The organism is Clostridia bacterium (genome assembly GCA_017410375.1).
GTDB lineage: Bacteria > Bacillota > Clostridia > RGIG6154 > RGIG6154 > RGIG6154.
On record JAFQQW010000050.1, the window covers coordinates 57,672 to 112,245 of the forward strand.

General features: G+C 40.3%; 37 protein-coding genes (1 of these 37 running past the window's edge). 24 read left to right on the plus strand and 13 right to left on the minus strand.

Annotated elements, in window-relative coordinates:
- Positions 1 to 719 carry the 5' portion of an EamA family transporter gene (locus IJE10_07050; GenBank protein MBQ2967854.1) on the minus strand. It extends 142 nt beyond the left edge of the window, so the window shows 719 of its 861 coding nt (coding positions 1-719); its start codon is at positions 717 to 719; the stop codon falls past the left edge of the window.
- On the minus strand, positions 716 to 1,807 hold the full coding sequence (locus IJE10_07055; protein ID MBQ2967855.1) for a cellulase family glycosylhydrolase: 1,092 nt from the start codon (positions 1,805 to 1,807) through the stop codon (positions 716 to 718). The genes IJE10_07050 and IJE10_07055 overlap by 4 nt, the downstream gene beginning before the upstream one ends.
- A gap of 102 nt (positions 1,808 to 1,909) precedes the next feature.
- Here IJE10_07055 and IJE10_07060 point away from each other — a divergent pair, with 102 nt between their 5' ends.
- Positions 1,910 to 2,671, plus strand: a complete 762-nt coding sequence (locus IJE10_07060; GenBank protein ID MBQ2967856.1) for a helix-turn-helix transcriptional regulator — start codon at positions 1,910 to 1,912, stop codon at positions 2,669 to 2,671.
- Positions 2,672 to 2,965: 294 nt separating this feature from the next.
- The gene (locus IJE10_07065; protein MBQ2967857.1) at positions 2,966 to 4,165 is read left to right on the plus strand and encodes a hypothetical protein; all 1,200 of its coding nucleotides are present in this window, start codon (positions 2,966 to 2,968) and stop codon (positions 4,163 to 4,165) included.
- A 128-nt stretch (positions 4,166 to 4,293) separates the two neighbouring features.
- Here IJE10_07065 and IJE10_07070 read toward each other — a convergent pair whose 3' ends face one another.
- Entirely contained in the window at positions 4,294 to 5,094 is an 801-nt protein-coding gene (locus IJE10_07070; GenBank protein MBQ2967858.1) for a helix-turn-helix transcriptional regulator, read from the minus strand.
- 147 nt (positions 5,095 to 5,241) lie between these two features.
- Here IJE10_07070 and IJE10_07075 point away from each other — a divergent pair, with 147 nt between their 5' ends.
- The 4 genes from IJE10_07075 (at position 5,242) to IJE10_07090 (ending at position 10,000) form a co-directional block, all read left to right on the plus strand.
- Positions 5,242 to 5,982, plus strand: a complete 741-nt coding sequence (locus IJE10_07075) for an SDR family oxidoreductase (GenBank protein MBQ2967859.1) — start codon at positions 5,242 to 5,244, stop codon at positions 5,980 to 5,982.
- Positions 5,983 to 6,153: 171 nt separating this feature from the next.
- Complete coding sequence (locus IJE10_07080; protein MBQ2967860.1) at positions 6,154 to 8,121, plus strand: hypothetical protein; 1,968 nt, start codon at positions 6,154 to 6,156, stop codon at positions 8,119 to 8,121.
- A 14-nt stretch (positions 8,122 to 8,135) separates the two neighbouring features.
- Positions 8,136 to 9,167 carry a hypothetical protein gene (locus IJE10_07085; GenBank protein ID MBQ2967861.1) on the plus strand — a complete coding sequence of 344 codons (1,032 nt, stop codon included), beginning with the start codon at positions 8,136 to 8,138 and terminating at the stop codon, positions 9,165 to 9,167.
- A gap of 23 nt (positions 9,168 to 9,190) precedes the next feature.
- A complete protein-coding gene (locus tag IJE10_07090; GenBank protein ID MBQ2967862.1) occupies positions 9,191 to 10,000 on the plus strand; it encodes a glycyl-radical enzyme activating protein in 810 nt (269 codons plus the stop codon).
- A gap of 79 nt (positions 10,001 to 10,079) precedes the next feature.
- Here IJE10_07090 and IJE10_07095 read toward each other — a convergent pair whose 3' ends face one another.
- Positions 10,080 to 12,983 carry an S-layer homology domain-containing protein gene (locus IJE10_07095; GenBank protein MBQ2967863.1) on the minus strand — a complete coding sequence of 968 codons (2,904 nt, stop codon included), beginning with the start codon at positions 12,981 to 12,983 and terminating at the stop codon, positions 10,080 to 10,082.
- 296 nt (positions 12,984 to 13,279) lie between these two features.
- Positions 13,280 to 14,788 carry a hypothetical protein gene (locus IJE10_07100; GenBank protein ID MBQ2967864.1) on the minus strand — a complete coding sequence of 503 codons (1,509 nt, stop codon included), beginning with the start codon at positions 14,786 to 14,788 and terminating at the stop codon, positions 13,280 to 13,282.
- Between the two features lie 162 nt (positions 14,789 to 14,950).
- On the opposite strand from IJE10_07100, the gene IJE10_07105 reads away from it, so the two are divergent.
- Together IJE10_07105 and IJE10_07110 are read left to right on the plus strand one after the other, a co-directional pair.
- Positions 14,951 to 15,628 (plus strand): AraC family ligand binding domain-containing protein, encoded by a 678-nt coding sequence (locus IJE10_07105; GenBank protein ID MBQ2967865.1) that lies wholly within the window; start codon positions 14,951 to 14,953, stop codon positions 15,626 to 15,628.
- A complete protein-coding gene (locus tag IJE10_07110) occupies positions 15,625 to 16,296 on the plus strand; it encodes a nicotinamide mononucleotide transporter (protein ID MBQ2967866.1) in 672 nt (223 codons plus the stop codon). Before IJE10_07105 ends, IJE10_07110 begins: the two co-directional genes overlap by 4 nt.
- 257 nt (positions 16,297 to 16,553) lie before the next feature.
- Here IJE10_07110 and IJE10_07115 read toward each other — a convergent pair whose 3' ends face one another.
- From IJE10_07115 to IJE10_07125, 3 genes are read right to left on the minus strand one after another with little or no spacing between them, the layout of a single operon-like run.
- Entirely contained in the window at positions 16,554 to 17,435 is an 882-nt protein-coding gene (locus IJE10_07115; protein ID MBQ2967867.1) for a helix-turn-helix transcriptional regulator, read from the minus strand.
- A gap of 4 nt (positions 17,436 to 17,439) precedes the next feature.
- Entirely contained in the window at positions 17,440 to 19,299 is a 1,860-nt protein-coding gene (locus IJE10_07120; GenBank protein ID MBQ2967868.1) for a hypothetical protein, read from the minus strand.
- Between the two features lie 12 nt (positions 19,300 to 19,311).
- On the minus strand, positions 19,312 to 20,475 hold the full coding sequence (locus IJE10_07125; GenBank protein ID MBQ2967869.1) for a GNAT family N-acetyltransferase: 1,164 nt from the start codon (positions 20,473 to 20,475) through the stop codon (positions 19,312 to 19,314).
- 180 nt (positions 20,476 to 20,655) lie between these two features.
- Here IJE10_07125 and IJE10_07130 point away from each other — a divergent pair, with 180 nt between their 5' ends.
- Entirely contained in the window at positions 20,656 to 22,224 is a 1,569-nt protein-coding gene (locus IJE10_07130; protein MBQ2967870.1) for a hypothetical protein, read from the plus strand.
- A 131-nt stretch (positions 22,225 to 22,355) separates the two neighbouring features.
- Here IJE10_07130 and IJE10_07135 read toward each other — a convergent pair whose 3' ends face one another.
- A complete protein-coding gene (locus tag IJE10_07135; protein MBQ2967871.1) occupies positions 22,356 to 23,192 on the minus strand; it encodes a helix-turn-helix transcriptional regulator in 837 nt (278 codons plus the stop codon).
- A gap of 98 nt (positions 23,193 to 23,290) precedes the next feature.
- On the opposite strand from IJE10_07135, the gene IJE10_07140 reads away from it, so the two are divergent.
- From IJE10_07140 to IJE10_07160, 5 genes are all read left to right on the plus strand, one after another.
- Positions 23,291 to 25,579, plus strand: coding sequence for a hypothetical protein (locus tag IJE10_07140; protein MBQ2967872.1), 2,289 nt, complete (start codon positions 23,291 to 23,293; stop codon positions 25,577 to 25,579).
- A gap of 122 nt (positions 25,580 to 25,701) precedes the next feature.
- Complete coding sequence (locus IJE10_07145; protein ID MBQ2967873.1) at positions 25,702 to 26,847, plus strand: hypothetical protein; 1,146 nt, start codon at positions 25,702 to 25,704, stop codon at positions 26,845 to 26,847.
- An 11-nt stretch (positions 26,848 to 26,858) separates the two neighbouring features.
- Entirely contained in the window at positions 26,859 to 29,099 is a 2,241-nt protein-coding gene (locus IJE10_07150; protein MBQ2967874.1) for a hypothetical protein, read from the plus strand.
- A gap of 143 nt (positions 29,100 to 29,242) precedes the next feature.
- Complete coding sequence (locus IJE10_07155; protein MBQ2967875.1) at positions 29,243 to 30,055, plus strand: N-acetylmuramic acid 6-phosphate etherase; 813 nt, start codon at positions 29,243 to 29,245, stop codon at positions 30,053 to 30,055.
- Between the two features lie 3 nt (positions 30,056 to 30,058).
- Positions 30,059 to 31,210 (plus strand): XRE family transcriptional regulator, encoded by a 1,152-nt coding sequence (locus IJE10_07160; protein ID MBQ2967876.1) that lies wholly within the window; start codon positions 30,059 to 30,061, stop codon positions 31,208 to 31,210.
- Between the two features lie 417 nt (positions 31,211 to 31,627).
- Here the strand turns inward: IJE10_07160 and IJE10_07165 are convergent, their stop codons facing one another.
- Complete coding sequence (locus IJE10_07165) at positions 31,628 to 32,419, minus strand: helix-turn-helix transcriptional regulator (protein ID MBQ2967877.1); 792 nt, start codon at positions 32,417 to 32,419, stop codon at positions 31,628 to 31,630.
- Between the two features lie 111 nt (positions 32,420 to 32,530).
- On the opposite strand from IJE10_07165, the gene IJE10_07170 reads away from it, so the two are divergent.
- The 3 genes from IJE10_07170 (at position 32,531) to IJE10_07180 (ending at position 37,148) form a co-directional block, all read left to right on the plus strand.
- Entirely contained in the window at positions 32,531 to 34,399 is a 1,869-nt protein-coding gene (locus tag IJE10_07170) for a cellulase family glycosylhydrolase (protein MBQ2967878.1), read from the plus strand.
- Position 34,400: 1 nt separating this feature from the next.
- A complete protein-coding gene (locus IJE10_07175; GenBank protein ID MBQ2967879.1) occupies positions 34,401 to 35,378 on the plus strand; it encodes a class I mannose-6-phosphate isomerase in 978 nt (325 codons plus the stop codon).
- A 183-nt stretch (positions 35,379 to 35,561) separates the two neighbouring features.
- Entirely contained in the window at positions 35,562 to 37,148 is a 1,587-nt protein-coding gene (locus IJE10_07180) for a hypothetical protein (GenBank protein MBQ2967880.1), read from the plus strand.
- 205 nt (positions 37,149 to 37,353) lie between these two features.
- Here the strand turns inward: IJE10_07180 and IJE10_07185 are convergent, their stop codons facing one another.
- On the minus strand, positions 37,354 to 41,886 hold the full coding sequence (locus tag IJE10_07185) for a hypothetical protein (protein MBQ2967881.1): 4,533 nt from the start codon (positions 41,884 to 41,886) through the stop codon (positions 37,354 to 37,356).
- 142 nt (positions 41,887 to 42,028) lie between these two features.
- On the opposite strand from IJE10_07185, the gene IJE10_07190 reads away from it, so the two are divergent.
- The 6 genes from IJE10_07190 to IJE10_07215 all read left to right on the plus strand — a co-directional run bounded on the left by IJE10_07190 (position 42,029) and on the right by IJE10_07215 (position 51,756).
- Entirely contained in the window at positions 42,029 to 42,868 is an 840-nt protein-coding gene (locus IJE10_07190; protein MBQ2967882.1) for a helix-turn-helix transcriptional regulator, read from the plus strand.
- A gap of 202 nt (positions 42,869 to 43,070) precedes the next feature.
- Positions 43,071 to 44,687: a DUF2334 domain-containing protein gene (locus IJE10_07195; protein MBQ2967883.1), complete on the plus strand. Its 1,617-nt coding sequence runs from the start codon at positions 43,071 to 43,073 to the stop codon at positions 44,685 to 44,687.
- Positions 44,688 to 44,937: 250 nt separating this feature from the next.
- Complete coding sequence (locus tag IJE10_07200) at positions 44,938 to 47,442, plus strand: S-layer homology domain-containing protein (GenBank protein MBQ2967884.1); 2,505 nt, start codon at positions 44,938 to 44,940, stop codon at positions 47,440 to 47,442.
- Positions 47,443 to 47,456: 14 nt separating this feature from the next.
- Positions 47,457 to 48,848: a hypothetical protein gene (locus IJE10_07205; protein MBQ2967885.1), complete on the plus strand. Its 1,392-nt coding sequence runs from the start codon at positions 47,457 to 47,459 to the stop codon at positions 48,846 to 48,848.
- Positions 48,849 to 48,861: 13 nt separating this feature from the next.
- The gene (locus IJE10_07210; GenBank protein ID MBQ2967886.1) at positions 48,862 to 50,808 is read left to right on the plus strand and encodes a hypothetical protein; all 1,947 of its coding nucleotides are present in this window, start codon (positions 48,862 to 48,864) and stop codon (positions 50,806 to 50,808) included.
- 48 nt (positions 50,809 to 50,856) lie between these two features.
- Positions 50,857 to 51,756: an acetylxylan esterase gene (locus IJE10_07215; protein ID MBQ2967887.1), complete on the plus strand. Its 900-nt coding sequence runs from the start codon at positions 50,857 to 50,859 to the stop codon at positions 51,754 to 51,756.
- Between the two features lie 103 nt (positions 51,757 to 51,859).
- On the opposite strand, the gene IJE10_07220 is transcribed toward IJE10_07215, so the two are convergent.
- Positions 51,860 to 52,666 (minus strand): AraC family transcriptional regulator, encoded by an 807-nt coding sequence (locus IJE10_07220; GenBank protein ID MBQ2967888.1) that lies wholly within the window; start codon positions 52,664 to 52,666, stop codon positions 51,860 to 51,862.
- Positions 52,667 to 52,781: 115 nt separating this feature from the next.
- On the opposite strand from IJE10_07220, the gene IJE10_07225 reads away from it, so the two are divergent.
- On the plus strand, positions 52,782 to 54,410 hold the full coding sequence (locus IJE10_07225; GenBank protein MBQ2967889.1) for a hypothetical protein: 1,629 nt from the start codon (positions 52,782 to 52,784) through the stop codon (positions 54,408 to 54,410).
- Between the two features lie 62 nt (positions 54,411 to 54,472).
- Here IJE10_07225 and IJE10_07230 read toward each other — a convergent pair.
- Positions 54,473 to 54,574 (minus strand): IS3 family transposase (locus IJE10_07230; GenBank protein ID MBQ2967890.1); only part of this gene is annotated, 102 nt, incomplete at its 5' end.

Sequence of the window (54,574 nt, forward strand, 5' to 3'; positions counted from 1 at the left end):
ACAGCACTGTCAAGCTTACCGGCAAGAACGGTGTTCAGTAGATTTGAAAGTCCGAAAGCGACGCCAACGCCTGCACCGGAAAACAGTTTTTTCTTAAGTTTTATTTGCATATCTCCTTTTGCAAATAAAGAAATTAAAAACGAAATAATGCTCGCAAAAGCAAACGCTGATATCAAAAAGCAAGTCTTTTCATCCGGATAGGGTGAGTTTTGCTGAATTTTTTGTACAACTCCAAGACCGCCAGATGAAAGCATCGCAATAAGCAAAGGTGTGATGTAGTTATCGCCACTTTTTTGTTGTGTGTTCCGAGATGATCCGGACACAATAATTGCCGGAATTACCATAAGGATACCTAAAATCTTAAGCAACGTTAGTTTTTCATTCCAGAACAAGCTTCCTGACAATGTTGGAAAAATAAATCCCAAAGAATATACGACCGAACAGATGCCGACATTTCCTTTTTTAAGAGCCACAGTATAGCAATATTGTGCAGACAAGAGCAAAAGGCTATAAATGATTGCATAAATGCTTGTTAACAAAGACGTGCTGTCAAAGTTGTAGCTTGTAGCAAATACCAGAATAAGGCTTCCACAGGCAAAAATACACGATTGTATAATAAAAAATTGCTTTGTACCAAAGTTCAAATCGGATATGCTTTTGGAAAGAATGTTGCGTACACTTGATAAGATGATGCTTGAAATCAGAAAAAACATTGTCATTGGGTTTCGCCTCGGATGATTCTCGACAATCTGTCACTTAATATTATGCGTGTATCGTCATCAACAAGACTGAACCGGTTGCCGTCATTCGGCGTACTCAAATAATTCCATACACAGTAGGGGATGTCCCATTCCTTTAATATTGTTATCATATCGTGCATCCAGTTTTCGCGCCACTTTATATTACAATGACGAATTGTACCGAATTCACCGCACCATAGAATTTTATCGGGATGTTTCTCGATAAATCTTTTTGCCGGCTGCAAATACTGTCTTAAAAATTCAATATCTATCTTTTCAATATTGCTGTAAACATCGTTTTCCCCGAAGAGTCTGTGATAATCTCTGTAACGTTCAATATCATCGGACGGATATGGCATTTTTCGGTTATAATACATAGGCCCTTCATGTAACACGCCCTGTTGATGCGTAAATTCCTGCGGTGCATAGCAATGAAATGTATAAATGATATTTTTGTCATCATGTACCTTGATGTAATCAAGTCCGGGAGGGTTATTCCACATTATACCTCCTACTATTATCAATCGTTCTTTGTTAAGGTTTCTGATGGCATTAATTGTTTTTTCAGCAACATAATTCCATTCGTCGGCTGTTGCATTGACAACCTCGTTTAAAAGTTCAAAAGCGACAGTGCTATCGTCCGCAAACAGTTCCTCAATCTTTACCCATACAGCTATAAACCTATCTTGCAACACTTTGTTCTGCATAAGTCCTTTTTCGTCTAAAATATCGCAATAGTTGCCGAGAGCCTTATGCATATTCAAAACCAGACGTAAATTATATTTTCTGCACCAGCAGGAAAACGCCTTTAGAATATCCAGTATTTTTTCTCTGTATTTGTATGCGCTTTCCTCAACTACGATTTGGTCAAAACCTAAACGGATATGGTCCATTCCGAGTGATGCTATGTATGCAACATCCTTTTCGGTAATATAGCTTTCAAAATGTTCCATGTCACCTATTGTAATTTTCATTCTTTTATCCCGAGACAAAACATTAAAGCGTTTGTAATTTGTAAGCCAACCACCAATACCTATGCCTTTTTGAAAGTTTTTTATCTGTTTCACAACACCCCTCCTTATGTGCTTATTCTAACATGTGTAATTATATAAACACTATGGTATTTCATAATAAAACTTGTATAAAACATATATTTGTGATATAATCACATGGGTGATATTATGAATTTGCAAATCAATTGCACGCCGGACGGAATAATAACATATCCTATGCACAGACACAACAATTATGAGATTATGTTTTATCTTGAAGGAACTGGATATCTTCGTACACAAAGCACAAATTATCCTTTTTTGCCGGGAAGTATTATTATAGTACCTCCGGGAACTGAGCACGGTTCAATTTCAAAAAACGGATTTAAGAATATTTCAGTCAGCGGTAATTTTGAAAACACTCTACATTTTAAAGACACGGTGACTTTATTCGATAATGCACAAAATGAAGGAAAATTGCTTGCTGAAATGCTTTACAATAACCGTCATAAAAACAATGACTTTCTTTCTAAATTATGCCTTGCGTACATACATTTTATTCTGCAATTTACGACTGTTACAGACAGTATTATCGTATCCACCAACAAAATTATAAATGAAATAGCAGACAATTTTTGCGATTATAATATTAATTTAAGTCACATACTTCAAAAAAGTGGCTATGCAGAAGATTATATAAGAGCCAAATTTAAAAAAATTACAGGTAAAACGCCAAACGCATTTTTAACCGAGTTGAGAATAAAGCATGCCACTTTTTTGATTGAAATATATGCAAATACATTTTCCCTTCAACAGATTGCAGAACGATGCGGATATACAGATTACATATATTTTTCAAAAAAGTTCAAGGTCGTAATGGGCATGTCGCCGAGTGAATATAAAAAGATGCATTTAAATGCCGCCATTGAAAAAATATAGTTTAATACAGACACCCGGGGGATATTATCTTGCCAAAGCAAAAAGACACTACCACTGGAGGAAATTCTATTAAACGCATACATTCAACACACGATGGAATACGCACTTTGATAGAAAGTGGGTATTCTGTTTTTTGCTCAAAATCTTTTCTAAATATGCAATTTTGTGTTTAATTCCGGCGATATTGCTAAATACAATGTGCTAATAAGAAAACAGGAAGGGGGAATGCATTTTTTTGTTGACAAGAAAAGAAAAAAGAGTATAATGAAATAGGTAAGTTGAGGAGGGGATAAAATGGTATCTGTTTTAAAAGCATGGAACACGGTTTTTGAGCGATTTTATTGCAGGGATACAAACTTGCTTTATGATTATGTGACAGATGTTTCTGTAAACAACTGGAACCATTTACCAACGCCTGAAGAGATTAATTCATGTATTCCCAATCCGCGTGGCTGGGGGACCGGAATGGAGGATTCGGCATTAAACGGCGGATGTCTTCTGGAGGCTCTTGTTTCGGCATATTCCTTGTGTGGCGATGAAACACTTAGAAAAACAGCAAGAAACGTGGCAGAAGGACTTTTGAGCTTAGAAATGAACGGATTTGTGGCAAGAAGTATTTCGCCAGAAGATAAAAAAAGCTTTTACCCCGAAAGCTCACGAGACCAGTACACGCATTATATATACGCACTTTTGGTTTATGCCCAATCAAAGCTTTGCGACGATATGTATCGTGAAAGAATAAAAGCATCATTTGTGCGAATTGCGGATAAATGTGAGAGGGACATTGTACCTGAAAATGAATACCATCTGCTCCGTGCTGACGGGAAAATAGGCATAGTCGGAAAAATGTGGGGAGAACTGGGCGCGCATGAGTGGCTTCGCCTGTCTATGTTTTATTTGGCAGCATACCGTGTGTCGGGAATGATTCACTATAAAGAAATGTACGAAAAGTACAGAGATGAGGCAATTGAAAAATCTTTTCTGCCCATGTCCTCAAAAAGATGTTACTGCTATCTTCAGATGCAATACGCAATGCGAATGATTTATGACTATGAATCAGATGAAACGGTAAAAAGCAAACTTATGACTCTAATGCGTAAAAATGCTGAATACGGCTTTAAAAAGTCAGTAGAATGCAGTCTCGAGTTTACTAAACCTGAACATAAGCAGCATCTTGCATATCGATTTGTGAAGTTTGATGCGTTAGAGCCTCTTGCAACAAGCATTGAACATGGTGTTCATTGCTATAACACAGCGCAAAGTGAGCGGTGGAATGATAACCCTGCTTTTTATCCTGTAAGAGAAGTAGCCGAAGGGGCAATGCTTGTTGCACTGTGTCCGGAGGAAAAAATTCCTGAGGAGTTGATACAGGCAATTCAGAATATGGCTGATGCCATAGATTTCGATAACTACTATTCGGTGTATGCACCGCTTTTACTGCCATGTGCTTATATTTCATGCATAGAAAAAATCCGTAACACTTATGCAGCGTAATCTTAAGGACAGTTTAAAACCCGAAACAAAATTTTGTTTCGGGTTTTGTTGTATAAGATCTTAGGATAATCCTAAAGCTGCGGAAGATGGTACACATCTTCCCTGCTCGTTACAGTAACGGACACCAATCATATATGGGATATCCTGTATTCAGTCGGAGAAATTCCGGTATGTTTTTTAAAGCAATGACTAAAACTGTAAATATCACTAAATCCACATTGCAGTGCAATATCTGATATTTTTTTTGATGTATATAATAATAAAATTTCAGCTTTATTTATACGAAGTTTCTGTAAATATTCATAGGGCGTCTGGTTATATACATCATAAAAGATTCGCCTGAAATGTTTTTCGCTCATATATACTTTATCTGCCAGATCACTTATTTTTAATTCCGGAGAATCATAGTGTTTATTCAAATATTGAATTCCGGCTTCTATCCGTTGCATTTTTGTGTATTTTGCAATATCAGTATTATACTCATTATATAAATAACCTATTATTTGCATAACATAGCCATTACATATTGTGATATACCCCGGAGTTTTCAAAGCATAATGATTCAATGCATCTTTAAATAACTTTTCATAATTATAGACGAGTCCCTGAGAGCAAAGTGTTTTAAACGGAAGTGTTTTTGTGGGTGATTTATTTCCTTTGTCAAACGAAAAGTTAACAGCTATATACGAAACATCCTCACATAAATACGCCGAGCTTTTATCTGATGCTCCTCTTGCAATGTAGCCAACCTGACCGGTCTCTATTACTTCTTTCGTATCCCCATTTTCATATAACAAAGTTCCGTTTGTAACCAAGAAAATACTTTCGTGGTTTCTTGGAGTTTTAGCAATACACGGGGAACCTTTTTTCAGTGTGTCAGTAAAAACAATGGTGTCATCAGAGAGTTGATAGTTAAAAATATTGTTCACAATTTTCCCCTCCTTAATTTTTAATTATACCACACATTAAAAAAAATGGCAACAGAAAAATGTCCTTTTTTAACAAAAATAAGACAATATAAACATTTCATTTAATATTTGTATTTGCTATAATATGAAAAAATGGAGGTGTTTGATATGTTAAAAGGAAATAAAGCAATCGTTACAGGAGCAAGCAGGGGTATAGGTTTTGCAATAGCGAAAGAGCTTGCAAAAAACGGATGCAGTGTTGTAATTACAGGAAGAAACATTGAAACTCTGCAACAAGCAGCAGAAAAAATGGAGGGAAATGTTATTCCGATGGTCTGGGATGCTTCTAAAGTTGAAATAGCTGACAGTAAAATCAACGAAGCCGCAACGCTTATGGGCGGTCTTGATATAGTTGTAAATAACGCAGGTATATTTGCTCAGCGCAGTGAATGGAACAAAAAAACACTTTTAGAAACTACAGTTAACGAGTGGGAGTCTGTTATGAAGACAAACACAAGCTCTATATTTTTTACAATGCAGTCAGCAGTGAAATATATGCTTGAAAATAACATAAAGGGTAATATATTGAATGTAACCTCCGTGGCAGGCTACGAGCCTGTATACGGTGCATACGGAGCATCAAAAATCGCATCAACAGGGCTTACAAGAGGCTGGGGTAAAATGTTCGCAAATGACGGAATCACAATAAACGGAATTGCACCCGGACCTGTTGCAACTGAAATGAACAACTGGCATGAGGGAGACCCCATGAATCACGCCCGTATCCCCTTTGGAAGATTTGCAACAATTGAAGAGATTGCAAGTCTTTCGATGTACCTTTTGAGCAAAGAAGCAGAAATGGTTTGCGGAGAAACGGTAGTTTTAGACGGTGCATATGCAATTCGCTGACAGGGGGTGTATATTATGAATGAAAGAATAAAAATCCTGACAGAAAAGACTGTTAAGGGCGAGATGTGGGTTGAGCCTGTAAAAACAGAATATGACAGGACAGATTTGTTTCTATCGCATGTAAAAATGACAGGCAAAAGGGTTTGTGAGTATATTGCAAATCAGGATATAATGATTCTGGAGGAATCCTGTTTCACAGGACTTATGAGATTTGACGACAGTTTGGATGGAGATATATTTAATCGGAAAGGACACCAGAATTTCCAAACTGCCAAGCGGAATTTTTACAATAAACCGGTTGATAATTTATTGACTTTTGAATGGCAACATTCGGTTGGTAATTTTGAAAAAATTATAAAACACGGACTTGTTCGGGTAAAACAAGAAATAGAAAAATCGAAACTATCTCACAAAGATGATGAAACAGCTTTAGAGTTTTTACAAACACAAACCGATTTGTGTAATGCTATTGCAGCACGAGCAAAAAAAGGTTCACAAAAGGCATTGGAAAAAGCCAAAGAAACCGTTAATCCTGAGTACCGAGATAATCTTGAAAAATTGTCAAAAGGTTTAACTAAGGTCCCTGAGAATCCTGCCGAGAATTTTTATGAAGCTGTTCTTTGTCTGTATTTTTGCTACCCTTTTATTCCAGACAGCATTGGTCTTATTGACAGATACTTATACCCATACTACAAAAATGATGTTGAAAGCGGAGCGTTAAGCCCGGAGAAAGCTAAAGAATATCTGCAGGAGCTTTTTTTAATGCTTCAGGCAAGAATCCATATATCATCCGCTCTCTTTTACCGTGGAGGAGAATCGCACTTTTGTATCGGAGGATATACAGAAGATGGTGATGACGGCTTCAACGAACTTTCAAGACTGATTGTAGATGCTCTTATGGAACTTCCTACATGGATTCCGCAGATTTCCCTGCGTTGGACAAAGAAAACCCCAACCGAGGTTTTGCGGTATATGCTTGATTGCGAAAGAAAAGACGCAAACAAGAGAATTGCTTTTGTTAATGATGAACCAAGACTGAAAGGACTTATGGAGCACACCGGACTTTCATATAAGGAAGCAGTAAATTATACAATGATGGGATGCAACGAGCTTGCCTTACCCGGAGGTATGGTTTTTGGTTTTGACCCGATGAATATTGTCCGCTCTGTGGAAAATACATTTTACAAACGATGTGATGCTATTGCAGAAGCAAAGAATTTTGATGCTTTTTATGCTGTATACGAAGAAGAACTGTTTAAGGATTTGTGGGAAGCTGAAAAAATCAGCAAAGGCTTTCAGGATATAAGGAGCAGAGATTGCAACATAGTGAGTAATATTTTTCTTGAGGGTTGTATTGAAAATGCAAAGAGCTGTACTCAGGGCGGACTTACAAGATATATTGCTGTCGGATTGCCGATAGGACTGTCTAATGTAATAGATTCTCTTTCTATTACAAAGCAATTTGTTTATGATGAAAAAATAATTACTATGTTGGAGCTTATTGATGCGCTTAAAAATAACTGGAGTGGTTATGAGGATTTAAGAGCTTTGATCCTTAAAAAAGGTAATTTCTTTGGCAATGACGACGACTGCTCAAACGAAATTGCAAAGAGATTATTTAAAAGCATAGGAAAATGGAACAATACTGAAAATTATCTTAAGAAAAAATGGCTTTTTGGCAATCTTGTCGGATACAATGCGCATCATAAATTTTTCGGTGATTCCACAAAGGCAACTCCCGACGGAAGATTTTCAGGCGATGTGATTAGCTTCGGCATTGGTCAAAGTGAAGGGAAGGACAGAGAAGGCCTGACAGCACTTTTAAATTCAATTTCAAAGTGTGATCCTGATGCAGTATTGACAGGCCCGAGCGTTACCAATGTTTTAATTGACGAGCAATTGATAAAAAATGATGATAATTTCAATAAGCTTGTATATTTATTTGAAACCTATTTTAAAAATGGTGGCACTCATTTTCAACTTACATATGTTTCAAAAGAGGATTTGATTGCAGCACAGAAAACACCTGATCATTACAAAAACTTAAGAGTAAGGGTTTCCGGTTTTTCAGATTACTTTGTATTTTTGAATGAAAGCTTGCAGGACGAAATAATTAACAGAACGAAACATACACACTAAAAAAGGTGATCAGAATGACAAAAAAATTATTTGACAGATATATGAGCTTTGTTAATGAAAATAAGGATTTAACTCCTGAGTTTAAGTATATTCCTCTGACAGAAAAGCAAAACAGCTTTCAATATGTGGGAGGGCAAATTTCAAACGGAAACTTATACTCGATAGTTAACAGTTCGGAAAAAATGCTTATATATAATATTTTAAATAACAAAATGGATTTCGTGGGGAATTTTGATAAAAGCGATTTTAAATGGACGGGCGGTTGTATATATGATAATGATTTATATGCATTTTCCCGTACTGAAAACAGTTTATTAAAATATTGCCCTGAAACAAACTCGTCTGAAAAAATCCCTTGTGATTTTAAGTATGAAAAGGAGCATCATTACGGCGGTGTGTGCACAAATGAGGGAATTATCTATCAGCCGCCAAGAAATTCCGACCATATATTAAAGTGGGATATTAAAAATAAAACGTGTAAAAAAATTCAAATTAATAACGGAGCAAATGCGCGTTACTGCGGAAGTGTTATTCACCCGAACGGGTATGCTTATTTTATACCTGAAAAGGATTTTTGTGTTATTAAAATGGATTTAAAAACGGAAAAAACAGAATCTGTAGGCATGCCGATTCCGTGTATGGCTTTTAACCCTGTCGTTGCTCCTGACGGAAACATATACGGTTTCCGTTCATCAGGAGGGGGTCTTGTAAAAATAGATACATCAACTGATACAGTATCCATATTACATGAGGACTGCATAATCAGAGCGTACGGCACAAAAAACGGCATTAACGGGAAACTCTACAGTCTGCCCGGATACACCGGAGATGTATGGGAGTTTAATCCGCTTACCGGTGAACTTAAAAAATACTATTCACTAAGCGAAAAAGAAAAAGTGCACTATGCAGGCGGTGCAATAGCTCCAAACGGAGATATATATGCTATTCCTGTTCATGCAGATAATATTTTAAAAATAAGCTTTGAAAAGTATAAAATAAATATACCCGGTGACATCTATAATAAATTTTTTAAAGACTTCTATTGATTTGAGGAGGTTTAGGCTAATTGATAAAAACAGCGACATTTTTTGATATTGAGCGAAATTCATTTGTGGACGGTCCCGGCATCCGCACGACTGTGTTTTTCAAAGGTTGTAACTTAAGATGTAAGTGGTGTCATAATCCTGAAAGTCAGAATTTCAAAAAAGAAATACTATTTTACCAAAATAAGTGCACCGGTTGCGGCAGATGTGAAGATTTATCTGTGGATAATGAAAAGTTTTTCTGTTTGAACGATGCAAAAAAAATCTGTGGACAAGAATATAGTGTTGAAAATATTTTAAAAGAAGTCTTAAAGGATAAATCATTTTACCAAACCTCCGGCGGCGGTGTTACATTCTCTGGTGGTGAATGTATGTTACATATTGATTTCTTAAAAGAAATTTTGCAAAAATGTAAAGAAAATGATATTCATACCGCGGTTGATACAGCTGGTAATGTGCCGTGGCATTATTTTGAAAAGATAATGTCCTGTACCGATTTGTTTCTTTACGATGTAAAGTGTTTTTCAGAACAATTGCATAAAACAGGAACGGGGATTACAAATGAGCTTATTTTAGAAAATCTGAAAAAACTTTCGGATAAATTTAAAGGCGACATTATAATAAGAATACCGGTGGTAACAGGGTTTAATGATGATACTGAGGAAATGAAGAGAATTGCTGATTTTCTTAAAGGTATTAGAACTAAAGCGGTTGAACTTTTGCCGTATCACAAAATGGGCGAGCATAAATATGAAGCACTTGGTATTAAATGCTTTGAATATGCAATCCCCGAAAAAGAAAATATAGAAAAATACAAAAAAATATTAAATATATAATTAAGAAAGGCTATGCATTTTTGCATAGCCTTTAAAACTGTCCTTAAGATTATGCTGCATAAGTGCAACGGATTTTTTATTATTTTACAGGAACTAATTTGATTGCAGAAGCTCTTAGGGTATCTCCTGTGGAGGTGAAGCTGATTTCAGCAGTTTTATCACCTGTTAATGTATGCTCGCCCAAAAGTATCCACCCGGGTTCTGCATTTTCACCTTCTTCCGGTTTGACTGCCAGTGAGCCTGCTAATACTTTTTCACCATTCTGCGTTAAAATCATATCCATCTGTGAACCGTTGAAGGCGTGGGGCAATCTCCACATATAAATTTTGTATTTGCCTTCGGAAACATCTTTTAAGGGGAATGAGATTTTGGCACCTTTTGCCTTAATCCATTTGTGACTTCCGCCATCGTAATTCTGAATTGCGGTGGATTCCTGCCATGCATCTTCCGAAAGGACGGGCTCGATGATTATTTCACCTTTATATTCCTTGTTGTCAACAATCTGGTCTTTTGTAAAGACTTCGGTTGTTTCTATATCAGGATCGGTAGTTGCTGCAGGCTTTTTTTCTGCAGAGGGACCTGCATCTGACGGACCTACGTTTTGTAAAGGCTGACCGATAAAGGTAAGTTCGGGATTAGCGGCATCTTCTTTTTTCTGCCACACGCGAACATAGTCAATCACCTGTGCAGTACCGTCTGATTCATCAGATACTGCAAAAACTTTGTTAAGTACCGCAGAAGAAAGGTAAGGGAACTGTCTTAAATGAGCATTCTTACTCGGCATTGTTGCTTTGACTTCACCATCAAAATAGAAATATAATGTTTCGGGCGTCCAAAGCAATGCGTAGGTGTGATAGTCAACCGACAAATCATATTCTGAGTAATAGGTCTGACCTGTTGAAACGATTTTCCCGGTTTCAAAGGAGTGAAGTGTCATGTTCACAGCATTGGGGTAGTGACCTTCGTTGATATCAAGTTCAAACTGGTCAGTGGTACCTTTTGCTTGAGGTGCAAGGCTCGTAATTGTCCAGAATGCATTGTTTATGGCATGGCCTTTTGCAATTTTGTATCTTGCTTCCCAGTAACCATATGCCTGACCGAACACTTCAGGTCTTACCCAGACACTGCCTGCTGTCCATGTAGAACCTTCACGTTCTTCCTTTCGGATTTCAAGTCTTAAATCACCATCTCTTACAACAATATTTTCAGGCCAGCGTGATGAGAGAATGTGTCCGGGAGCTGAGGCTTCAGAACGCCATACACCCCAGTCTAAAGAATCTCCGTTGAATTCATCGTTGAATGTCATTACCCATTCTTGGTCTGTCGGGGGCCCTGCCCAAACGAAAAATTGCATAAATCTTTTCAAGATAACTGCACCCTGCGCACGGGTTGCATTGCCTTTGGGCGCAATGGTTGTTTCTGTCATTCCTTTTATAATGCCTGTCTGAACTAAGTATTCAAGTGCCTGCTTTGCATAGTCTGAAATTTCAGATGTGTCGGTGAATTTTGCAAAATCAGCAGGGAGTTTTGCTACCCATTCATCATTTTTCTTTGTGGCTTTAATCGCATTATATGTAAAGAGTGCCATGTCCTCACGAGTGATGGGGCTGTTCGGTTTAAAGCCGTCACTTGTCGGCAAGCCTTCCAGTAAGCCGTTGGCTTTTGCGGTTGCAATGTATGTTGCATACCAACTGTCTTGCGGAACATCGGAGAAAGTTTCGCCTGTTGTAAGTTCATAGCCCATTGCACGGTCTAAGATTGTTAAGTATTCTGCACGGGTAATATTTGCATCCGGGTCAAATGTGCTCTCGCCTTTGCCTGCAATCAAGCCCTCGTTTGCCATGTATTCAACATCATAGTGTGCCCAATGCTCTGTCATGTCAGCAAATTTGTTTAAAGGCACAACCATTTCCCACTGCTCATTGTATTTGTTTATTGCATTTTCCAAAACCTTTGCATCGTCATAATGAGGGGACATATAGATGTATTCCGGCTTTTCACCTAATACTTCAAACACAACGGTAGAAGCACGGGTGTTTAATATTTCGTTCTCATTTTTGACACATGAAACTCTTAAAAATTCAGATTCGGCTTTTCCCGAAAAATCAAATTCGCCCAAGGTTACCCATGTGTTTTCGGTATAATCAAGAGGATTTAAATAAAATTCGTCAACTTTTCCGTTGTGAAAGACTTCGTATTTAATTTTGTCGGTCTGATTTTTTGCCCAATAGAGCATATAAACAGTAACTTTAACCTTGCAGGGCTTTTCGAGCAAAGGATAATAATGAACCTGAGCCTCTTCACCTTTGCCTGCAATCCACAAGGAGTCGGGTGCACTCAAGGTGGGGTTTTTAAGTGAGCTTGAATATTCCCAACCCTCAGTCCATGTCATTTTACCGCTTACTTTTGCTTCGATTTCATGGGAATATGCATCTGCAGCGGAAATTTCCTGCTTGTCAAAGACAGTAACCGCTTTGTCTGTAGGAACTAATTTCACAGCACTGGTGCGGATGGTTTCATTTTTTGTTGTAAATGTAACACTCTCTTCGCCGTTGCCCGTAAATGCAAACACACCCATGCTGACCCATCCGGGTGCAAGTGATTCACCTTCTTCAATTTTCTGGTGCTGCGCCACGCGAATTTCGGCATCCTTGCATTTAACAGTACCTTCTATGGTAGGCGCATTAAAATTATGAGGGCAAACCCAGTTGTAAAGCTCGTAATTTCCTGCTTTGATATCGGGAATGCTGTAAGTTATGCTGTGACCTTTGCCATTTGCCCATAATGTTGTGCCACCATCATAGCCTTTTACTGCAGCAGTTTCGCTCCATTTGCCTGTTGTTTCCGCATCTGTATGCGAAATAATAATTTCGCCTTTGAAAGTTTCTGTCACAAATTCTTGCTCTGAGGTTTTGCTTGCATAAACCGGAAGAACCGAAATAATCATGACAAAAATCAGAATGAAAGCAATTCGTTTTTTCATATATATCCTCCTTGTATTTTGTTATCGATTTTTATTTTATCATTGCATAAATTTTAAAACAATAGAAAAAAAGATAATGAATCTTTGATTTTGTACACCCCTTATATGCATTTTTGCCCCTAGGGGAGATTCTATTAAACGCATACATTTAACACAAACAGATAGTCCCCGCATATGCGGGGACTATCTGTTTGTTATGAAAAGAAAAGAATTCGAACCTTGAGAAGGCACGAGGCAAGGCACAAGCATACAAAACACAAGCAACATAGTGACAAGCTTTTCGTATGAGTCTCCTTTTATTTTCCGAAATGGATTGCATATAAATCCGCATCAAACATTTTTACGGTCATTACAACTGTTTTTTCCTGCAATTCCTTGATTTTTTCAGGCTCTTTAAAGGAAATTTTCTTGTCGGTATCATCACCGAAAATTTCATAGCTTTCCGCAGTTGTTCCATCCTCTGCAGTAAGTGTAAAATACATATAGCCGTATGCCGAGGTGGAAAGATTTGCATACAAATTCTCTCCGCGGAAGGTAAATGGCTTTGTTATAATTACCTTTTCTTTGCCGCCTGAGTGCAAGCTTACAAATCCGTCTAAACGGATTGCGTATCGAACAACCTCCACATCTTTCAACCAGCTTTTTTCAGGTACTAACATTGAAATTTCGTTTTGTTCACCTTCTATAGGAGATGGCGTTTCAATCAATCCCCACGCCGGATACCGGTCTCCGTATTTCCAGTTGGTTCCGTTTTCAGGGCCGGGGCGCATGAATGCCTCATCGTGCCGATAAAAATTTTCTCCATCCCGAGAGCTGATGAAAATACAGTCGGTAGTTGCAACGCCAAATCTGTCCTCTTTCTCATATCGTTTTTGCCTTGCTTCTTTACCGCACATTTCATCCATATTTTTTGGCCAGCCTCTTTGACCGTTGTAGCATCTGCCGTTGTATCTGGTCGGAAAACCGATATACATATGCGGTGCTCTGTAATATGGCTGAATTTTATTTTCATAAAGCTCTGCGTCGATTACCTCATTGGTAAATGCAATCATTTTTCGCTTGCTCCAGTTTTTGCAATCTTTGGATTCCATATATGCAATTCCGCGTTTTCTGTAGTAGGTGTATGATGCTTCATCTTTTGCACTTTTAAACATATTCTTATATTCGTCAGGCAGATAATATTCTCTTATATAGAGCCGATATTTTTTCGTCTCATTATCCCAGAAGCAACAAGCTGTACTGTCATAATATCCGCCTTCATCAACCAAAAACGCTTTGTCACGGTCAAAATGAATGCCGTCGCTCGACGGTACCATCCACAGTTGATTAAAATGCTCAGGTAAATGCTTCACATGAATGGTTTTAATTTTTTCGTCCGCGGGACAGTTCGGGTTTCCATCATAAAAGGGGCTCATAACCGTGCTTATAATATCATCATTATTTCTGTTTCGTATTGAAAGGATATTATTTTCCGTGCTGCCGTTGTTCTCGCAAATATTTAAAACAGGCTTTTCCCATTTTAAACCGTCATCACTTAAAGCCAGGCAATTTACATATAAAAGCTCTTCATCCTTCGAGGTCGCATTATCCATTTTTCTTCCAATGTAATGCAAATGCCATTTTTGACCATCCCAAAAAAGATGCTGACTTGTAGATCCGTCTCCTTCCCAAGGCAGGTTGTTTACCATTACTGTTTCGCGTCGAGTGGGCTGATGTACCATGAATTCGGCCGTGGTTTTTTCTGTATCAATTAAATAATCGTCAAAAAAACATTCTCTTCTTGTGCCTATATCTATCGCCTTCATAATCAATCACCTCGATTTGATTATAACATAGCTGAATTTTCAAATCAATATTTAAAAAAGACATAAATTTAAATTGTTGTCGTTTCGCTTGAATTCTGTATAAAAGTGAAGTATAATTAACATATAAGGATTTAAGGGATTTTTTGTTGAAAAGGAGAGAATATGTTAAAAGCTGTTTCGTTAAATTTTCAAAACACAGTCGTTGATTTTCTGTTTTATCAATATGATAACGGCGAGATACAAGCTCACGATAAGTCGAAATTTCACAAGCATATGAATTTTGAAATTCATTTTGCATTTAACGGTTCTTATGAATATGAATTTGCCGACAGGAAAATTTTACTGAATCAAAATCATATGCTCATTATACCGCCCGGCGTATTGCATAAGGCGGTTGACGGTTCTGACATCGAATACGAGTTTAAAGTATTGACAGTGAAATTTTCATCCGACAGACCGGACGGATTTTATCAATTTTTCACTTCAGCCTTTCAGCAACGTGTGTTGGAAAGCATCAAACTTCAGGATGAAGTCATGAATGATGTTTTAAGTTTATATTCTGTGATTGATGCGGAAAGTTACCTGCAAAGCGTTTATTTAAACAGTTGTGCATCGAAGGTTGTTTATGATTTGTGTAATTTGCTGACCGATGATAAAGATAAATGCCTAACCGAAACAGAAAAGCATTTAGAAGTGGAAATAGAAAATTTGGTTAATAATACGAACATGTCTTTGTCGGATATTGCAAATGAGATAAATTATTCAACCAGACAAACGGGAAGACTTATAAAGCAAATTTACGGTAAATCGCTTAGAGAAATACGGGAGGATTTTAAATGAGTAGAATGAAATACAAAAAAGAAAAACTGTCCTATTACATATTCGGGATTTCATTTTTACTCATATTAATTGAAATCATTCATTATAAGCCGTCTCCGCTTTTATTTATACCTTTGCTTGTGTCTGCATTCGTCATGTTTTTGCAGTCAAGAGTAAATCGCTATGCGTTTGTTGTCGGGGCAATTAATTCGGTTTTATATGCAGTTGCTTATGTGAAAATGTCTTTATATGCAACAGCGTTGTATGCACTTTTGATATCTTGTCCGCTGCAAATCATAACCTTTGTGAATTGGAACAGATATACAAAACAAAGCAAAACCGAATTGAGAAGAATGTCAGGCAAATCAAGGATAAAGCTTTTTGGTGGAATGCTCGCTGTTTGGGTGCTTCTGTATATGATTTTTTCTGGATTGAATTCACAGTATTTGCTGCTGGATAACAGTAATGCGGTTTTGGGAATGATAACCACAATTCTTTGTACATTGCGTTTTAAAGAATATACGCTTTTACAGATATTCACAGGCATAATTGGCATGCTCACTTATTTAATGATGCTTGATGAGGATCCGTCTATAATTATCTGGGTAATCCAGACGGCAAATTCGATCGTGTGCACATTGCTTGCCTGGGTGAATATGAATGAAAAGGAGAGTACGCAAAGCATTTAGCAACGGAATGGAGCTTTAAAGGACTATTTAACAGGCTTGCCTCATGGGAGAATTTATATTAAACGCATACATTCAACACACATAAGGACAACAATTTTAATAGAATTGTTGCCCTTTTTTATTTGCCTTGTTTGTTTTTTTATAATCTCACATACAAAAACACCGCTATCCGAGAGCAAAATTTCGGGTAGCGGTTATTTTTATATTCAAATTACACCTGATAAAAAAGTGTCTTTGAACCAAAACGTATTACAGTTCTAAAATAATTTTATCTGTTTTTTGTATTCGGTAACACTGATGTTGTAATGTTTTTTGAATAAACGGCTGAAATAAAGGGAATCTTCAATCCCTACTGACCTTGCCGCATCTGAAGCTGAAGCATTGTATTTCTGAATATACTCAGCGGCATTTTTAATTTTTATACTGTTGATGTAAAAGGATAGGGTATGACCCGTTGCAGTTCTGAACAGACGATGAATATAGCTTTCAGAAAGCGAAAGACTGTCAGCTATATTCTTTATGTATATTTTTTCTGAGGCATGATGATGAATATACCGCTTTATTTCTTCGACATAACGATATTGTGCGGGCGAAAGCTTTAAATGCTCGGACAGAAGTCTGACAACCGTAAAACGGGTGAGAAAAGCCATAAGCTCAAACCATCCCGAAACAGAGTCTGCCCAATTCCCCGTGTTTTGCGAGTGATGTGCCCTTGTTATTTTACGCATCATGGTTTTAACCTGTGGAAGTGCTTCTTCAAGATGAACCTGTATGGGGATTAAAAACTCACCGTCTTTTTTGGAATGCTCTATGATTTCTTTAAGTTCATGATCAGAAAGCTTCTCGCTGTCAAAACGCTGCTCCGCATATTCAACATTTACACCAATACATCTGTGCACGGATTCCTCTTTTGAATGGGCACACAAATTCATGTCCTGAGTAAGTCCTATAAGCGTGTCTTTTTCTGCAATGAACGAGCCATCGCATAAGTCTACAATGGTTGGTGCACCATCATCAATGAGGCACACTTCAAGGTAATTTTTTATTCTGTTGAATTCATGTCGGTAATTTGCAACGCCCTTGTGAAGGGCGTATTTTATTTTGGGTACACCTTTTAGCTGTATACGGTAAAAAATCATACGCTCACTCCTCGATTTGTTCAAGCATCATTAAAAGTCTGCCGTTTGCACTGGCGTTAGGGAGCCAAGGCACAAAATACGGGTCGTTATCCGCAAAACGTTCGCATAGATAATATTCCTCTGTCATGCAGTATTTAAGCTGTGCATTAAGTGCATCAAGAGCTTTTTCTCTTTCTCCCTGCGACAGCCAGGTCAAAAACCAGGAGTAATCGCTCATTGAAAGATACCAGGTGTGTCCTGCCCATGGGTCTGAGCCGTGAGAGGCTCTTCCGCAGTTCATAAGCCCCGTCAGTCCGTTTTTCATAAGATTGCGGTTTCTGAACCAGTTCTCCAGTTTTCGTGCAGTGTCACTGCTTCGCTCTGCAACCTCTGAACGGAGAAGGTTGCCCGGTTCTGCAAAATAAGCTGTTGCCGGAGGATCTGTCTGGGCTTTTCCTACAAATGACGGAATAAGCAGTTCGTCATCTTTCGGGTTGCTTTTTACTACATCGTCAAGAATTTTTTTCATACTTGCCATATAGTCATTATACGCATCAGTGATTTGCCTCGACATTTCATCATCAAAAAAGGCAAACGCTTCCGAAAGAGCCTTGTAGCCCATAAGGTTCACACAATCTGTAAAGCACCAGCTTTGTCCCGTCTGTGGCCAGTCACAGGCACGCTTGGGTGGAAAAATGCCGATTCCTGCAAATTCTCCGCTTTCAGTTTCTGCTCTTTGATTTTGCATCCATGCAAATGCCAGGAGTAAAGCTTGTCTGAATTTTAAGAAAACCGATTTGTCTTTTCTGCATAACATATGATTTGCAATACTGTAAACAGATGCGCCTGTTATGCTTCCCCAGGGTTCGCCGTTAGAGTTTGTTACTGCCCCGATGTTTTCTCCGTCCTTTATCTGCCAGATACCGAAAAAGGTATCATATACCTTTTCGGTATAGGAATAAAAGTCACCAAATCGGTCAAGAGCAATCAGGAATTCCATTGCCTCTGTTTGCCATACACGACGCTGAAGTCCGCCCTGTCTTGGGATTACCGCATCTGAATTTTCGTTTAAATAAGCAAACATTTGCAGGCACTGAAGAACCAAATTGTTTGTAATGTCGCGGTTCTTTTCGCCACCAGGAATTTTTTCGATTTTTTTAAGCTCGGAAATCCAGAAATTCTCCGCTTTTTCACGCTCTTTTAAGTAATCGAAGTCTTTGTTTTCGGTTCCTTTAGTAAAGGCAAGAAAAAAGGTCTTTTTCTCGTTTGCTTCAAGCTCAAATTCTATTACTGCACAACCTCGTTTATAAAGGTCAAGACCGTTGTCATTTCCTTGCCATGAAAGCGAAAAAGCGTTATCTGAGTTGAATTTCATTGAATAGGCTCCGTCTGAAATGAAATCGTTTTTAAAATTCCAGGCGGTGGGAATAAAGCCCCAGCTGTGAACATTGCTGTCATAGGTTGCATATCCGTCGATTTCCATGCCGGTTAAATATTCCTCTTTGCCTGTTCTTAACAGAAGGTAAAGCCTGTCCGAAATTTTTCTGTCTGTGCTGTTGGTAACAGTAAACGAGGTATAGCAAACGGGATTCCGTTTTATATCACAAAAGCTTTCCATCTCAAGCTCAAAAGTTTCGGTGCTTTGTGCGATTTTGTGAATCGGAACACCGTCGGGACGTGTAAAATATTTAACTTTTTTAAAATCGGGACTTTCCATGTCATTGTCCAGCAGAATTCTGAAGGCTGAAGATGTCATTCCCCAGTTTTGCTCACCCATGGTGCTTATCATTATTTTCATGTCAGGCCACATGGTGCAGATTTTGTCCGAGAATGGTGGATGGATATACCGCTTTACGGTGAAAGGCCTTTGCCAGGATTTGCTCATTTTTATCCCTCCTTAATATAAGTCTGTTGCATGAACATAGAACGGAAGCGGGAACCACGGGGATTTTTCCTTTAAAGCATCTGAAAACAGAGGAACGTCTGCCGAAAGAGGTCCAAACAGGAAGGTGTAAAGTTCACTGTCAGGAATTTTTATGTCCGCAGTTTCATCTGTTTTTGCAACCATAAATTTTTCTCCGTTATTTTCTATAAGAAGCTTTCCAAATTTGCAGTCGATTATAAGCTTTCCTTCCGGCATGTATATGCCGCTTTCTTGTTTCAGGTTAAGACATGCTTCGATAAATCCTTCAGGTTTTAGTAAATTTAAGCGGTTGGTCTGTGCGAGAGTGATTTCTTCAGCCGCTTCATATATGCTTTTAACCAAAGCTTTGTTAAAGGGCGAAAATGAAACGGGTGTTGAAGGGATATTCTTTTCCAGCATGAAGGCGTAAATAACATCTGCCGCATTTTCGGGATTTTCGAGCAGTATCTCGCGAATTCCGGGACCGCCGAAACGGTCATAATAATTAAGGTAGCCGACTCTTTCACCGTCGGAATTTATAACAAGATAGGTTTTGCCCTGCCAGGTCTTCTGTCTGGGAATGAAATCTGCGCTCGTTCTTTCAAAGCCCTGAGGCTCTTTTTCATAAAGGTCAAGACAGAAACGGATTTTATCTGTGTCCGATGCACTTATCTCTTCAAAGGTAAATTTAAGCATTTCGCCTCTTTTCAGACGGCTGGGTATATTGTAGCTTTTAAAAAGTGCAGAGAAAGTTGTGCCCGCCATGTCAAAGCCGGTGAAGCGGTAACGCTCTCTGTGACCGTGCAAAAGCACAAGTTCTGTACCGTTTTCGTTCAGGTCGTGCATCACCCGGTCAAGAATTTTCTGCATATACCCCTTGCCCATGTGCTTTGTGTGGGTAGTAACATTTGTGATTACAGCCGCCTTGAAAGACGCAAAACCGATTTTGTAAGTGTAAGGAATAACACCCACGGATGCACAAAGCTTGCCGGCATCGTTTCTTAAACCGTATTGCCAAGAGATGTTGATATCATCATTTTTAAAAATATATGGCATATCCTGCTCAAAATCAACTTTTCTTAAGTTCTGGCAGAACACTAAGTCCGCAAGGTCTATAAATTCATCGTAATCTGCCTTAGTCAGCTTATTTACAGTCATATTTCCACTCCTTTGTTTTTTCTTTATTGTACCACGGCATCAAAAATATGTAAATATATCATTTTGATTTGCATGGATTATTCTGAACGTTTTTTGCAATAGAGTATTGACATGCCGGTAAATTTCTGCTATCTTAAATTCAGTTGAATACCGGGGAATAAAAGATAGGGAGGACGCATCATGATAGAATTAAAATTTGAAGAACTGACTTTGGAGCAGAAATTAGGTATGATTTTTACACCACACTGGGCAAGTAAAAATTGTGAGGAAAATTTCAACTGGCTCATAGATATGGTAAAAAAAAGAGCACTCGGCTCTGTCTGGATTCAGCACGATACAAAGGATGCTGAAAAGGTGTTGCAAAAAATCAGAGAAGTCGCAGACTATCCTATTTTGATTTTTACCGATGCGGAAAACGGTATGGGAGAATATACCACCGGCAGACAAGGTCCGATTGGCTGTACCGACAGCGAAGAGCATGCATACGCCTTCGGCAAAGCGTTAGGTGTGACGGCGCGCAAAAGAGGGTATGATGTGGTTTGTAACCCCATACTTGATTTATCACGGGTAGGCTGCACGCGCTCTATGGGGTCTGACCCCGAGCGTGTCGCTTGCCTTGCAGCGGCAGTAATCCGCGGTATGCACGATGGAGGCGTGTTGTCTGTCTGCAAGCACTATCCCGGCGATTCCTGCGCAAGCGAAATGGCAGATACCCATATGATGGAGGTAGATTGTCCGGAAACAAAAGAAGAACTGCTTGAAAGAAACCTGATCCCTTATTTAAGACTGAATGAACAAGGTCTTTTAGACGGTATTATGGCAGGGCATCAGCAGTTTTCCAATATTGATTCCGAGCACCCCACAAGTCTTTCTTCCAAAATATTGGATATCATAAAAGAAAAGGGGTTTGAGGGCTTTTTCATCACAGACGGACTCTTTATGAATGCAATCCACGCCAAGTACGGTGCCGTAGATTGCTTCGGGTATGCCGTTGCAGCAGGTAATACGTTCCTGCTTCCGTATCATTACCTGAACGAAACCCATTACAATTCGATAAAGACGTGCTTTGAAAAAGGGATGTTCACCGAGCAACAGCTGGATGAAGCCGTAAAGAAAGTGCTTGCATTCCAGAAAAAAGCACTTGAACTTCGCAATAATCAGGCACTTACTGAAGAAGAACATGCTTTGGCAAGAAGAGTAAATAAAGATTCTGTCTTCTCCAGAGGTGTAAATAAACCTCTTTCCCGTGACGGTAAGCATTATTTTGTGCTGATGGTACATAACGATACGCCTTTAGGTGTAAAGGGTACAGTTGAAGTAGACACTTTTTCCAACAACTGGCACAATCCTGCAAAAATTTGTGAAAAACTGAAAACTTTGTATCCCAACTGTATTATAAAACCCATTTATGAGTTTCCGACACCCGGACAGAACGGTAGTGTTATTGCAGAAATTGCGGCGTGGGATGTTGACGAGGTTGTCTTTATAACATACAGCGAGTGGATGGCAAATTCTGGCGGTGAGAAAATTACATACCGCGTGGAGGCTCTTATACATTCGTTGCAACAGAAAAACCGTGCATCTACACTCATCCATTTCGGCAATCCTAAAGTGTTGGAACCGCTTGCGCATTTTGATAAAATCATTATCGGCGGAAACTCGGCAGAAAGTGTGGATGCTTGCATAGATGTACTTGCAGGCAATCTTGAAGCAAAAGGAAAGCTTACCTGTGCGGTGAATTTTAAATGAGTGAAAGTACGAAAAACTCAGTTAAACTACACAAAAAAGGACAACAACTTTGTTGTCCTTTTTTATATGATTTCACATACCAAAACACCGCTATCCGAGAGCAAAATTTCGGGTAGCGGTTATTTTTTATATCAGCAATATTCCGTTGGGGTGTATCCGGTAAGCTTTTTGAAAACCTGCGAGAAATATTTTTCGTCTTTAAAGCCTGCCATGGATGCAATTTCTTTGATTCTTAATTCCTTACTTTCCAGTAAGGATTTTGCATATTCAATACGCAGGCGGTTTACAAAATCAACAATGGAGCATCCGTATTGCTTGAAAAATATTCGACGGAAATAAGCTTGACTCAAATAGGAAAGACCAATCATTTTTTCAATGCTGAAGTCGGTTTGCCTAAAATTTGTATACAAGTAGTCCATAGATTTTTTGATTTTTATATTTGCATCGTTTTGATTGGCCTTGCAGAGCAAATACAAAATATTATACACAATGGATTTGCATTTGTAGAGGTACCCGGGCTTTTTTTGAGACCAGTACGTGTATAGCTTTGAAAAGTTTTCCCTGACCTCGGGAAGCATGCAAGGAATCACTTCGGGCTTTTGCGGTGGGTTTTTGGAAAATTCAAGGTGAATAGCAATGAGCTCTTCGGTATGATAAACTTGCGTATACTTTGTATAGGCAGGACATAGAAAATACTGATTGACGGCAGGTTTTAGAATTTTGCCGTCAACATTTATTTCGGTTGAACCAGAAAATCTGCAGGATAATACCGATATAGGGCGACCGTTGCACACAGTAGAGGCGTTCATATTTTCATAACGTTCAAGTTTAAGAACATCCACAATTGAAAACTCGGTATCTTTCATATCGAATAGCATTATTTTACCACCCATCCTATAAACTGTTTTTTCGTTAAACCGCAAAATCATTGTATCAAATTCATAATGCCTTGTCAATACAAGGTTCATATTTTCATCCTTTTGGTTCAAATTGCAAGTTGACAATCCGATATTTTAAATGTAATATAAAGGCGAAAGATAAATGAAGAAAGGAACGAAAATGCTTTATGAACATTACAGTTGTATATCCTGCACGTGGGCACAGTGCATATAAAATCGCAGCAGAAGCCTTTGAAAGTCTTGCAAAGGAGGTTGCGGATGCAAGTATTAAACTTCTTACAGATGCCGAACCGCTAACTGAAGATGGTTCTGTGGTTGTGGTAATCGGAACGGATGCTGCCAATCATCTTGCGGCAGATTTATATCTTGACCGCAAAATCGGCAACTTTGAGATTCGGTATAATACCGACGATTATCGTATTTTCACAAGGACTGTGGATAACCGCACATATCTGTTTTTGGCAGGCGGTCGTCCGAGAGCGACATTGTATGCGGTTTACCGTTACTTTGAAAAATTCTGCGGTTGCCGTTGGTTCTGGGACGGTGATCGCATTTGTCATACAGAATTGCCGATGCGTGATATTGATTTGACAGAAACACCGCGCTTTGAATATCGCGGCCTGCGTTATTTTGCCCATCGAAGTCTGCACCGCTTCCAGGCAGAACACTGGTCTCTTGAAGACTGGCAGAAGGAAATTGACTGGATATTGAAAAAGCGGTTGAATATGTTTATGCTGCGCATTGGTCTTGACGATATTTTCCAGAAAGCATTCCCCGACATTGTTCCTTATCCCGAGCTTGAAAAGCCTCTGCCGGAAGCAGGTCAGGGGCACGACGACAGAAACCTTTTCTGGTCGCTGGAATACCGCGGCGAGCTTCGGAAAAAACTGCTTCAATATGCCTTTGAACGCGATTTGATGCATCCCGAGGATTGCGGAACCATTACACACTGGTACTCACGTACACCTAAAGCATATCTGGAAAAAGTCAATCCGACGCTTTTGTTGGGATCTAAGTATAACGGAGAAGCGACCGGGCAAACCTGGGATGTTTTAGATGATGAAAATCTGGAAAATTATTTTAAATTAACAGAAACCCATATAAAGGAATACGGGAAGCCGGAGCTGTTTCATACTATAGGTCTGGCGGAACGCTTATTTTCGACCGAGCGGGAAGTGAATGTAAGGTTAAAGTATTATGTTTATCGTCGTGTTTCATCATACTTAAAAGAAAAGTATCCGAATGCACCCTTGATGATTGCAAGCTGGGATTTGTGGAATGATTCCTGGAGCGGTAGAAGTTATACTGCTGAAGATATTCAACACCTGGTTTCAGAATTGGATCCGTCTCAGTCAATTATTCTTGATTATACCTCCGACTGTATGACTGAACTGAATTTCACAAACTGGGGCATTGTTGGAAAATTCCCTTGGATTTTCGGTATGTTCAGCGGTTATGAGCCTGATAATGACATCCGTGGTTTTTATGACTGGACAAACGAACGCATAAAAATTGCGAAGGACGACCCGATGTGTAAAGGTGTTATTTTATGGCCGGAGTTGTCTCACGGGGATACCCTGATGACCGAATATCTTGCCCGTAATGCCTGGGAAAAAGACACCCTTTCTATTGAACAACTGTTGGATACATATTGCAAAGACAGATATTCCGATACAAAATTCAGTGCTATGAAGAAAATCTGGGATGCATTTATGCCAATTGTAAGGATGCGTGCGTGGAATCCTATAGAACACGTTTTTATGTCCGCCGGGCAGAATACCTTCTTCAGAATGGATGTGCGTGCGACATTTGAAGATAAAGAATATGCGTATTACGGACGCAGTCCTGAAGATGCTTCTGCACATCAGGCGCAAGCAGTATATATTCTCCGAAGCTTAGCAGAAATTGAACCTGACGATGAAATGCTTCGCCGTGATATCTATGACATCGCAAGATCGGTGCTTGGCAGATATGTAGATTGTTTAATCAGACTTTCAGAAATTCAGTATATAAATAAAAATGCGGATATGACGGCTTCTATGGAGGCGGCTTATAAGCTTTTGAAAGCCCTTAGTGATTTGCTGGCATCTCACGAAGATTATTCGCTGTATCAAAGCTTACTGCGTCTTCAGAGTGTAACCAAAACCAATCCGAACTTTGAAATAACCCTGAAGAATAATGCGTCCGGATATTATTGCCGTTCCTACATCAGCGAGAATGTGGAATACTTGTACTTACCCGAAATGGAAATTATCTTCGATGAAGTAAAGAAAGCTTTCAAAGCAGATGCTGAAATTGACAGGGAGTCTATCACGGCACGCATTCAGATAAACAAAGAACGCTTTGATGCTATGCCACTTGCTGAAATGTCTGCAACTGAACTTAAGGCATACCCCGATGTTTTGCGTGAGGCGGCAAATATTATTGAAAATGTGACATTTATAAATGATAAATAATGTGTTTATATAAATTTATAATATTCAACCAAAGGTTGATGGACTTTGCTTTAAAAGCGTTGTAAAATATAACTGTAGGGCGTGAACGCAAAAGGAAAACTTACATGTGAGGTAAACTTGAAGTGAATAATATTATTGAAATTTTTAATTCTTATAAAGAAAAAGCCGATGTAAGCTTTAACCATAAGCTTTGGTCGAAAGAGAACATTTTAAGCTATGCTGAAAAGGCAAAGCTTGATACGGAAAACATAAAATTTTTATCCGACTTCATTTGTTATGCAGATGAAGAATTAAAGCGGTTTATGTGGCAGTTTTATTATATGATGTTTGAATCTGATGAAGATTTTTCGGATGATATCTGGCAGTTGGAGAAAATTCCGCTTCCTGAAGAAGCAGAAGAAAAATTTCCCGGTGCAATAAAGGCTTGCATCTATCTGCTCGCCGCAGAGCATTTAAAAAAGTGGGCAGAAAATACCGAATTTAACCAAGAGGAGTTGGTTGAAAGCTATTTTCAAAGGTATAAAAAGATAGTGGACAGAAACCGTTATTCGCACAACACTTTCGGGCTTTGCCGCTTGTCCTCTTTTATGTACGCCTATGCGTATCCGTTTATTTTGCCCATTGGTCTTTTCACATTTCAATACAGGTTGCAAGAGCCTTTTTGTGAGGTGTATGAAAATGAAAAGGGTGAGCATCTTTTGGTTGCTGTACCATATTACAATTACGACCAAAAGGGCTTTCAGTCAGAAGAAGGATATTTGCCTGCTTACGAACTAAAAGGCGATACATTGCTTGCCCATACTTTTGGGGAAAAAGGTGAATTGAATTTAACACCCGAAACCATTAACTTAAAAGAGTATAAGAAAATTCTTTGTCCCGGCGACCATGTTGTAACCATACACATCCCGGGCGAAAGGCGTTTGGTTAAAGAAGAAGTAAAGCAGTCCATTGAAGAGGCAAAACGGCTTTGCGCCAAGTATCTGCCACCCTTTAAAGCAATCGTTTGTACCACCTGGTTTATAGACCCCAATCTTAGGGGAGAGGTGATACAGGATGGCAGTAATATGGCTCATTTTGCCGATTTGTTTGATTTGGCGTGTGCCAGGGACAATAAAAATATATCTATTTTTGAGCATGTGTTTGAAACGTCCGAACAACCGCTTGAGAACTTAGTTCCGAAAAATGATTTTCAGAAAAGACTGGTTAAGCGTGCGTTACGCGGTGAAAAAATATACTGGACCTTTGGTATTTTGAGAAATGATATATAAGAGGTGAAAAAGTGGCAAAAGCAAATGTTATAAAGCATAACGGGGCGCCTGCAATTTGTGTGGACGGTAAAATCTATCCGCCCATGACCGCAACGGTTGTAACCTGCCGTGTTCCTTTAGGTGAAACGGGCAGAACTATTGATTTGGATTACTATAAATCACTTGGTGATGCAGGAATCAAAATTTATTATATCATGTGCAACAATTTGGAGGTAGACGAAAACGGCGTAAAGGATTTTGCGGACGAAGCAAGAGCACTTTTGTCGGTTGTACCCGATGCCTATATCATGGTGCGTATTGTTTTAAATCCTTCCCAAAAATGGCTGAAGGAGAACCCGAATCAGCTTATGCGATATAATAACGATGTAACCATTCCATGCGACATCCGCACCGAATCCTACCGCGTACATTCCGAAGGTGGTATGCTTGCCCTATGTTCTCAAAAATGGCGTGAGGATTACGGAAAAGCTTTGGAAAGAACGATGGATGAAATTGAAAAACTGCCTTTTTATGACAGAATTATCGGTTATTTTTTAGGTGGCGGTTGCAATGCCGAATGGTTCTCTGCAACTCCGACCTATATGTATGACAAGGGGATTTACGGCGATTTTTCCGATGCGTTTCGCGAAGAGTTCCAGAAATATTTAGACGAAACCTACGGTAAGGGTGTAAAGACGCCCGATATTCCCGATTTGGAATCGCGCTATCTGTACACCGAGCTGGATAAAGAATTTGACAGTCCGAAGGTCAGACCGTTAGCGGCTCATCCTGCACCAAAACCTACACAAACTGCTTCCATGCACGGCACATTTTTAAATATGGATACGCACAGACAGACATATGATTTCTATCGTGCCTACGGTCTTGGAAATGCCAACAGCATTATTCATTTTGCAAAGATTGTAAAGAAAAGACATCCCGATTTGCTGACTGGCTCATTCTACGGTGGTGTTTCGTACGACACTTGCACCACCAATTCCTCGGGCGGCACGTGGAAAGTTTTACAAAGCGGTGTTGTAGATTTTCTTGCAAACCCCGGTATGTACGAAAACCGTCAGCCGGGGGGATTTACGGGTCAGCGACAGGTACATGACTCGTTTCGCTTGCATAATGCGATTTTTATTTCAGAGGATGATACCAGAACCCATGCCGAAAATCTCTATTACGGCAACAATTATGAAATGTTTACCATTGATGACACCTTAAATGTGTTAAAAAGAGATTTTGGCAGAAACATTTGTGATGATATACAAAGCTGGTGGTATGATCAGCACATCGGTGGTGGCAGATATAAGTTCCCTGAAGTGTATGCGCTTTTTGCAAAGCAACAGAAAATCGGGCAGCTTGCTTACTTACTCGACCGTAAAAAAGAAAACGAAGTTGCGTTTATTTCGGATGAAGAAAGTGTGTATATGGCACATTCCAAAGCCACAGAACAGTCATTGCTTGATTTCAGGAACTATGAAATTGCAAACCTTGGTTTTGGTGCCGACAGTTACCTGCATAACGATTTAAATAATCCCGATATGCCCGATTATAAGCTTTATGTGTTTGTAAACTGCTTCTCTCTTACCGACAAAGAGCGTGAAGATATCCGTAAAAAACTGCAAAAAAATCACGCAACCGCTCTGTTCCTGTACGGTAACGGCTACATCAATACTGACCGTACACCTTCCATGCACGCAGATTATATGAAAGAGCTTACCGGTATTTGCATGGCGGAAGAAATGGAAAAATACGCACCCAAATTCAAAATCACAGACAACGACATATTAAAAAATCTCGACAAGGGAAAATGGTATGGTGAATTCGATAAACTTAGAAAACCAAACCAGGATTTCGTACCGCGTCATGTATGCCGTTCCTTCTTATATCCTCTCTTATATCCAAACGACGAGAAGGCAACCGTGCTTGCAAAATACGCGCAGGTTGACCGCTCGGCAGTGGTTGTGAAAGAGGTGGACGGATTCACCTCGGTTTATTGCGGCAGCAAATATATTTCCGCAGAATTTGTGCGGGAAGTGGCTCGTTTTGCAGGGTGTCATATTTATGAAGAGGATGGGCATGTTCTGTATGTGAACAAAAATTTCCTGACTGTACATGCATCACATACCGGAACGATTACCTTAAAATTTCCCAAAGCTTGTTCACTTTTTGAGCTTTATGAAGAAAAATACTACGGTGAAAATGTGAACGAAATTTCCTTTGATTTACTAAAGGGCGAAACAAAAATGTTCCAAATCGGTGAGTAAATATAAAAGACCGCTGTTGCGGTCTTTTTTGTTGGTATAAATCAACTGTTGGTTGTAAAAAACATCTTAAATTTAACTAATAAGTGTTAGACAAGTAGAAAAATATGTGCTACAATAAAGAAAAAACACAATGGAGAAAAATTATGTTAAGAACTGAAATGCGTAATGAAAAGAGCATGCACATTGATCAAATGGACACAATGTCCATGTTAAAAATCATCAGCGATGAAAATTTTAATGCGGTGCGTGCCGTAGAAAAAGCTTTGTCTGAAATCGGAAGGGCAGTAGACATTATTGTAGAAGCAATCCGCAAGGGAGGCAGACTCATTTATGTGGGTGCAGGTACTTCAGGCAGACTTGCTGTAGCAGATGCAGCAGAATGTCCGCCTACCTTCGGTGTGGATTATAACACTGTGATTGCCATTATTGCAGGAGGCGAGAAAACATTAGTCCGCGCCAGCGAAAATCAGGAGGATTTTGAAGAACAGGGTGCGATGGATTTGCTCCAAAGAAATGTAACGGGTGACGACGTGGTTTGCGGTATTTCGGCTTCAGGCGGTGCGGCGTTTGTGGCAGGTGCTATGAAGGAAGCTAAAAAGCATGGCTGTAAAACCCTTTCTTTAAGTTCTAATCCCGACACTTTAATCGGCGGACTGGCAGGTGTGGAAATTGTAACCGACACGGGCGAAGAAGTGGTGCAAGGCTCAACCCGAATGAAAGCCGGTACAGCACAAAAGCTGGTTTTAAATATGCTTTCCACCTGTGCCATGATTCAGACCGGCAAGGTATATGAAAATGTTATGATTAACTTAAAGCCCTCAAACATCAAACTAAAAAAGCGTATGATTAACATAGTGTGCTCACTTGCAAAGGCAGAAGAAGCGAAGGCAGAAGCGGCTTTGGAGCAGGGGAACTGGGACATTCGTTCTGCATTAAAAATCATTGAGGAGAAATAAGATATGTTTGAAGCAAAAAAACTTGCAGAAAATATAAAAAAAGGAAGACAAAAGTTAGGTCTTACTCAGCAGACACTTGCGGAACGCATTTTCGTATCGGGTCAGGCAATATCCAAATGGGAAACGGGACAAAGTGTTCCCGATTTAGAGAATCTTTGTCAGCTGGCAGAGCTGTTTTCCACATCGGTTGATAACCTTTTGGGACAAAAGTCGCGTACAAGAGAGGAAAAGGTTTTTATCGGTATTGACGGCGGCGCGACCAAAACAGAGTTTTTGCTTTTTACCGAAAGTGGTGTGGTGCTGGAACGCATTTTGCGTGCAGGCTGTAATCCGAATGTGTGCGGTTTGGAGCAGGCTTTTGAAATATTAAAAGACAGCATTGACACCCTCTTACAAAAAGAACCGGATGTTTTTGGCGTGTTTGCCGGAATTGCCGGATTTATGAGTGGTGAAAACGGCAAGAATCTGTATGCTTTGCTGAATAAAAAATATCCGCTTCTAAAAAAAGAACTGGGCAGCGATATTTTGAATGTGATTTATTCAAGCCACGCCACTGAGCGGTGTCTGGCAGTCATTCTGGGCACAGGGGCGGCAGTTTACGCCAACGAACAAGGCAAGCTTTCCCGTATTGGGGCCTGGGGCTATCTTTTGGATGAACTGGGCGGCGGTTTCGGACTTGGCAAGGCGGCACTGCAGGCATCGCTTGCCGAGCGGGACGGATTTGGCAGAAAAACCCTGCTTACAACTCTTACCGAAGAACGGCTCGGCACAACCGTGTGGGACAGCATTGATAAAATCTACAAGGGCGGTGACAGCTTTATTGCATCCTTTGCACCCTTGGTGTTTGAGGCTTGCGAGCAAGGAGACGAAGTGGCGGATGAGATTCTGGAAAAATTTTCGCAAAATGTGGCAGACCACTTGCAATTTGCACGAAAAGCGTATAATTGTGGAGAAGATGTGATTGTTGCAGGTGGCTTAATTCAACAAAGGCCTGAACTTTCGGAAAGAATTCGAAGAAAGACAGGGGATTGCCCGATTACCATTCCCACATTGCCGCAGATTTACGGTGCTTGCAAGAAGTGTGTCATGACCTTTGGCAATTTAAATGATAAATTTGAAGAAAATTTCAGCAAAAGCTATGCAGTTTTGCTGTGATGCGATTTTAAAGGAAAAAACATGGAAATCAGATGTCTTAGAGAAAATGAATTATATGAGCATGGAATACTCACTTTGACAGAAAGTGGGTATTCTGTTTTTTTGCTCAAAATCCCTTTGTTTCAAGGGGGTTACACCACTTTTAATGATTTTGAAGCGGTCTAAATTGAGCTGAATTTGATGTTTATTTCGTTCCATTTTGACAAAACAAACACACGCTCTTCAGCACACGTCAAATTTATGCTTTTACAAGCCTCAATGGTTTTATTTTTAATATAAAACACACTTTTGTAGTCAATATCCTCACATAATGACAATAAACTTGATAGAACTGTTGTATTTTTATTTTTGCCTTTACTTAAGCCTTTTTCGTACTTCGCATTATATGTAGGAAAAAGCCGCTTGGGCAGCGTTTTGCTATTGTGTGTTTCGAAACTGCATGGGTGTTTTACTTTCTTTTTCTTTGAAGGTGCGCATAAAGTGAGGCATACTCTGAAAGCCGGAAAGGGCAGAAATTTCGGTTACGGAAAGATTTGTGCTTTGCAGGAGCTGTTTTGCGTATCCAAGCCTTAATGCAGTCAGATAGGTCTTGAATGTACAGCCGTATGTTTTAGAAAACAAATCTGAAAAATAGGAGGCGTTTAAATGCACAGCTTGTGCGACGTCTTTTAAGGAAATAGGGTTTTTAAAATTTGTAATGGTATATTGGATTCCTTTACGGATACTGTCAGGCAAAACAACGCCCGATGCGGACGATAAATATTTGCCTTCTGTAACCAAACGACAAAGTAAAGCGTTTAAAAGATGCTGTTTTTCCCTGGATTCCTTGGAATTTTGCAAAAGTGAAATCAAAGAGAGAATAGGGGAGCCTTCTGAAAGATTATGCAAAAACAGAACCTGTTGCAGTTTTTCAACCAGTTCATGGTCGATCATTTCTTCTGTAAACGAGATGTTTATAAAATGCGTGCTGTTTTTAGATTCTTTTGTGTAGGTGTGATGTAAATCTAAAGGCGTAATCAGATACAGGCTTCCTTTGCATAAATCAAGATTTGTTCCGTTAATTCGGCTTACGGTCTCACCTTCATAATAATAAATCAGCTCATAATAGCTGTGCCAATGCAGGCCGATATCCATAACGGAAAAGGACTCTTTAATATGTATGGGCTCCCCATACAGTTGTTTTGCATCCAGTTTTTTGATTGAATTCATAATATCACCATCGCTATTATATCAGAAAACCTAAAAAAATGCAATAAATAACCAAAAAACATGTATTGATATACTAAAAAATTGTTATAAAATTAATGTGAGGTGATTAAAATGGGATATTATGAAAAAGGTACATTTTACGCAGGTTGTAATTACTGGGCTTCGGACACCGGCATATATATGTGGAGGGAATGGAACGAAAAAACAGTTGAGAATGATTTTAAACTGTTAAGTGAAATCGGCATTCAAATGGTAAGAGTTTTCCCGCTGTGGCCTGATTTCCAGCCGGTTAAAGAGATTTTTGGGTGGAATCAGATCAGTGCGGGTTTTTCTGTAGATGGCGATACATTATTAGACACAACTGATGACGGTATAGATTCTCTTATGATGGATCGTTTTGAAAAACTTTTGGATATCGCACAAAAATATGATTTACTAGTTGTGCCGGCACTTATAACAGGCTGGATGAGCGGAAGGTTGTTTGTTCCGCCGGCACTTGAAGGCAAGAATCTGATATGTGATCCGGCGGCAATCCGATGGGAAGTTCGTTTCGTGCGCGCATTTGCAAGACGGTTTAAGGATCATCCTGCTGTTTACGCCTGGTGTCTTGGCAATGAATGTAATTGTATGTCTCCTGTTGAGAGTAAAGAACAGGCAAATCTTTGGATGCAGTCCATTTCTGATGCCATCCGTGGAATAGATAACACAAGACCCGTGCTCTCAGGCATGCATTCTCAGTACTGCCCGGGTGAAGATGAGTGGGTATTACAGGACTGCGGTGAAAACTGCGACATTTTAACCACACACCCTTATGCCTCACCGTCATATACTACAGACCGTGACCATGCAAATACCATGAAGGTTATGCTGCATCCTGCAAGTCAGAATCTTTATTACAAGGGTATTGGTCAAAAGCCGAGCATTATTGAAGAAACAGGTACATACGGTCAGCAATATTGCGATGATGAAGTTGTGGCAAAATACGCAGAAGGTTGTTTGTATACCTCCTGGGCACACGATTGTCTGGCTTGGCTTTGGTGGATTGGTTTTGACCAGGGTAGCTTAACTTATCATCCCTTCGGATATAACAACCGTGCAAGTAACTACGGCCTTTATCGTGAAGACGGTACATTAAAGCCTGTTGGCGAAGTTGTTAAAAAGTTCAATGCATTTTTGGATAAATTCCCTTACAAAAAATTACCGCAACGCATTGTGGACGGTGTTTGTATCTTAACACAAGGACAAAACAGTTGGAATGCGGCAGGTGCAAGCTTTATTCTTGCAAAACAAGCAGGACTTGATATTGATTTTGCATACGCAAATGACAAAATTCCAAAAGCTGCGGCTTATTTTATTCCGTCTATGGAATGCAATGAATTTGGTTTTGATAAATTGTATGACCTTATGGACCGTGTGAAAGAGGGTGCAGTTATGTATCTGTCTATCGGAAATGGTACGCTCCGTAATTTGCAATCGGATTGGGGTTTTCATATCAAAAACAGAAAATATCTGAATAAAGAAGAAACAGTGAATATTTCGGATGTGTCGTTGCCGTTGCATTTTAAAGTGAAATTCAATATTGATATTGAAAATGCCGAGGTTTTGGCTACAGATGATTCGGGTGCACCGGTATTTTTGCGTTCCGCACACGGAGAAGGTCAGCTTTTCTTCCTGATGGCGCCGCTCGAAACAGCTATATACGAAAAAACAGATGTTTTCGAAATGCCGTACTATAAGTTCTATGCAGAAATGGCAAAATATCTGCGAAAGGATAAAATTATATCTTCGGACAATCCGATGGTCGGCTTAACCGAGCATCCTGTAAATGAAGCTGAGCGAATTGTGGTTATCACTGCGTATACGGAAGAAGAGACTGATGCAAGCTTTAGCATAAAGCAGGGCTGGCAATGTGATTCTTTTGAATATAAACAGAAGTTCAGTGGCAGTCAGACAAAAGTGTTTATTTTTAAGAAGGTGTAATATGATTTTAAAGTTAAAACCCACAAGAGTTTACCGAACTTACTACGGTGGTGTGAATCTTGACAGAGCGGAAGGAAAGAGAAATACGGAAAAAACACGGTTCCCGGAAGACTGGTTAGCTTCGGTTACCGAGGCATTTAATCCGGACCATCCCGTATTGCATGAGGGGTTAAGCGTGACCGAGGACGGACACCTTTTAAAGGATATTATTAACGAGAACAAAACACACATGATCGGGAAGCGTGAAAAAATGTCTCTCTTGTTCAAATTGCTTGACAGTGCAGAACGTCTTGTCATTCAGGTGCACCCTACAAGGGCTTTTGCGAAAGAATATTTCAATAGTCCGTATGGGAAAAGCGAGTGTTGGTACATATTAAACGATGAAGGGGAAGTGTACATCGGGTTTCGGGAAGGCATAACAAAAGAATACTGGAAGTCGTTGTTTGAAAGTCAGGATGTTGAAAAAATGCTTGATTGTCTGCACAGATTCAAGGTTAAAAAAGGTGATTTTATTTTTGTAAACGGCGGTGTTCCGCACGCTATCGGTAAAAATTGTTTTTTAGCAGAATTGCAGGAGCCAACTGATTTAATGGTTATTCCCGAAAAGGTTACACCATCAGGGGTTGTTTTGTCTGAGCAAAAGCTGCACGGCGGACTCGGATTTGATAAAATGTTTGACTGCTTTTGCTATGAAGGATTGTCTGAAAGTGAAACACGAAAAAAACATTTTATAATACCCCGAAAAGTAAATGCAACAGAAACAGAGCTTTTAACCTGTGACATGTTCAGGTTAAGTCAGCTGGAGATTTCAGGGGAATATGCCTTTGAAACAGATGCATATGGGATAGCTGTAGTAATTGACGGTGATGTGGAAATAAACAGCATAAAGCTTAAAACATATGACAGAGTCTTTATTAGTGAAGATGAGAAAAAATTAAATTTTAAAGGGACGGGGAAGCTTTTGCTCTGCAGACCGTAGAGAAATGAACAACAGAGCTTTAACTGAGTATAATAGGCTTTGAAAAGAGAAATGATTAAATCCGGGTGCACTCCTGTTTATCATTTCGTTCGCAAATTTTATCATTTTGTTCGCAATTGTTTTGATTTGCTTGAATTTTAAAAATTTTTCTGATATACTGTTCCCGTAAAGGGGGCAAAAACTATGAAAGAACTCAAATTTGAAGAACTGACTTTAGAACAAAAGTTTGGCATGGTATATTCTGCTTACTGGACGCCATATTATGACCACGACAGAGAAAACAACGAAAAATGGATACTCGGAATGATCAAAAAAAGAGCGCTTGGTTGTGTATGGATTCAACAAAGTTTGCCCGATGCGGATGAAATGATTAAAAAAGTCCGTGAAGCCGCAGACTATCCGATTCTGATCATCACAGATGCAGAAAGTGGAATCGGTGAATACAAAATCGGCAAGCAGAACGCAATAGGCTGTACAGACAGCGAAGAGCACGCTTATGCCTTCGGCAAGGCGCTCGGCGTTACCGCGCGCAAAAGAGGCTATAATATTGTTTGTAATCCTCTGCTTGATTTAAGTAAGAATGGCTCTATGCGTTCAATGGGTTCGGATAAAGAAAGGGTTTTACGCCTCGCAGCAGCAGAAATCCGCGGTATGCATGACGGCGGTGTGTTATCCGTTTGCAAGCATTATCCCGGACACTCTCTGACAACAGAACACAAGGATTCTCACATGGAACCGATAGAAGCTCCCGAAACAAAAGAAGAGCTTCTCCAAACCAACCTTTACCCATACATAAAATTAAATGAGCTGGGACTTTTAGACGGCATTATGACAGGACATCACAAATTTTCAAAGATTGACCCGGAATTCCCCACAAGCCTGTCCAAAAAAACAATAGATATTATAAGAGAACAGGGGTTTAACGGATTTACCATAACCGACGCACTTTCCATGCAGGGTGTGGTTGCGGAGTTTGGCTATGAAAAACCCATGGGTCTTTCAATAGCTGCAGGGAACACCTTTGCACTTCCGTACAGCGCTGCTGTTGAAAAAAAATACAATCAGATTAAAGAAGCTTATGAAAATGGAGTTATCACAGACGAAATACTTGATTCGGCAGTAAAAATAGTGCTTGAAACACAGGAAAAAGCTCTTGAAATGTACACAGAAACTGAAATCACAGAGCAGGAAAGAGCACTTGCCAAATTAATAAACAAAGACTCTGTTTTTGCAAAAACGGATGACGGTGTTGATTTGCCCATTTCAAAAGACGGAAAGCATTATTTCATACTGATGGTAAGAAATGAAACCGATGTAAACAGCGAGGGCAAGGTTGAGGTTGATACCTTCTCCAACGGTTGGCATCACCCCTCAAAAATTATCAAAAAGATAGAAGAAACTTTCCCCAATTCTGTTGTAAGAACGGTTTATGAGTTCCCGACACAGGGGCAGAACTGTAAAGTTTTATCCGAAGTTCCTGACCTTAATCCCGATGATGTTGTGTTCATCAGCTTCAGCGAATTTTTAGCTTTTGCAGGCGGTGAAGAAATTACCTACCGAATTGTAAGGCTTCTTGAAGCGTTCCAGAAGACAGACCGCATTTCAACACTTATTCACTTCGGAAATCCCAAGGTTTTAGAACCGCTTCCGCATTTTAAGAGAGTAATCATCGGAGGTCAGTCCGAAGAAAGCATTGAAGCCTGCTTTGATGTACTCTCAGGCGACTATCCCGCAAAAGGCAGTCTTACATATGATGTGAATTTTAAATAGGTACATATTTTAAAATTTGCTTTACGAAAAACTCTATTAACTCATACATTCAATACACATTAGGACAGCAAGATAGAATTGTTGTCCTTTTGTTTTTTATATGATTTCGCATACTATAAGCAAATTAAATAAAACAAAGAAACCGCTGATCCAGCGGTTTCTTGTTTGGCAGGGAAGAGGGGTGCCACCCTTATTCATAATAATTTCAGAGTTCAAGATCAGCCATGTCGATGGATACGATACCTGCAAAACCTAACGGCAAATAATATCTATCTGCCTCTGCATCGTATATTGCCATGTTGGGATTTGCGGGCAATGCATCATTTATCTTAACTGCTGTAGCAGAAGTTCTGTCTTCGCTAAGCTTGAGTATACGTGAATTACCTTTATGACGATGCATTACAAACATATAATCGCCAAGCACAACAGGACACTGTCCCATGATTGAACCGTAGTTTGCCATTGGGGTAATCTGATTCTTGATGATTTGCTTTGAGAGGTCTGTTAAATCTAAATCTCCGGGGTTAAAGCGATAGATATTTCTGCCGGAACTTAGAATAACATGTTTGCCGTCGCTGTCTGCACAAAGACCTGAAATAGAGATGCCGTCAACCCACTGTTTTACGATCGGCTCTTGTCTGCCATCCTCACCAAAATCACAAACAAGAACATCTTTCCTGGAGGAGCTCATCATCAAATAACGATTATCAATGCATCCAATGCTCATCTGGTTCTGATATACCACCGAAAAGCTTTCTATCTTAGCATTTTCGCTTTCGTACAGTTTAGGAGCGGTCTTATCTCTTAAGTCAAGAACTGTACCCGTGTTCGCATAGTGTGCTAAAGCAAAGTCTGCATAAGGTGATAACTGAATCTGAACAACGGCTTGCGCAAAAGCCTGGTTGCCTACAAGTGTAAGCTTTGTCGGATCTTCAGTATTTATTTCGTAGATTGCAACACCTGCGGTTGCTTCTGCGGTATACAGATAGTTTTCAAAAATCTGTACATCCTTTGTAATATCACGAGAAGCTACTGAACCAACCTTTTCCATGGTGTTCTTATTTAAAATGATAATGCCGTCGGTTCCTGCCGCAAGGTATAAATAATCGCCTTTCACAGCTGCTGCACGAATCTGCGTTCCTGAGTTAAAGTATTTCGCATTTTCACCGTACTTTGCCTGATAGTCTAACATGTAGTAAGGTGTGCCTTTTTCCTCAATATCAATTGTTGAAGTGTTGGCATCGCGGTCTCCTGCGTTAATCGGAAGCTGTACTTCATAAAGATTGTTCTGAACTCCATATTCGCAGGTGCCCATGTACAGCTTATCATCATCAATTGCAATACCGATTACGGGATAAGCTCTGCGATTGCTTGAAAGCGGCAGCGAAGTATGGTTTCCGGTTTCAGGATCACGCTGATGTACATATATGTCCTCATTGTTCCAAAGGGAGTTGGGGGTAGCAGTACCGAGTGCCTGATACTGTGCTACACGGACAGGATTGTTTGTGTCTTCCACATCATAGATATATGCGCCGGCATAAACGTTGGTAGCACATATATACTTGTCACCGTAGGATTCAACACGCCATACGTCGGGGCTGCCTATGTATTCTGCGCCGTCGAAACGAACAACAGAAAGTCTTTCGGGGGTTTCAGGGTTTTCAATGTTCCAAAGCTCTAAACCAATGCCCACACCATAGCCCGGTTTGTCTGTTGTTTGATGGGAATAAGCATCCGCTAAATTAGCAGTAGGATATATGCGAGCATGTTGTCCTGTTACTGCATATAAAATGCCATCCTTAACCAAAACGCCATCGCCTCTGCCTGAAATGGGGATAGATTTAAGTATCACAGGCTTGTTAACATCTCTTACATCGCATACTCTTACTACACTTTCCGCCCACACGCCTGCATACACATAGCCGTTGTAATAGCAAACATTCTGGGTTTCACCTGTAGCGATATTGGATACGAAATGCGGGTCATACAAATCTGCAATGTTAAAAATGGTAATACCGGAGTTACGGTCTGCTACGTACAGATAATCACCGTGTATATCAAGACCTGAAGACATTTCCAGGGAGTCGATATGACTTGCAAGTACAGGCTTTTCTGGGTTAGTTATGTCAAATGCAAATACACCATAGTTACGTCCTACGACAACAAGACCTTTTTTATCCTCTGTTAAATCCATTTCTCTGAGCTCGCCATAGAATTCAGTCATGTAAACCGGCTTAAAGTTACCGCCTTCATCTTTTTTAAGAACATGAAGTCTGTTGTTGCGAAGGGCATACATATAATCATCAACGACTACGCAGTCCATAGAACGGTTGTTGGTCATTCCTCTTTCGTCGCCGTCGGTCGGGTTATCTAATAAGCCATCTGTTTCATTGACGGTTACCACACCATAGGTCCAATCCTCGGATGCGATCAAATATGTACCTGTTTTTGTCTTGTGGTATGTTTCGGTACTCTTCTCAATTTCAGGCTCGGATACATGGAATTTACCGCCGTCCTCTAAAGTAACCTCTACACTTGTTTCGTTACCGGTTGCTGTGAAAGGAAGGTATACTGCAGCCAGCTGTGTGGATACGAAGTAGGAGAAGGTCTGTGTTACCGTATCGCCCTCTTTTACCGAAATGGTAAGGCGGTGGTTAGAGTCTTCACCGTAGGCATAAACACGGGCATAATAAACATCATTTGCTGTTGTTTCTATGTCAGTGGATATAACATCGGTGTTTTTGGAAAGTGTATAGATTGGTTCATCATATGCTTCTGTATATTTCGGAACTCTGATTTCCAGAGGTTCTCCAAGAGGTGTCAGCTTTCCGTCATCAGACCATGCATAATATCTTGTTATCATGCCACCTGTGTTGGTGGAGGGAATGGATGTCGAACCCGTTACGCCTTTTGCAAGCGTTGTGGAGCCATTAAACGTACCGTCTTCCTGATATTCGGTTTTGATAATCCAAGCCGAAATGGTTGCACCGGGTCTTTTGGTCAGATGCAGTTTTCCGTTGCTGTAAGAAAGCTTTGCAAGGCTCTTGTCGTTTGCATCAAAGCCTGATATTGTGATTGTCGTTTCCTGCGCTTCAAGGGAGGCAATGGACTTGGCTGAAACGGAAACGTTGTAGGTTCCTGCTTCTAAATCCGATGTGTCAACGGTGTAGGTAAGCGCATCAACCTTAGTCGCTGTAACGGCAACACCGTCTATTGTGACAGTGGGTGCCTTAAACAACGGTATATTAAACTTAAGGGTGGCGATTCCCGGCGTAGTGCTTTCTACGGTATAAGATAAGGAAGTTTCGCCGGATACTTCCCATATTTCGAGGTCGGAAATTGTGAGACTGCGGGAAGCAGCCTTTTTGCTTGAAAGAACAAACCCAAGCTGTATTTCGCCTTCTCCGGGGAAGGTTTTAAGAGAACCTACTGCTTCGCCGTTTCTGTACATCTGCGAGGTAGACTCTGCCCAGTTGATTTCTAAAACGATATCATCTCCGCCGTCCACACTCGAGATAGTCTCATCGGTTAAGAATGCGGAAGTATGATACTTTTTGTCGGCAGAATCCTGGAGGAACGGCTTATACTGAACATACTTGGTGGCTTCAACAGCGTTAAAGTGAATCACAGTTTTGCTGTTATGGTTAGGTGTAAAGCTGTCATTTAAAACGTAATAAGCATTTCCGCAAGAGTCGTTTGGAGGTGCGGTTACTTCAAGCGTAACGCCGGCTGCATCTGACGATACATTAAATGTTCCGGTATCTTCATTTTTATCTGCAGATATTGCAAAATCACTTGCTGTAAGAGCGGTGGTGTCAGGGAATAATAAGCCTTTGTAAACGCTTGCGGCTTTTACCACATATGTATAATCGGCAGCAAGAGAGGTAATGGATTCAGCCGATACGGAAACGGTGTGGTTTCCCACTGCCAAACCTGCTGTGTCAATGCTATAGGTTGCAGCATTAACTTTTGTTGCTGTAACAGCATTGCCGTTTATGGAAATAGTGGGTTCTTCAAACAACGGCATGTTAAACTTAACCTGCGCGGTTCCCTCTGCAGCACTCTCAACTGTGCAGGATAATGCATCCGCGGAGGTTTCCCATACAGAAAGGTCGGAAACTGTGAAGCTACGGGTGGCAGTTGCTTTATCACTGGAAAGGGCAAAACCAATCTTCATTCCGCCATTTAAAGCTGCTTGGGTAGGGAAGGTTTTGAGTGTTTGGACTGCTTCACCGTTTCTGTACACCTGAGAGGTGGACGCAGACCAGTCAACGGTTAAAACAATTTCGTCGCCACCATCTGCACTCATAGTGCTTCCATCGGTTACATAACCGGTGACATGATGTCTTGTTCCGGTAGAATCTACGAGGAACGGTTTGTACTGCACATACTTGTTGGTTTCAACAGCATTAAAACGTATAACGGTTGTGCTGTTATAGTCAGGGGTAAAGCTTTCATCTAAAATATAATAAGCATTACCGCAGTTGGCAGTTTCAGGGGCAGTCACCTGAATTAAAGTGCCGTCTGCACTCGACGACACGGTAAAGGTTGTATCGTCTTTGTTTCTATCTGCATCCAGCGTGAAATCATCTGCTGTAAGAGCTGTGGTGTCAGGGGTTAGTAAGCTTTTGTAAGTGCTGCTTGCAGCATTTACCGCATAATCGGCATTGAGTGTTGCCATGGACGTCAATGTGACCATTATGCTTAACATGAGCGCGAGAATTTTTTTTATTCTCATAAAATTTACCTCCTAAAAAAGTATTGCAATACATAGTCTCCTATGCTATACTAAAATAAGGATAGCACAAAATTCAGTTCTCTACCTTTAATTTTGTCGATGAAAGCAAGAAAATTGTCCACGGAAATCAAGAGGTGATTTTATGTATGATATTAATGCAATAAAAAACTACATACTTTATCTCAAAACCAAATGTGATTTATCCGTCAGCTTGCATATGCTGGACTATGGTCAACTTGTTAAGTTAGGCGCTTTGCTCCCTTTTGCTTTTCACGATAACTCCTACTGTGTCTATGTCAAGACCTGCGAAAAAGCACATGGTCAGTGTTGCCTGGAACAGAATAAGGCGAAAATTAAAAGCCAGAGCGGTTCTTTTCATGGAATATGCTATGCGGGTGTAAAGGAATATGTTTATCCTATATATAATGGAAAGGATACGGTTGGCATCGTTTGTGTTTCAGGGTATCAAAGCGAAAAGGCAACATACTATTTAAATTCAGTTTGCGAAAACTATGATTTGGATTATGAAAAATTAAGCGCATTTTATCGTACACTAAAACCCAAAATTCCGCCCAAGGATGAGATTGATACACTCATCCATCCTTTGTGTGAAATGCTTGAGCTTGCCTTTATCCAGTTGCAGGAAAACACCTATTTTCCGCAGAGCTTTGCAGAACGGGTAGCACACTATCTGGATATAAATCATACGAAAAAAATCTCTTCCAGAGATGTGTGTGACCATTTTTCCTGCAGCCGCTCTTATATGAGTCGTGAATTTAACCGATACACCGGAATGACAATACGGGAATACCTTACCGAGCTTCGTATAAGGGATGCACTCGTATTGTTAGAATCCTCTTCTCTTTCGGTTTCTGAAATCGCATATTCTGTCGGGTTTAATGATTCTAATTATTTTTCCAGCATTTTTAAGTCTCACGTTGGCGTATCTCCTCAGGAATATCGAAAAAAGCGAACACGATGATTATACAGGGTATATAAGCGTTGACATACAAGAAATAAAATGTAGGGGCGATCTTAAATCGCCCCTACATTTATAACACCACAATTTCTATGGACGAATTCGGTAATTTTAAAGACAAAAGTAAAGGAAAGGGGCACGATGTTGTGTTATATTTATAAATGATGTATTTATATTTTGCAATACCTTTAGGAGGTAGTGTTTTATGAAAAAAATATCTGTACTTATCTTAAGCATAATGATGGTATTGATGTCGATTATAATGCTCAATGCCAATTATGTGGTAAATGCGGCGGACGACTTATTGGGATGTGACACAACAAAACTTACAACGGAGGATTTCACGATAACCGCAGATAAAAACGAAGATACTACAACATTTACTGTAGAGTCGAGTGCGGCAGGCGTTTCGCTTGAGGTAACCGCACCTTCAACTGACACTTGCGGAAATGCTTATTATGTCTTAAATGATAGTTTTACACCGGACTATAACAGTACAACCGTTATTCGCTTTAATGCTGTTGAAACCAACAAGTATGTTCAATATAAGCCGTTCATAGAGGATTCTAATGGCGGAAAGTATCATGTTTCCGCTTTTGTAACCGATGGGCAAACCATAAGTGATGACGGCGGTGATGAAGTGGTTTTAAAGATTAACTGGTCCGGGGAGACATCGAAATTGTACAGAAATGGTGTGGAAATCGGTTATCTTAAGACCTTCCCTACACAAGAAGTTTTAAGCAAGGGAATACAGCTTGGTTTTGTTCTTTCAAGTAAACAGGCTGCTTCTCGCAGCTTCACGGTTTCCAACCTTGAGGTATGGAAAGAGTCCGGAGAGCCGTATTTGACTTTAAAGGGCGAACCTACTGAGAAATTCTTTGCGGGTGAGTATCAGATTCACGTGCCTGCTCCCCAAAGAGCCGGGACAGTAAGCTTTACAGTTTTGGGCGTACAATACCAAGACGGACATCTGGTTAGTATCACCCCCAAGACCTTTGATTTTGAGAAAATAGATGTTGATACCGAAATGGTTCTGGATGTTACAGTTGCCGATGAAACAGATCAGTTAACCTGCATGGTATGGGAGAGCTTGCGTACAATGAAACCTATCATTATGAAGAAGAATTTTGAAAAGATTTTGCCCGATGAAGATGCGCCTTATGCGATTTTAAAATTTGACGATTTGGGACCGGGAACTGTGGAGGCGTTTCAAAAGGCGATAGACGTTTGTGAAGAAGAAGGCGTGGTGGCATCGCTGGGGCTGATTGGAAAACGGTTCAACGACGAAACAGATCCATCGGTTTATACCACCATCCAAAATTGGCATGATAACGGATTTGAAATCTGGCATCACGGATTTGAGCATTCACCGGAAGAATATTCTACCTATACCTATGAACAACAAAAGGAGTCCTTTGGCAAGGTCCTGGATTTGATACAAGAAAAATGCGGCATTACCATTACTGCATTTGGATCTCCGCATAACAACAGCACCGAGCTTACGCGGGATATGATTGAGGAAAATTTCCCGCAAATCAAGGCGATTATGCTGGCGAGCTATGAGGGAACGAATAACATTACCGTTTTGAATAAGCAAGTGCGTTTAGAAGCTGCCACAGCAGGCGTGATGGCAGATTATCAGACCGTTCAGAACCGCTATGCAAACCGAAGATCAGGGGACGTTATTGTGATGCAGGGACACCCTTCCGGATGGGACGAGGAAGAACTTTTGAAACTAAAGCTTATCATTCAGTTCTTAAAACAAAAAGGCTGTATTTTTATTACTCCAACTGAGTATGTGAACATGTGTGTGAACAAATAACAGCATGCCCTATGGCTTTTGCCACAGGGCATGCTCTTTTTGCTATCCCAACATTTATTATGGAACCAATTTTTCTGCTTTTGATAGTATTTTTTATACATCGATTGACTTGCGGTGCAAAGCATGGTAAAATAAAATTACTCCTTGTGTTTTGTGGACAAATTTCGTGCTTTTAACGACAAAAGTCAAGGAGAAGAACGCGTTTTTGTGCTATATTTATCATAGCCTAACGAAAAAGGGGAGGAAAAGAATGAAAACGAAAGTGATTGCACTCACGCTGTGCTTTTTGCTTATGGCACAGCCATGTCTTGCTTTAAGTGAAAGTATTGCGGTTGACAGAAATACGGTTACCATAAGTGGTAAAGCGGAAATCCCTCTGCAGGAAGTTGTGCTTCAGCTTCTGGCTGAAGGGAAAACAACTGCTGAAAGCCTTGATGACATTTTATATCAGGATCAGGCAAAGACGGACGAAAACGGTGATTTTTCCCATTCGTTCACCGTTCCTTCAGGCTTAAACTCGGGAAATTACAACCTGGTTTTTGCTTATGAAACGGGCGAAACAAAAACACTTGTTCTTCCGTATAAAAATGAATCGGATGTAAAAGATGCTCTCCGGATGCTTGAAAGCGAAAAAGAACCATCAAAGCTAAAGGTGCTTTTTGAACAGTATGGCGAAAGCTTTGGTTTTGATATGGAGCTTTACAACGCGCTTTCCGATGCAGGAAAGCTGAAGGCGGCGGAGCTTTATGTAAATAACAAAGATTTTGCAAGCTCGGTAACAGCAGCTGCTGTTATGCACTACGACGGTGATTTTTCAGACCTTGTAACAGGCAAATTTGGTGAATTTACAAAAATTTCCGAAACAAATGCATATAAGCAATTCAGTGCCCGCATAAATATTTCGGAAATCGGAAGTGTTCTTAAGCAGAAAACAATTTCCTCGGGTGACGGGGCGAGAGCCGAGTTTGAAATTGAAACAGGTCTTGCGCTTATAAAGAGTGCAAGAAGTTGGTTTGATGTGCAGCAGGCGGTTGAGCTTATCGTTCCTGTCTTAGGACTTGACATTTCCGGTTTTAAGCAAAATCCTCAGGCTTTCGGAGAAGCATTTTTGGCAAAAAGCTACACGAAAGAAAGCTTTGTTGAAAGCTACAACGCAGAGCTTCAGAAGCATAGCAGCAGTACAGAAATCATTTTTGCTGATGTCGCACAGGAAACCTTATGGGCAAACGACAGTGTAAATGCTCTTTATAAGGCCGGCATCGTAAACGGTGTGTCGGATACCGCATTTGACCCCAACGGTAACGTAACCCGTGAGCAGTTTGCAAAAATGCTTATATCTCTGATAGGTGACACCGAAAACATTTCAGATCATTCGTTCTCAGATGTTCCGGCTGACAGCTGGTTTGCACCCTTTGTTTGTGCTGCAAAAGCTACGGGTATTGTAAACGGTGTGTCGGATACAGAATTTGGGGTAGGTCAGAATATCACCCGTGAACAGATGGCGGCAATGATTTACCGGGCGGGCAAGCTTTTGGGCTATGCACCCAAAGGCGAACCAAAGACCTTTACCGATGCGCAATTTATTTCGGATTACGCAAAGGAAAGCGTTGATGCCTTAACGGCAGGCGGTGTTATAAATGGCAAGGAAGACGGTACCTTTGCACCCCAAAGCACCGCAACCCGTGCTGAAGCGGCTTGTATGATTTACAATCTGATGAAGGCAACGGGTCACAGCAACAATAATTTAACAGGCTTAGAGCCTGTTAAAGGTGTTGATCCTTTTAAAACATACGCTGACAATTTTAACAGTCTTGCGGAAAAAGAATACAAGGAAAGAGACCTGGTTTCGGTTCCGGGGTGGTATTTTGTTTCGAATGGGGCATCTTATCTGAAGGCTTTAAAAGCGCCGACAGGCAAAACTACGGAAATTCCGTATACAGAAAAGCAGAAAGCGGAAAACGCATCCGATATGGCGGTGGCAATCATTGCTGACAACTCAAAGGCATCCGCATTCTTTGATACCGAGCCGTTTCTCATGAATGCAAAGACATTAGGAAAGCTTCGTTTGGAGATGAATCTTTATCTTGAATCGGAAAGCACATCGCCTTCTTATAAGATTTTTGACGCGCAGTTCATGGCATATGAAGTAGACAGAGGCAGTAAGCTGATGCCCTTCATCTATTTTGCAGCTGATGGCGGTGTGTACTACTACGAGACAGACGAATCAAGTGTACGTTGCGGAAGCTATGCCAAAAACACATGGACAAATGTTTGCGCAGACATAGATACCGAAAGGAGCATCTACACACTTTATTTAAACGGAACGGCTGTTGCAAAAGATGTTCCGTTCTCCGCAACAGATATTTTGTGGGACGGTTCAGACCCTGTTCCTGCATTAAAGAAGGTTCGTGTTCGTATGGGCGTTGCTCCTGATGCCGTAGGTAATTCATCTGTGTGTATCGATGACTTCCTTCTCGCTACATACACAGACAAGCCTGCAATCAGCATTAAAAGTGCAGAGGGTAACAAGGTTACACTTTCGGTTCCCGAAAATATTGACGAAAATACATTGAAGTATATTTCGGTTTCTGTAAACGGAAATAAGGTTAACGCAACCGGTGCTTTAAGCGGTGAGAATTACACAATCACTCTTCCTGTTCCCTTAAAAGAAGGCGACAAAACAGAGGTTACGGTAGGAAAATGGGTTGCACTTAGTAACGGTGTAATAACCGGCACACCCTATGTCTTAGAGTAAAGGAGGAGATAAACATGAAAAAGATAATTTTAGGTTTAACTTTACTTGTGCTTATTTTCTCATGCACAACAGTGTTTGCGGCAGAAAAGGTACTTGCTCCGATTGTCGGACTTTCCGGTAGCGGAATCACAGAAGGCTTTGATGCTAAGGAATTTGACGGTCTTAAATTTGAGACCCGTGACCTTGGAAGTACATTTCCAAGCTTTGGTTTTATCACAGAAGGCTCTGTTATTGAGTCGGTAGATGTTTCAAAGCTCGGTGTAAAGGCATACAAAATTCCGTCAGAACCGAATAAAGACAATGGTATGCGCATTTCGTCGGACGGTACGGCGACCAAGCGTGCATATATTGACATATGGAACGTACCGCTTGAGAACATCAGAGGTGCTGAAAACTATCGCATTGAGTATAATATTTATGTGTCGCTTCCTGAAAATTCCCAAAACGGCGACGTGATTTCGGATATCAGCTTTTATGCGGTGGATGTCCCATCTGCTACCAAAAACGTGGGTATCATCGGCTTTGCCCGTAACGGGAAAGTATATCAGACATCCGATGTTTCTAAAAACAAATACGCAGAAATAAAAGACGCGGAAGGCAAGACCGTAACGTATGAAAATAACGCGTGGCAGCATGTTGTGATTGACATGAATGCAAAGACAGGAAAATATACCTTTTATCTTAACGGTAAACAAATTTTAAAAGACAAATCGCCTGCCTCTACCGTCGAGTTTAATGCAGAAAGCGGTGCATACCGTATCCGCCTTTCTTTCAATCCCGTGGCAGAGGACAGCGAAAGCTATATAATTTATGACGACATTTTATTCGCTTACGAAGCAGAGTCGGAAGAAGCTCCTGCATTCATGGGCTTTTCAGACGGGTTTAAAGAAAATAGCGATTTCTATAGCGGGATCAAAGGCATTCTGTTCTCGGGGATTTCATCGCCGGACGAAATAAAGATGCAGTCGGATGGAAAAGAAGTTAAAACAAAAGCGTCGCTTTCAAAGGATATTGCGACCTTATCCCTTTCGGAAAGCATTGCGCCCGATAGGCTTTACAGCATTACCTTCGGCAGATTCAGCGGAAACGTAATCATGAAGGATTCTGTAGAAGTTAAGCTTTTTGCCCATAAAACACGCATAGATAAGGCAACCTTGCAAAACGGAGGAATTGATGCGGAAATCGTATGCGGTACGGATACTGAAGCTGTTCTTACTGCGATGGTTTACTATAAAGACGGAAGCTTTTCCATGTGCGCAAGTGAACCCGCCACCCTTAAAGCAGGTGAAACAAAAGCTTTAAGAGCAGAAATTGAAAATTCCGACAGCATTGAGAGCATAAAGGTAACTCTTGTTGAAAGTATCAAAAATCCGAAACCGCTTTGTGCGGCGGTTACTGTGAAATAAGGAGGGAAGAAGCATGAAAAAATTTATATCTTTAAGCCTTGCATTTGTGCTGGTTTTATGTATGGTTCTTCCTGTATCAGCAAAAGCGAATGTGGTCGTACACGACGGCAATATCCTGTTTCCCGAAAGCGATGTTTACGCAGTTACGGTTAACGGCATAAAAGTTCCCGTCCGCGCGGAAATGGTAACGGATACCCCCTTTAATGTCGCAATGTTTTCGGCAGAAGGGGAGTGTGAGGTTGAAATTACCGTTCTTAAAACTATGGATAAATTCAAGCTGTCACCTACTGCGTACGGCTTGAATCCTACGCAGAACGGAAACAAAATTACCTTCAAATTTGATGCACCGAAGCACCTTTTGTTTGAAATGAATGACACTGTACCGCTCATTTTGATTTCAACGCCATATGAGACTGAAATTCCCGACAAAAATGACCCGAATGTTTTATATTTTGATGAAGGCGTTCACGAAGCAGGAATCATAAACCTTAAAAGCAACCAGACCGTTTATATCGCATCGGGTGCGGTGGTTATCGGAAGAATCCAGGGCATAAACATTGAAAACGCAAAGGTTTTGGGCAGAGGTATTTTAGAAAGCAAAAAGTACACCACGCCCGACTATCCCGGTATAAAGGATCCGGAGGTTGTCAAAGGCGTTTTAAGCGGAATGAACAGGACCAAGGCGGTTTTCTTTCAGGACAGTAAAAACTGTAAGGTGGACGGAATTGGCGTAAGAAACTGCAAAGAATGGCAGAATCTTTATCTTCTTGACAAGGACTTTGAAATTTCCAATATGAACACCATGGGTGTTCACGTGAACAACGACGGTATTGACTTAGACACCGTTGAGAATTTCAAGATTTACGGTAACTTTATTATGGCGGGTGACGATGGCTTTGGTTGGCACACCTTGCGTGCAAACGACACAAAGGAAGCCCCCACCAGAAATATCGTTGCGGAAAACAACACAATCTACAATGTAACCGCAGGTAACGCAATCCGTTTCGGCTCGTCTATGGAAACAAATCTGTGGGAAAACATTACCATCAAAGATACTTACATTTTAAAGGCAAGAGCTAATGCCGTAATGCTGGATATCCAGGACTGGTCTCTTGTCAAAAATGTAAATGTTGAAAATGTGTATATTGAAGAAGCACCGGGCGATGCAGTTATACACATCTCCATTTCAAAGGGACAGTACAGTAATGACGTGGAAAAAACAAGCGTTTTTGCAAAAGACGACTATCGAGGTCACATTGATGGTGTTACCATTAAAAACCTGTTTGCAGAGGCAGGTGCAGGTGTCATTGTTACAGGCTATGACGACAAACACCTTGTTCAGAACGTAACATTGGAAAACATAAATATTGCAGGCGAGACTTTAAGTGATGCGTCGCAGATAACCACCAACGATTATGTTAAAAACCTTAGTGTAAAGGCTGACGCTTCGAGCGAGCTGATCGACTTTTCAGGTACACTGTCGGCACAGTGGTTATCCATGCGCGGCAACTGGTTTACCGCAGGCGGTATGCTCAAGCAGTCCGGCTCGGGCGGAGCTTCGTTCATTGGAAAAAGCGGAACAGCTTCCGACATGAAGGTTTCGGCAGATGTAGCTCTTTCCTTTAAAGGGCAGAGCGTTGGTGTTGCAGGCCGTGTGAAGGACGACAAAAATTTCTATCTTGCCCGCCTGAACTCCATGACGGGAAATGTTGAACTTTGCAAAATGCAGGAAGGTACCCTTTACATTTTAGGAACGAAAGAATGCGACCTTCTGAAAGCAGAAAAGCTGTTTCTTGATATGCGTGGAGATGAAATTTCCTGCGGTATCAACGGGGAAACCTTAATATCCGCAACCGATGGCACCTTTAAGTCGGGTAAAACGGGAATTTATGGCTACACCGCTTACAGAAACACCGTCGACACATTCACGGTTGATAATTTTGCGATTGAAACAAAATAATATCATAGTCAGCAATTTGTGCATAAGAAGATGAAAGGAGAATTTGTTATGAACAACATAAAGAGAAAGTGGCTGGATGCTTTGGGAACACCCTCTTACGAAATCCCGAAAGAGCCTTTGATTTTTGTTAAAAGATATGCGTATGAGGATTTCGATCTTGAGGTTTATGTACAAAGGAATGACCCGAAATCCTTTCAGCGGATTATGATGGCTTTTCCGAAAAAGCTGACTGCACCATGTCCTGCTGTAGTCGTACCTTTTTACTATCCCGAAGCAATGCTGGGATTTGACCCTGCGACGCAGGAAATCTGTGAAAAATTCACCGAGATTTCTATGATGCGTGATCTTGTAAAGAGAGGATATATTACTGCAAGTGCCGATTCGTATCATCTGACATATACAAATAATGTACATAGTAAAGAAGGTCTTGATTTATGGGATGAAGCGGGAAGGCGTTTAAGAGAGGACAATCCGAATTGGAGTGGCGTCGGAAAGCTGGTTTCAGATACAACACTTTTGATTGACGCGGTAGCCTCCGATTGTAGAGTTGACAATACTCGCATAGGTATTGCAGGGCACTCGCTGGGTGGGAAAATGGCTTTCTACACCGGATGTCTGGATGATAGAATTAAGGTTATTCTTGCCAGCGATTTTGGCATTGGATGGGAACAAACGAATTGGAAGGATATATGGTACTGGCATAATACTGTAGATGATTTGATGGAAAAACAAATGGACCATGCTGAACTTCTTGGCGTTGCTGCTCCCAAACCGTTTTGTCTGATTGCAGGGAAGTACGACGATGAAACCAGTTGGACTCTGATGAGCAAGGCTCCGGGGTATCAGACGGGTGACGGTCGGTTGAAAATTATCAATCACGCAACAGGTCACAGACCACCAAGATGGGCACTTGATGAAGGTTATGATTTTGTAGATGAATGGCTGTGATACCAATGTGTATTGTGGTACATGAATCGGATTGCTTTTAAAGCAAACAGACAGAAAAGGACAGCTTTTACGCTGTCCTTTATAAAATAGGGAAATTGTAAATTTATTGTTTCGTGTTTTTTCTGTATGCCAGTGGAGAGAGATTTTCATACTTTTTAAACAGTCTTGAAAAATATAACGAATCCGGAAAACCGATAGAATTTGAAATCTCCTTTACTGTGTATTGCGTATGAGACAGCAGCTCTTTTGCTCTGTCCATACGAATTTTTAAAATGTATTGTTTGGGCGACATGCCTGTTTTCTCTTTAAACAATCGTGAAAAATAAGTTGGATTCAGGTTTAAGCGGTCGGCTAATTTTGTTAACGTTAAATCGGTGTTGTAATTAAATTTAATAATATGCTTTGCAGCTTCCACGGGTGCATTTACGGTGTTTTTGTTTGCACCATGCATCAGAAGCGCCAAAAAGTCATATAAAAGAGACTGACGCTTAAAATGAGATGCTTCATACGGATCATCCGAAAGCTTTAAAAGGGAGTAAAGCAACTCAGAAAGCTCGGTGAATCGGTCTACACGGCAAATCGGATTTTTACGGGTGATGCCACATTTTGAAAGCAGCGATTCCACCGCCTCACCGTAAATACCTATCCAGCGGATGCTCCAGTCTGTGAGCGCTTTGTAATGCACTCTCTCGCCCGGAAACATGACAAATAAATCATGCGCATGAAGCTGTATTCTTTTAGGACTAAACATTGTAGCATGTCCCTGTTCGACCAGAACAATTAAAAAGTGTGAGCGAATTTCAGGTCCATAGCTGTGATTTTTTGTTTTCACACGTTGTCCGCAATAATACATACCCAAATCAAGCGGATGAAAGGGGAGTAAATTTTTTTCTGTCATGGTTGTATCCATAGAACCACCTCAATATCTATATTAGCATAAAAAGTAAAAAAAGTCTATGCTTTTGTTGCTTTTTTCTATATTCAATGTCAAAATCATGATTTATAATATAAACGGGGTGAAATATATGAAATCGTTTTTGCAACAAATAGGCGCTACGAATGAAAAGAATTTTTACATAAAAAAAGTATACGGCGAAGTGCCGTTGCCGAAGCTGAATGCATCTGACAGAATTTTAATTCCTGTTGACGAGGGTATTGCTGTACCTGTAAATCAAAAAGCCCCCTTTTCCATTGAAGATATGACCTTTTGTAAACGCGAAGCCACTATGAGTATGGTAATTATCGAACGCGAAAACGAATATTTGCTAATTTCGCCGGAAGATGGAATCTATGCATCCTACAGTCTTTTGTGGGACGGTTATCAAAATAAGCTTTCTTTAAAGACCAACAAAGAAATGTATATACGTTATGGCTTGTATTCTTCGGTAAAGGATGCTTGCAAGGCGTATCGTGATTTGCTTAGCACAAAGCTTATTCCGTTGACCGATAAGCTGAATAAATTGCCCGAACTGCAAAAACTCATGGGCGGTGCTGTTTTTTGGGTTTGGAATGACCGCTATCAGGAGGTTATGTATGCAGAAAACAATACCGATTTGAATCCTGCGACAGGGGAGGCACTTTTGGATATTGCGGAGGATTTACATCAAAATGGTATAAGCAGAGCGATGGTGGGCATCTTTTTTGATTCGGACAGTAAAATGACAGAGCCGCTTTATAAAAAATACGGCTATATCTGTACGCAGTACGATAATTATAACGATGTTTTAAAGCCTGAACTTTTGGATAAAGTGCCTTCAAACCGCCTGCGTAATTGTGATTATACCGCACGTCGTGTAAAGGATTATCCGGATGGAATACAAATAGACAAAGACGGCAAAATGGAAGAAGCCTGGGCAATTAAAGGTTTTGATGGCACATATTATGCCCAGAATACTTTGTGTCCCCAAGTTGCCGCAGACCGTATGCGGGAAGAAATTCCGGAAGTGCTGAAAAAATACCCTTATTACAAAGGCAGATTTGTAGATGTGTATGGCGTAAGCTTGTCCGAGTGCTTCAGCGACGTACATCCTTTAACTTTTGAGCAATGCAGAGAAGTAAAAAATGGTGCGTATCAGTCTATCATGGATATGGGATTGATTACGGGAACAGAAGATGGTTCTGAAGCGATGGTAAACACACTTTGCTATACCGAAGGTCTGCACAGTCCGTCTTATTTGCGGAATTATGATTCGGGAAGACGGTACGCCTATCTTTATACCGAGGAAGAGTGTGAACACTTAAAGAAATATATGCTGAACCCCAAATGGCGTGTACCGCTCTGGCATCTGGTGTATCACGAAAATCTATTAAGCTTTCCGTATTGGGGCGACTCCACCTGCTGTGCACCGGAGTTTCTGAAAGATAAAATTCTTTTCTCGTGTTTGTTTGGTTGTGCACCGCTTTATTCGTTCTTCGTGAAGAATTACGAAACAATAAAACCATATATACTGGAAAGCTATTCAAAAATTACAAAGGTACACGAAAAAATTGCGTGTCTGCCTATAACCGATTATCAGGTATTAACCGACGATTATCTGGTGCAGACAACGGTATTCGGGGAAAATTATCGCGTAATAGCAAACTTTGGAGAAGAAGATTTTGTGTATGAAGGAAAAATTGTTAAAGCAAAAGATTTTGTTTTTTATGAGAACTAACAAAAAAGCACTTGCCTTAAAAGTGAACTTGTAAAGTAAAAGTAGACACTAAAAACCACGAATTACACAAACCCTTGTTCAATTCTATATTGAACAGGGGTTTTATAATTTAATTTGTATGATAATCTTTCGTTATTAAAGTAATGAACATAGCTTTCAATAAA

Coding starts and splice junctions, on each gene's coding strand:
- IJE10_07060 (MBQ2967856.1), top strand. CDS start 1,910: ATGGGTGATATTATGAATTTGCAAATCAATTGCACGCCGGACGGAATA.
- IJE10_07065 (MBQ2967857.1), top strand. CDS start 2,966: ATGGTATCTGTTTTAAAAGCATGGAACACGGTTTTTGAGCGATTTTAT.
- IJE10_07075 (MBQ2967859.1), top strand. CDS start 5,242: ATGTTAAAAGGAAATAAAGCAATCGTTACAGGAGCAAGCAGGGGTATA.
- IJE10_07080 (MBQ2967860.1), top strand. CDS start 6,154: ATGATTCTGGAGGAATCCTGTTTCACAGGACTTATGAGATTTGACGAC.
- IJE10_07085 (MBQ2967861.1), top strand. CDS start 8,136: ATGACAAAAAAATTATTTGACAGATATATGAGCTTTGTTAATGAAAAT.
- IJE10_07095 (MBQ2967863.1), bottom strand. CDS start 12,983: ATGAAAAAACGAATTGCTTTCATTCTGATTTTTGTCATGATTATTTCG.
- IJE10_07100 (MBQ2967864.1), bottom strand. CDS start 14,788: ATGAAGGCGATAGATATAGGCACAAGAAGAGAATGTTTTTTTGACGAT.
- IJE10_07105 (MBQ2967865.1), top strand. CDS start 14,951: ATGTTAAAAGCTGTTTCGTTAAATTTTCAAAACACAGTCGTTGATTTT.
- IJE10_07110 (MBQ2967866.1), top strand. CDS start 15,625: ATGAGTAGAATGAAATACAAAAAAGAAAAACTGTCCTATTACATATTC.
- IJE10_07115 (MBQ2967867.1), bottom strand. CDS start 17,435: ATGATTTTTTACCGTATACAGCTAAAAGGTGTACCCAAAATAAAATAC.
- IJE10_07120 (MBQ2967868.1), bottom strand. CDS start 19,299: ATGAGCAAATCCTGGCAAAGGCCTTTCACCGTAAAGCGGTATATCCAT.
- IJE10_07125 (MBQ2967869.1), bottom strand. CDS start 20,475: ATGACTGTAAATAAGCTGACTAAGGCAGATTACGATGAATTTATAGAC.
- IJE10_07130 (MBQ2967870.1), top strand. CDS start 20,656: ATGATAGAATTAAAATTTGAAGAACTGACTTTGGAGCAGAAATTAGGT.
- IJE10_07135 (MBQ2967871.1), bottom strand. CDS start 23,192: ATGAACCTTGTATTGACAAGGCATTATGAATTTGATACAATGATTTTG.
- IJE10_07140 (MBQ2967872.1), top strand. CDS start 23,291: ATGAACATTACAGTTGTATATCCTGCACGTGGGCACAGTGCATATAAA.
- IJE10_07155 (MBQ2967875.1), top strand. CDS start 29,243: ATGTTAAGAACTGAAATGCGTAATGAAAAGAGCATGCACATTGATCAA.
- IJE10_07160 (MBQ2967876.1), top strand. CDS start 30,059: ATGTTTGAAGCAAAAAAACTTGCAGAAAATATAAAAAAAGGAAGACAA.
- IJE10_07165 (MBQ2967877.1), bottom strand. CDS start 32,419: ATGAATTCAATCAAAAAACTGGATGCAAAACAACTGTATGGGGAGCCC.
- IJE10_07170 (MBQ2967878.1), top strand. CDS start 32,531: ATGGGATATTATGAAAAAGGTACATTTTACGCAGGTTGTAATTACTGG.
- IJE10_07175 (MBQ2967879.1), top strand. CDS start 34,401: ATGATTTTAAAGTTAAAACCCACAAGAGTTTACCGAACTTACTACGGT.
- IJE10_07180 (MBQ2967880.1), top strand. CDS start 35,562: ATGAAAGAACTCAAATTTGAAGAACTGACTTTAGAACAAAAGTTTGGC.
- IJE10_07185 (MBQ2967881.1), bottom strand. CDS start 41,886: ATGAGAATAAAAAAAATTCTCGCGCTCATGTTAAGCATAATGGTCACA.
- IJE10_07190 (MBQ2967882.1), top strand. CDS start 42,029: ATGTATGATATTAATGCAATAAAAAACTACATACTTTATCTCAAAACC.
- IJE10_07195 (MBQ2967883.1), top strand. CDS start 43,071: ATGAAAAAAATATCTGTACTTATCTTAAGCATAATGATGGTATTGATG.
- IJE10_07200 (MBQ2967884.1), top strand. CDS start 44,938: ATGAAAACGAAAGTGATTGCACTCACGCTGTGCTTTTTGCTTATGGCA.
- IJE10_07205 (MBQ2967885.1), top strand. CDS start 47,457: ATGAAAAAGATAATTTTAGGTTTAACTTTACTTGTGCTTATTTTCTCA.
- IJE10_07210 (MBQ2967886.1), top strand. CDS start 48,862: ATGAAAAAATTTATATCTTTAAGCCTTGCATTTGTGCTGGTTTTATGT.
- IJE10_07215 (MBQ2967887.1), top strand. CDS start 50,857: ATGAACAACATAAAGAGAAAGTGGCTGGATGCTTTGGGAACACCCTCT.
- IJE10_07220 (MBQ2967888.1), bottom strand. CDS start 52,666: ATGGATACAACCATGACAGAAAAAAATTTACTCCCCTTTCATCCGCTT.
- IJE10_07225 (MBQ2967889.1), top strand. CDS start 52,782: ATGAAATCGTTTTTGCAACAAATAGGCGCTACGAATGAAAAGAATTTT.